61 protein-coding genes, 5 pseudogenes, 1 riboswitch and 1 other annotated feature (1 of these 68 running past the window's edge) are annotated in these 57,671 nt (G+C 32.1%); of the genes and pseudogenes, 10 read left to right on the top strand and 56 right to left on the bottom strand.

Annotated features, from left to right (window positions below; translation table 11 throughout):
- The 13 genes from RBB48_RS25410 to RBB48_RS25350 all read right to left on the bottom strand — a co-directional run.
- On the bottom strand, nt 1-221 hold the 5' portion of the coding sequence (locus RBB48_RS25410; protein ID WP_306008256.1) for a hypothetical protein. It extends 205 nt beyond the left edge of the window; only the first 221 of its 426 coding nucleotides appear in the window; it begins with the start codon at nt 219-221; its stop codon lies beyond the left edge, outside the window.
- Nucleotides 222-230: 9 nt separating this feature from the next.
- Nucleotides 231-1,124: a zinc-finger domain-containing protein gene (locus RBB48_RS25405; RefSeq protein ID WP_306008255.1), complete on the bottom strand. Its 894-nt coding sequence runs from the start codon at nt 1,122-1,124 to the stop codon at nt 231-233.
- A gap of 69 nt (nt 1,125-1,193) precedes the next feature.
- The gene (locus RBB48_RS25400; protein ID WP_097908709.1) at nt 1,194-1,925 is read right to left on the bottom strand and encodes a 2-methylcitrate dehydratase; all 732 of its coding nucleotides are present in this window, start codon (nt 1,923-1,925) and stop codon (nt 1,194-1,196) included.
- Between the two features lie 13 nt (nt 1,926-1,938).
- Nucleotides 1,939-2,355, bottom strand: coding sequence for a DUF1064 domain-containing protein (locus RBB48_RS25395; protein ID WP_306008254.1), 417 nt, complete (start codon nt 2,353-2,355; stop codon nt 1,939-1,941).
- Nucleotides 2,352-2,867, bottom strand: a complete 516-nt coding sequence (locus RBB48_RS25390) for a dUTP diphosphatase (protein ID WP_097908713.1) — start codon at nt 2,865-2,867, stop codon at nt 2,352-2,354. Before RBB48_RS25390 ends, RBB48_RS25395 begins: the two co-directional genes overlap by 4 nt.
- A 559-nt stretch (nt 2,868-3,426) precedes the next feature.
- The gene (locus RBB48_RS25385) at nt 3,427-3,873 is read right to left on the bottom strand and encodes an MFS transporter (RefSeq protein WP_257131281.1); all 447 of its coding nucleotides are present in this window, start codon (nt 3,871-3,873) and stop codon (nt 3,427-3,429) included.
- A gap of 15 nt (nt 3,874-3,888) precedes the next feature.
- Nucleotides 3,889-4,395, bottom strand: coding sequence for a YpiB family protein (locus RBB48_RS25380; RefSeq protein WP_088063570.1), 507 nt, complete (start codon nt 4,393-4,395; stop codon nt 3,889-3,891).
- 82 nt (nt 4,396-4,477) lie between these two features.
- Nucleotides 4,478-4,903: a phage holin family protein gene (locus tag RBB48_RS25375; RefSeq protein WP_306008253.1), complete on the bottom strand. Its 426-nt coding sequence runs from the start codon at nt 4,901-4,903 to the stop codon at nt 4,478-4,480.
- A 75-nt stretch (nt 4,904-4,978) separates the two neighbouring features.
- The gene (locus RBB48_RS25370; RefSeq protein ID WP_000390479.1) at nt 4,979-5,203 is read right to left on the bottom strand and encodes a hypothetical protein; all 225 of its coding nucleotides are present in this window, start codon (nt 5,201-5,203) and stop codon (nt 4,979-4,981) included.
- An 879-nt stretch (nt 5,204-6,082) separates the two neighbouring features.
- Entirely contained in the window at nt 6,083-6,277 is a 195-nt protein-coding gene (locus tag RBB48_RS25365; protein WP_080000129.1) for a hypothetical protein, read from the bottom strand.
- 220 nt (nt 6,278-6,497) lie between these two features.
- Nucleotides 6,498-6,650: a hypothetical protein gene (locus RBB48_RS25360; protein ID WP_157639288.1), complete on the bottom strand. Its 153-nt coding sequence runs from the start codon at nt 6,648-6,650 to the stop codon at nt 6,498-6,500.
- Between the two features lie 554 nt (nt 6,651-7,204).
- Complete coding sequence (locus RBB48_RS25355) at nt 7,205-7,801, bottom strand: hypothetical protein (RefSeq protein WP_000122592.1); 597 nt, start codon at nt 7,799-7,801, stop codon at nt 7,205-7,207.
- A gap of 369 nt (nt 7,802-8,170) precedes the next feature.
- Nucleotides 8,171-8,380, bottom strand: a complete 210-nt coding sequence (locus RBB48_RS25350) for a hypothetical protein (RefSeq protein ID WP_142291749.1) — start codon at nt 8,378-8,380, stop codon at nt 8,171-8,173.
- A 210-nt stretch (nt 8,381-8,590) separates the two neighbouring features.
- On the opposite strand from RBB48_RS25350, the gene RBB48_RS25345 reads away from it, so the two are divergent.
- Complete coding sequence (locus RBB48_RS25345) at nt 8,591-8,875, top strand: DUF4183 domain-containing protein (RefSeq protein ID WP_001123250.1); 285 nt, start codon at nt 8,591-8,593, stop codon at nt 8,873-8,875.
- 498 nt (nt 8,876-9,373) lie between these two features.
- Here RBB48_RS25345 and RBB48_RS25340 read toward each other — a convergent pair whose 3' ends face one another.
- The 10 genes from RBB48_RS25340 to RBB48_RS25295 form a co-directional block, all read right to left on the bottom strand.
- Nucleotides 9,374-9,583, bottom strand: a complete 210-nt coding sequence (locus RBB48_RS25340; protein ID WP_223270653.1) for a hypothetical protein — start codon at nt 9,581-9,583, stop codon at nt 9,374-9,376.
- Nucleotides 9,580-9,756 (bottom strand): DUF6877 family protein, encoded by a 177-nt coding sequence (locus RBB48_RS25335; protein ID WP_170958655.1) that lies wholly within the window; start codon nt 9,754-9,756, stop codon nt 9,580-9,582. Before RBB48_RS25335 ends, RBB48_RS25340 begins: the two co-directional genes overlap by 4 nt.
- 618 nt (nt 9,757-10,374) lie before the next feature.
- Complete coding sequence (locus RBB48_RS25330; RefSeq protein WP_255258668.1) at nt 10,375-10,500, bottom strand: hypothetical protein; 126 nt, start codon at nt 10,498-10,500, stop codon at nt 10,375-10,377.
- 243 nt (nt 10,501-10,743) lie between these two features.
- Nucleotides 10,744-11,223 carry a homoserine dehydrogenase gene (locus RBB48_RS25325; RefSeq protein ID WP_176549881.1) on the bottom strand — a complete coding sequence of 160 codons (480 nt, stop codon included), beginning with the start codon at nt 11,221-11,223 and terminating at the stop codon, nt 10,744-10,746.
- Between the two features lie 368 nt (nt 11,224-11,591).
- Complete coding sequence (locus RBB48_RS25320) at nt 11,592-11,933, bottom strand: heterocycloanthracin/sonorensin family bacteriocin (protein ID WP_098133536.1); 342 nt, start codon at nt 11,931-11,933, stop codon at nt 11,592-11,594.
- A 278-nt stretch (nt 11,934-12,211) separates the two neighbouring features.
- Nucleotides 12,212-12,901: a thiaminase II gene (tenA, locus tag RBB48_RS25315; RefSeq protein WP_088063567.1), complete on the bottom strand. Its 690-nt coding sequence runs from the start codon at nt 12,899-12,901 to the stop codon at nt 12,212-12,214.
- A 122-nt stretch (nt 12,902-13,023) separates the two neighbouring features.
- Nucleotides 13,024-13,129: riboswitch (TPP riboswitch) on the bottom strand.
- Nucleotides 13,130-13,201: 72 nt separating this feature from the next.
- On the bottom strand, nt 13,202-14,116 hold the full coding sequence (ddlB, locus tag RBB48_RS25310; RefSeq protein ID WP_088063566.1) for a D-alanine--D-alanine ligase: 915 nt from the start codon (nt 14,114-14,116) through the stop codon (nt 13,202-13,204).
- A 4-nt stretch (nt 14,117-14,120) separates the two neighbouring features.
- The gene (pdxR, locus tag RBB48_RS25305; protein WP_046959518.1) at nt 14,121-15,569 is read right to left on the bottom strand and encodes a MocR-like pyridoxine biosynthesis transcription factor PdxR; all 1,449 of its coding nucleotides are present in this window, start codon (nt 15,567-15,569) and stop codon (nt 14,121-14,123) included.
- Between the two features lie 160 nt (nt 15,570-15,729).
- Nucleotides 15,730-16,773: a homoserine dehydrogenase gene (locus RBB48_RS25300; protein ID WP_088063565.1), complete on the bottom strand. Its 1,044-nt coding sequence runs from the start codon at nt 16,771-16,773 to the stop codon at nt 15,730-15,732.
- An 87-nt stretch (nt 16,774-16,860) separates the two neighbouring features.
- Nucleotides 16,861-18,102 (bottom strand): esterase/lipase family protein, encoded by a 1,242-nt coding sequence (locus RBB48_RS25295; RefSeq protein WP_306008252.1) that lies wholly within the window; start codon nt 18,100-18,102, stop codon nt 16,861-16,863.
- Nucleotides 18,103-18,369: 267 nt separating this feature from the next.
- Here RBB48_RS25295 and RBB48_RS25290 point away from each other — a divergent pair, with 267 nt between their 5' ends.
- Entirely contained in the window at nt 18,370-18,711 is a 342-nt protein-coding gene (locus RBB48_RS25290; RefSeq protein ID WP_048560973.1) for a DUF3914 domain-containing protein, read from the top strand.
- 75 nt (nt 18,712-18,786) lie between these two features.
- Here the strand turns inward: RBB48_RS25290 and RBB48_RS25285 are convergent, their stop codons facing one another.
- From RBB48_RS25285 to abc-f, 6 genes are all read right to left on the bottom strand, one after another.
- Entirely contained in the window at nt 18,787-19,458 is a 672-nt protein-coding gene (locus RBB48_RS25285; RefSeq protein WP_306008251.1) for a lipoprotein BA_5634 family protein, read from the bottom strand.
- Nucleotides 19,459-19,526: 68 nt separating this feature from the next.
- On the bottom strand, nt 19,527-21,461 hold the full coding sequence (locus RBB48_RS25280) for an ABC transporter permease (RefSeq protein ID WP_088063562.1): 1,935 nt from the start codon (nt 21,459-21,461) through the stop codon (nt 19,527-19,529).
- Nucleotides 21,436-22,206 (bottom strand): ABC transporter ATP-binding protein, encoded by a 771-nt coding sequence (locus tag RBB48_RS25275; protein WP_088063561.1) that lies wholly within the window; start codon nt 22,204-22,206, stop codon nt 21,436-21,438. The genes RBB48_RS25280 and RBB48_RS25275 overlap by 26 nt, the downstream gene beginning before the upstream one ends.
- A 309-nt stretch (nt 22,207-22,515) precedes the next feature.
- Complete coding sequence (locus RBB48_RS25270; protein ID WP_088063560.1) at nt 22,516-23,016, bottom strand: DUF3267 domain-containing protein; 501 nt, start codon at nt 23,014-23,016, stop codon at nt 22,516-22,518.
- Between the two features lie 368 nt (nt 23,017-23,384).
- A complete protein-coding gene (locus RBB48_RS25265; protein WP_306008250.1) occupies nt 23,385-23,978 on the bottom strand; it encodes a GNAT family N-acetyltransferase in 594 nt (197 codons plus the stop codon).
- Nucleotides 23,979-23,999: 21 nt separating this feature from the next.
- Complete coding sequence (gene abc-f, locus RBB48_RS25260; protein WP_088063924.1) at nt 24,000-25,628, bottom strand: ribosomal protection-like ABC-F family protein; 1,629 nt, start codon at nt 25,626-25,628, stop codon at nt 24,000-24,002.
- A gap of 561 nt (nt 25,629-26,189) precedes the next feature.
- Here abc-f and RBB48_RS25255 point away from each other — a divergent pair.
- Complete coding sequence (locus tag RBB48_RS25255; protein WP_306008249.1) at nt 26,190-26,816, top strand: DUF6518 family protein; 627 nt, start codon at nt 26,190-26,192, stop codon at nt 26,814-26,816.
- A gap of 460 nt (nt 26,817-27,276) precedes the next feature.
- Here RBB48_RS25255 and RBB48_RS25250 read toward each other — a convergent pair whose 3' ends face one another.
- The 3 genes from RBB48_RS25250 to RBB48_RS25240 all read right to left on the bottom strand — a co-directional run bounded on the left by RBB48_RS25250 (nt 27,277) and on the right by RBB48_RS25240 (nt 30,005).
- Nucleotides 27,277-28,260: a sensor histidine kinase gene (locus RBB48_RS25250; protein WP_306008248.1), complete on the bottom strand. Its 984-nt coding sequence runs from the start codon at nt 28,258-28,260 to the stop codon at nt 27,277-27,279.
- Nucleotides 28,257-28,964, bottom strand: coding sequence for a response regulator transcription factor (locus RBB48_RS25245; RefSeq protein ID WP_088063556.1), 708 nt, complete (start codon nt 28,962-28,964; stop codon nt 28,257-28,259). Before RBB48_RS25245 ends, RBB48_RS25250 begins: the two co-directional genes overlap by 4 nt.
- Nucleotides 28,965-29,090: 126 nt before the next feature.
- Nucleotides 29,091-30,005 carry an acetamidase/formamidase family protein gene (locus RBB48_RS25240; RefSeq protein ID WP_088063555.1) on the bottom strand — a complete coding sequence of 305 codons (915 nt, stop codon included), beginning with the start codon at nt 30,003-30,005 and terminating at the stop codon, nt 29,091-29,093.
- A gap of 156 nt (nt 30,006-30,161) precedes the next feature.
- Between RBB48_RS25240 and RBB48_RS25235 the strand changes: the two genes are divergently transcribed.
- Nucleotides 30,162-30,590, top strand: a complete 429-nt coding sequence (locus RBB48_RS25235; RefSeq protein ID WP_088063554.1) for a cell wall hydrolase — start codon at nt 30,162-30,164, stop codon at nt 30,588-30,590.
- Between the two features lie 60 nt (nt 30,591-30,650).
- On the opposite strand, the gene lysS is transcribed toward RBB48_RS25235, so the two are convergent.
- Nucleotides 30,651-32,207: a lysine--tRNA ligase gene (gene lysS / locus RBB48_RS25230; protein WP_088610537.1), complete on the bottom strand. Its 1,557-nt coding sequence runs from the start codon at nt 32,205-32,207 to the stop codon at nt 30,651-30,653.
- Between the two features lie 83 nt (nt 32,208-32,290).
- Nucleotides 32,291-32,547 (bottom strand) — a binding site (T-box leader).
- Nucleotides 32,548-32,613: 66 nt separating this feature from the next.
- Nucleotides 32,614-32,784 (bottom strand): DUF2197 domain-containing protein, encoded by a 171-nt coding sequence (locus RBB48_RS25225; protein ID WP_000551050.1) that lies wholly within the window; start codon nt 32,782-32,784, stop codon nt 32,614-32,616.
- Nucleotides 32,785-33,015: 231 nt separating this feature from the next.
- On the opposite strand from RBB48_RS25225, the gene RBB48_RS25220 reads away from it, so the two are divergent.
- Nucleotides 33,016-33,717: a class I SAM-dependent methyltransferase gene (locus tag RBB48_RS25220; protein ID WP_306008247.1), complete on the top strand. Its 702-nt coding sequence runs from the start codon at nt 33,016-33,018 to the stop codon at nt 33,715-33,717.
- 155 nt (nt 33,718-33,872) lie between these two features.
- Here RBB48_RS25220 and RBB48_RS25215 read toward each other — a convergent pair whose 3' ends face one another.
- The gene (locus RBB48_RS25215; protein ID WP_306008246.1) at nt 33,873-35,351 is read right to left on the bottom strand and encodes a UDP-N-acetylmuramoyl-L-alanyl-D-glutamate--2,6-diaminopimelate ligase; all 1,479 of its coding nucleotides are present in this window, start codon (nt 35,349-35,351) and stop codon (nt 33,873-33,875) included.
- Between the two features lie 440 nt (nt 35,352-35,791).
- A complete protein-coding gene (locus tag RBB48_RS25210) occupies nt 35,792-36,304 on the bottom strand; it encodes a hypothetical protein (RefSeq protein ID WP_088063550.1) in 513 nt (170 codons plus the stop codon).
- Between the two features lie 506 nt (nt 36,305-36,810).
- Between RBB48_RS25210 and RBB48_RS25205 the strand changes: the two genes are divergently transcribed.
- Nucleotides 36,811-37,221 (top strand): hypothetical protein, encoded by a 411-nt coding sequence (locus tag RBB48_RS25205; RefSeq protein ID WP_064056258.1) that lies wholly within the window; start codon nt 36,811-36,813, stop codon nt 37,219-37,221.
- A 121-nt stretch (nt 37,222-37,342) separates the two neighbouring features.
- On the opposite strand, the gene RBB48_RS25200 is transcribed toward RBB48_RS25205, so the two are convergent.
- The 5 genes from RBB48_RS25200 to RBB48_RS31885 all read right to left on the bottom strand — a co-directional run bounded on the left by RBB48_RS25200 (nt 37,343) and on the right by RBB48_RS31885 (nt 40,681).
- Nucleotides 37,343-37,549 carry a hypothetical protein gene (locus tag RBB48_RS25200; protein WP_371878392.1) on the bottom strand — a complete coding sequence of 69 codons (207 nt, stop codon included), beginning with the start codon at nt 37,547-37,549 and terminating at the stop codon, nt 37,343-37,345.
- Between the two features lie 292 nt (nt 37,550-37,841).
- Entirely contained in the window at nt 37,842-38,471 is a 630-nt protein-coding gene (locus tag RBB48_RS25195; RefSeq protein WP_306008245.1) for a class I SAM-dependent methyltransferase, read from the bottom strand.
- Between the two features lie 238 nt (nt 38,472-38,709).
- Entirely contained in the window at nt 38,710-39,207 is a 498-nt protein-coding gene (locus RBB48_RS25190) for a DUF421 domain-containing protein (protein ID WP_060488475.1), read from the bottom strand.
- Between the two features lie 215 nt (nt 39,208-39,422).
- Nucleotides 39,423-39,590, bottom strand: coding sequence for a hypothetical protein (locus RBB48_RS25185; RefSeq protein ID WP_048547055.1), 168 nt, complete (start codon nt 39,588-39,590; stop codon nt 39,423-39,425).
- A 215-nt stretch (nt 39,591-39,805) separates the two neighbouring features.
- Nucleotides 39,806-40,681, bottom strand: coding sequence for a zinc-binding dehydrogenase (locus tag RBB48_RS31885; RefSeq protein ID WP_306008244.1), 876 nt, complete (start codon nt 40,679-40,681; stop codon nt 39,806-39,808).
- A gap of 111 nt (nt 40,682-40,792) precedes the next feature.
- On the opposite strand from RBB48_RS31885, the gene RBB48_RS25175 reads away from it, so the two are divergent.
- Nucleotides 40,793-41,035: a hypothetical protein gene (locus RBB48_RS25175; RefSeq protein WP_088063546.1), complete on the top strand. Its 243-nt coding sequence runs from the start codon at nt 40,793-40,795 to the stop codon at nt 41,033-41,035.
- A gap of 27 nt (nt 41,036-41,062) precedes the next feature.
- Here RBB48_RS25175 and RBB48_RS25170 read toward each other — a convergent pair whose 3' ends face one another.
- From RBB48_RS25170 to RBB48_RS25150, 5 genes and pseudogenes are all read right to left on the bottom strand, one after another.
- Nucleotides 41,063-41,266, bottom strand: a complete 204-nt coding sequence (locus RBB48_RS25170) for a hypothetical protein (protein ID WP_215559070.1) — start codon at nt 41,264-41,266, stop codon at nt 41,063-41,065.
- 421 nt (nt 41,267-41,687) lie between these two features.
- Nucleotides 41,688-42,320 (bottom strand): type 1 glutamine amidotransferase family protein, encoded by a 633-nt coding sequence (locus RBB48_RS25165; RefSeq protein ID WP_088063544.1) that lies wholly within the window; start codon nt 42,318-42,320, stop codon nt 41,688-41,690.
- 74 nt (nt 42,321-42,394) lie between these two features.
- Nucleotides 42,395-43,356, bottom strand: a pseudogene (locus RBB48_RS25160) (helix-turn-helix transcriptional regulator).
- Between the two features lie 63 nt (nt 43,357-43,419).
- Nucleotides 43,420-43,734, bottom strand: a pseudogene (locus RBB48_RS25155) (helix-turn-helix domain-containing protein); the annotation flags it as partial.
- Nucleotides 43,735-43,819: 85 nt separating this feature from the next.
- On the bottom strand, nt 43,820-45,214 hold the full coding sequence (locus RBB48_RS25150) for an aminotransferase-like domain-containing protein (protein ID WP_088063543.1): 1,395 nt from the start codon (nt 45,212-45,214) through the stop codon (nt 43,820-43,822).
- Nucleotides 45,215-45,390: 176 nt separating this feature from the next.
- Between RBB48_RS25150 and RBB48_RS25145 the strand changes: the two are divergent.
- Nucleotides 45,391-47,081: pseudogene (locus tag RBB48_RS25145) on the top strand (M3 family oligoendopeptidase).
- Between the two features lie 14 nt (nt 47,082-47,095).
- On the opposite strand, the gene RBB48_RS25140 reads toward RBB48_RS25145, so the two are convergent.
- On the bottom strand, nt 47,096-48,190 hold the full coding sequence (locus RBB48_RS25140) for a helix-turn-helix domain-containing protein (RefSeq protein WP_193673934.1): 1,095 nt from the start codon (nt 48,188-48,190) through the stop codon (nt 47,096-47,098).
- A 329-nt stretch (nt 48,191-48,519) separates the two neighbouring features.
- Here RBB48_RS25140 and RBB48_RS25135 point away from each other — a divergent pair, with 329 nt between their 5' ends.
- The gene (locus RBB48_RS25135) at nt 48,520-49,467 is read left to right on the top strand and encodes a phosphotransferase enzyme family protein (protein ID WP_306008243.1); all 948 of its coding nucleotides are present in this window, start codon (nt 48,520-48,522) and stop codon (nt 49,465-49,467) included.
- A 102-nt stretch (nt 49,468-49,569) separates the two neighbouring features.
- On the opposite strand, the gene RBB48_RS25130 is transcribed toward RBB48_RS25135, so the two are convergent.
- The 5 genes and pseudogenes from RBB48_RS25130 to RBB48_RS25110 form a co-directional block, all read right to left on the bottom strand.
- Nucleotides 49,570-50,364, bottom strand: coding sequence for a VOC family protein (locus RBB48_RS25130; protein ID WP_306008242.1), 795 nt, complete (start codon nt 50,362-50,364; stop codon nt 49,570-49,572).
- Nucleotides 50,365-50,570: 206 nt separating this feature from the next.
- Complete coding sequence (locus RBB48_RS25125; protein ID WP_137015470.1) at nt 50,571-51,323, bottom strand: class I SAM-dependent methyltransferase; 753 nt, start codon at nt 51,321-51,323, stop codon at nt 50,571-50,573.
- 116 nt (nt 51,324-51,439) lie between these two features.
- Nucleotides 51,440-51,602: pseudogene (locus tag RBB48_RS25120) on the bottom strand (winged helix-turn-helix transcriptional regulator); the annotation flags it as partial.
- 66 nt (nt 51,603-51,668) lie between these two features.
- Entirely contained in the window at nt 51,669-52,244 is a 576-nt protein-coding gene (locus RBB48_RS25115) for an NUDIX hydrolase (RefSeq protein WP_306008241.1), read from the bottom strand.
- A gap of 49 nt (nt 52,245-52,293) precedes the next feature.
- Nucleotides 52,294-52,848 carry a D-glycero-alpha-D-manno-heptose-1,7-bisphosphate 7-phosphatase gene (locus RBB48_RS25110; RefSeq protein WP_306008240.1) on the bottom strand — a complete coding sequence of 185 codons (555 nt, stop codon included), beginning with the start codon at nt 52,846-52,848 and terminating at the stop codon, nt 52,294-52,296.
- 134 nt (nt 52,849-52,982) lie between these two features.
- Between RBB48_RS25110 and RBB48_RS25105 the strand changes: the two genes are divergently transcribed.
- Nucleotides 52,983-54,209, top strand: a complete 1,227-nt coding sequence (locus RBB48_RS25105; protein WP_306008239.1) for an MFS transporter — start codon at nt 52,983-52,985, stop codon at nt 54,207-54,209.
- A 201-nt stretch (nt 54,210-54,410) separates the two neighbouring features.
- Here the strand turns inward: RBB48_RS25105 and RBB48_RS25100 are convergent, their stop codons facing one another.
- The 4 genes and pseudogenes from RBB48_RS25100 to RBB48_RS25085 all read right to left on the bottom strand — a co-directional run bounded on the left by RBB48_RS25100 (nt 54,411) and on the right by RBB48_RS25085 (nt 57,637).
- Entirely contained in the window at nt 54,411-55,220 is an 810-nt protein-coding gene (locus RBB48_RS25100; protein WP_306008238.1) for a MerR family transcriptional regulator, read from the bottom strand.
- A gap of 115 nt (nt 55,221-55,335) precedes the next feature.
- A pseudogene (locus RBB48_RS25095) lies at nt 55,336-56,787 on the bottom strand (serine hydrolase domain-containing protein).
- On the bottom strand, nt 56,787-57,299 hold the full coding sequence (locus RBB48_RS25090) for a hypothetical protein (protein WP_306008237.1): 513 nt from the start codon (nt 57,297-57,299) through the stop codon (nt 56,787-56,789). Before RBB48_RS25090 ends, RBB48_RS25095 begins: the two are co-directional and overlap by 1 nt.
- On the bottom strand, nt 57,296-57,637 hold the full coding sequence (locus tag RBB48_RS25085; RefSeq protein ID WP_149214292.1) for a PadR family transcriptional regulator: 342 nt from the start codon (nt 57,635-57,637) through the stop codon (nt 57,296-57,298). The genes RBB48_RS25090 and RBB48_RS25085 overlap by 4 nt, the downstream gene beginning before the upstream one ends.
- Nucleotides 57,638-57,671 lie beyond the last annotated feature (34 nt).

The raw sequence follows: 57,671 nt of genomic DNA, 5'->3' as shown, positions 1-57,671 counted from the left end.
CCACTCGGAGCTTCCCTTCTAGGTCCACCATTCTTTTTAGGCTGTGTATCAAAATATCTACCCAACTGGCGTAACTCATCACCAGTCGGGCATGCTTTACATTCATTGATACTGAAACATTCGTTTGATGTACGATTGTAATAACAACGTCTACATTTTTGTTCGATAATGTCACCAATTTGGTATGTGAGCTCTTTTCGCTCTTCTTTTGTCAGTTTCATATCGCTCACCTATAAGACTACTTTTAGCGCCATACCAAGCGCTTGTGTTTTACCTTGTAGCTCAATACGATGCTTTCTTTCCATCTCTGCTGTTTCATTTGCAGCGCCAACTTGGATATGCATTTTTTGAAGGTCATGATGTAATTCATGGTTCTTTTCTGTAATTGAATTAAATTCATTTAATAACGTGTTGTAATCCTCATCACGAGATTGTAGCTGATCTTGCATGAGTTTGAGTGCATCATCCGCTTCAAAGCGTGCTTTCTTTTCAGCAATGAAATCTTGCGCTAGTTTTTCTTTTATAACTTTTAATTCTTCGTACAGTTTCGATACTTCGTTTAGTTCTTTTTGAAGTACATCTTTTTCACAAAGAATGTCATTTAATCGCTCTTTCCAAGAAACATCTAGCGTTTCTACTTTCTCGATATGTGTAGCTACTACAGAATTAAATTTTGGTAGTTCGGATTTCGTTTTCTCGCCGTTTTGAGGTTGTTGTGATGGTTTTGTATTCTGAGGTTTCTTTGGTGCGCCTACACACTTATCAGGCGTTGCATTTGCTTCGCGTCTTTTTGAAACGTGATAATATAAATTCCCTTCTGTTACTCCAAACTCTGCTGCGATAACTCCCCAAGTCCATTTCTTACTATCCGCTTCACGTAATTTTTCAGCAGTTGCACAAATTTGATCCCAGTTTTTTTGTTCAGCCATATGTTCCGTTCTCTCCTCGAGTAGGCTCTCACCTAAGTTTTTTAGATTTTTACCGATTTCACAGTTCTCTGAACACCAACGCGCTATTGCATAATTGTTTCCAATTGATTTCGGAACAGTTTTACACGCTTTACAGTGACCATCTTGTATATTTAAAATCCTAAGTCGGACCTGCCGTTTCTCCTTTTTGTTCAATCCATCACCCCATATGAGATTGAAAGGGAGGTAGTACAACGAAATTGTCATACTACCAACCTGTATTTATTAGTCTTCTAATGTTTCATCAAAAGGCTTGTCCTCATCAGAGACTTCAAATCCATCAGAAGATTCCGATTCTTCCACTTGTACTTGCTCTTCTTCCGTGACAACCGTTTCTTCTGTCTCTGTTTCTTCCTTCGGTTTCTCTTCTGCTTTTGGCTGCTCTGCTACATCTGGCTGTTTCTCTTTCCATTCGTGCCATTTAATTGCCATTGGTGCGATACGAGCGCGGTAATCATCTATCATTTCAATCAGCTTCACGTTAGAAATTTTCAGCTCATTTGCTAACTTTAGATATGACTCTCCTTCAAGTTTTCGTTTTACAATGTAAGCAAAATCATGCGGTAAATCATCTAAACCTGGAGCGAGCCCGCTGATGATAAACGCATCTACAATTTCACGATCCGCTTGCTCTTTCTCTTCACGAGTTGGAATTTTCTCTTCTGGAATATCGAAATCAGCTTCTAACTGTTCAAATGATGCCTTTACTTCTTTCACAAACCCTTTGTCATCAACCTCATACTGCGTTACTGGTTCGTTCGTTTTTGCGTTAACAGTAACGTTGAAATTAACCTGCATGGATTCCAGCGAGATAAATACTTTTGTATCGATCATTTCGGAAAGTACATCCAACTTACCGCGCAATGATGAATCCGTTACTTCCAAAACAATTTCTTTCTTACCATCAGGTTTAAGATTTACTTTCTTTAAAGTTGGTTTGAATTCGATATATGACATATGATCCGCTCCCTTATTTCGCTTGTTTTAGTTTTTTCTCTTCACGCTTTAATTTGTTGTACTCATCTAGTGTGATGAATCCGCCATATTTGATAACATGCTTTAAAAGAATGAGTTGTAAGTGTGGATATTTATATTCGAACACCTTCTTTTTCACCGCGAATGTTTCCGTCACCATACCCTTTATGTCTACGACTTCCACATCACTATTTGGCAAATAGACCATGAAGTCTGCACTATATGTAATTGCCTTAAATTTCTTACCGTTCTTTGTAAATGCCGGTTGCAATGTAAATCTCGGCTGTAATTCAAAGCTCGTAATTTCACCTGCAGCTTTGCGAACTTTTAAACCCGTGTAATAATCCGCTTCTGCTTTACTATCGAATACATGGCTATCAAGTTTAACTTTCTTGTTATTGTACTTACTCAATAGTTTTCATCCTGACGTTGATGATTTACTTTGTTCTTTTCCAAGTATGATTGTTCTATGTCTTCATGAGTAAAGCCGAGGTGTTTTGTTCCTAATTCCATAAACAAGTTAAAAATTGTTTCCACATCATCCGCTAATTGCAATTTACTACTTGGATAATTGTGTGCTGTATCCCACATATCTCCTACGTAATAAAATAGCTTGTTAAATGTTCCAACGATTGTTTTTTCTGTTTCATCCTCGCACCGAAACTCTATTTTCACATCTAACTGATTGCTGATACTTAAAATAAAATGCAGTCCATCCACAAACTCTGTCAGAATGGTTTCTCTTTCACTTGGGCCTTTATTACTCCAATGTTTAAAACAACCTGTTTCGTTTGCTAATTCAGCAATTTCAACCTGTAGCGCTAAGATTAAATTACTAACTAAGTTTTGACCTTCCAAACCATGTTGTTTAATAATCCGATTATCAAGTATCTTTTGTAATCCACGTAATTTTGCGATGTTCATTATCGTTTTTCCCCTTTCGCTTCACTAATTAACTGAGTGATTTCATATACAGCATTTTGTGCACATTCCATGTTTCTTCACCCCTTGAATATTTTTCAAAAATCAATACATACTATTTTCAAGCCGCTTAATCCACGGCTGGTACTTCCTTCTTTTACAGTAAGAGGCAGATTGGTTCATCACTTTTCTAATTCTTACTGTATATTTTTAAAAATATCGAAAATAATACCAACAAGCTGTTTGAACTAGCAGCTTCACTCTTCTCGCAATGGGAATGCAATTTATCACAATTAGCTAACTCATTCGACTAACTGGCAGACAACCGAAAATGTTGTCTGCTTTTTGTATGGAATTTTTCATTTTACATATACTACTTTTGAGCCTGTTGCCAATGCAAGCCATTTGGTGTTTTGAATTCCGACTAAGCTTTTTGTTGCATAGATTATTACATCTTTGACAACACTGTTTTAAAGCGCGTTTTCTGGTTATTCGTAGTTCTAATCCAGAATAATTTTTCTCCTATAAAGGACGGCAGGTACGACTGCTCGTCCTTTTTTACTTATACCGCATACTCTCCTTTTTGGGAGTTTTGCACCACTTTCCCCTCATCATCGTAGTAAGCAATTTCCCAAAAAGGATGACAGTTGTGCTTCTCAATTTCTCCATCGAACAAAACGAACAAATGAGTTTTCCAGTTTCCGACGATCGTACCCCACATGCCAGCTATATTTACTCGCATACCCATGTAAGCGAAATGCAGGTTGCGATAATTCTGCATTTTCTTGAAAGCTTTCTCTGCGCTGTACATGCGCTTGATATCAAAAACGCCTTCATTCTCGCACTTTACAAACTTCATAAATTCAACCATTGGCATTGTTAGAAATCTTGTTCTGAACTTCTGCCAGTACAGGAATCTTGCTTTTCCTTCCGTTTCCGCTACTACAAATTTTTCATTTGGCCAATGTTCGAAAATAGTTGTGAGTTTGAATTTGTAAAGGACCACCATTCTTCCACCTCTCCCTTAATTCGCAATCAACTTACGGAACAATTCTTCGTTTCTTGTGTCTAGTGCATGATCGATAAGTTGTGCTTTGGCGAGTTTTTCTAAATCATTAACTACCTGTGCTAGTTCCAATCTTTCAGTAAAAGGTATATCTGTTTCATCAGATACTTCACCTTCTAATACCTCAATGAATAACGGATATCTGGATTTATCAGCGAAGTTTAATTCAATAAAAATTGTTTCTTTTTGATTAAAACGGATCTGATCAAAAGCTTTGTCTGGATCATCAGAAACTAAATTGTTTTTATAAAATTTAAATGGTACTGTTTTTGTGCATTGCGTAGACATAAACAATGAAATTGGTTTATCGAATTTAACTCGTTCTACAAAATGAACCCTTTTTAATGCCCCTTCATTTTTCAGTAAATATTCCAAAATCCAAAGGCACTCTCTCCATTTCATTTTGTAATGCTCTTTGAACCATTCAATAAACTCACGCTTTTTCTCAACCGACACGATGCTCATGCAGTAACCCCCTTTTCCATCCTTCAAATTTTTCTATCCAAGCATTCCAATTTTCTTTTTGCGTTGCTGCTTATTTGTCCCATTATTGATCCACTCCTTTTTTCTCCGTTTGTTTTTGTTTCCCATCTAAAATTTCAACCGTATTAGTTAAAGCTGATGGTAAAGGGATTCCGATACGACCTGCATTTTCTAAAAGTGAAAGTAATTCATTCCCAATGAAGAAGAAAATCGTCGCTTCACGAATTGCACTGTTTGTTCCCATAACTGCATCAGCTTGTGTGGCTGCTGCGACCAAAAGAAAAAGCACCACCTTTTTGGCGATGCCTTTAAAACCAACTTTACTTTTTAGGTCTCCATTAATTCCTGCTGCGAATACACCGGTAATATAGTCAATTGCTGCCATAATAACAAGAACTTTCAACGTTGTATCCCGTCCTCCCAAAAAGTATCCGCAGAAGCCACCGAATAAAACTATAAATGCTTTCAGTAATACATCCATACGATCCATCTTTTCACTCCTTATTTATAATAAAAAAAGAGAGACGCTTGTCCCTCTCTTAATAAGTACTTTTATTTTTATATTTTAAATCATCCCTTTTAATATTAAACCCAAAACTGACATAGTGATTGCGCTAATAATAATTCGCAAAATCCAAGTTGTATTCATGCTAATCTTTTCTAATTGCTTATTAATTGTTGCTATGTCTTTCTCATTAATTGTTGTGCGGGTTTCTAAATTACGAATATCTCGCATGATTTCTTTTTGTTCTGCTTTTAAACTATCAATTTTCACATAAACATCTTCCAATACGTTCACATCCTTTTATCATCTTAATAAAGCAATCTTTACATGATATGAGACAACCTTATTCATGGTGAATTTATCGCAGGAAATCCCATACAAAATCCGTATTTTGTGCAAAATAAAAACAGCTTACGGCTGCTCTGATTTCTCATTTATTAATTTTCGAACTAACTCTTCTAACGTTGCTATCTTGTTGTTTATTAATGTAATCTCTTATAAATAAATTATGAATCGCCTTTAAATAAGGCGATTTTTTATTTTTTAAAATCAATAACAATCACATAAAAACGTTACTATTAATCGGAAACAATAAATTTCTTAACTTGATGGTAATGGATCATTATGTTCCTTTGACGAATTACGCTTCTTTTTATGCCGTTTCTTCACTTACTCATATCTTCTATTTTATGTAACTAAGCCAAATACTTTATCACGGTCTGGACTACGCTGTCTCGCCATCTACATTTCACCTGTCACCTCACGTTCAAGTTTTTATATTTTCATGAGTTCACTACTTATGCTGATTGCTAAATAAATTTTATTTAAAAATATTTCTCGTTTATTTGTTACGAACTTCCTTTTGGTTTGTATATAGCAATGTAAGATAAAAAAGAGCTAAGGGAGTCGGGACATGAACCTTAAAATCAAAACACCAAACGGATTTAAATCAGATTTTTACATTTCACCAGAATTTATTAGCACTATCGGATTATCCATCTTATATCTCCACCTAGCAGGAATCATTTGATTCTTACTTTTCTTTTTCGTTCGTTTGTTTTGTTAAACGCTAAATCCAATTGAGACTGCGCCTTTCAAATTATTAAGTATTAAAAATCTTAATAAAAAAGAGTGCTATAAAGATATGCACTCTTTTAAAAGGCTTTACCAATCTCGACGATCATCACGATCACGGTCATGATTACGTCTGCGACGACACTCATCACAATCGCAGTCACGTCTACAATGACAGTCGTTAAAATCGTTTCTTCTGCGTCTACGACCGCATCCGCAAAATACTAAATCATCCCAAAATCTATTGCAATCTCGAGAATGTCCAAAATTATTGTTGCATCCCATAGATATGATTCCCTCCTCTAAAAATAGAATTCATCATATTCTATGAATAAAAGTTGAAAACAGCTTGTTTACTAGCCTATGTTTTTTGTTTTACACTAATAATATTCCAATTTGCAAGTCTGCCTCGCCCCTTATCTTTCCTTAACAACAAACAAGACACCAACCAGATCATGGCAGCGTCTACGATAATTGATATTGGTCTTATCATTCGGCATCATTCCTATTTCTTAAATAAAACAGAATCAACGATTGTTAAAACTACCCAAGCTATTCCGAGAAACACTGCAATTATTGGCGTCAACCAGAAGTAGTGATACCATTTTGTGTAACTACTCATCTTCCACCATTCATGGAGTGGATTAAGCCCTATCATTTATAACAACCCTCCCCCATTTTGTTCAATAAAAAGAGAGCACCTGCGCCAGTAGATGCTCTTAATGTGATAAAGAGTTTCTTATGAGTATTGAAATAAGGTAGATACAAGCGAGTGAGCCTGTCCTACACTCTTCAATATATGTAAAGGGGCAAACGAAAAAGAGCAATCCCCTATATATAATTAAAGCACCTGTATATCAAACGTTTATATCACCAATCAACCCAGCAAATATACCAGGCTCAATAAGAAACACAAAAGCCACGACACTCACACATCGTGGCTGACTATATAAATTCAATTGGTCTTTTCGTCCTTCTTGCGGATTCTTACCGCCCTTGCCCGTTCTCCGGTAACGTTTTGATAAAGGGGCTACGCTATCCCCACACTATTCTTCTTTCAAAGAACTGTATAGATATAGAGTAATATTGATTCTGTTTTGAGAAATCCCCGGAAACGTTCCCTTTTTATCGAAAAAAAGCCCTGCATTTATGCAGGTCAAATATAAATTAGTGACTTTACTTAGATAAGATTACTGATGGATTTCATATCACTTATTCTGTTGGAGACGGAAATCTTGCAGCTTCAAAATGCGTACTATTTTCTACAGTAGAGATAACTCCAGCTACGCTACTTTGTGCAAAAACCTCGACTACATCCCCAGCATTCAATTGAATTATTGATGAAACGGCAACAACATTAGCAAAGTTTATTGGACCAAAAAAATCATTATCTATTGCAATTGCTGGATTTCCATTAACTCGAATTTCTACCCGCGCTCTATAGTTTACGTTTAGATTATTGGGAATGAACGCAATTGTTCCAATAACAGAATAAACACCCCTTGTCTTTGGTATAAAAATGGATGTTGCAGGGTTATATTCATTTGCTAAATCAAATTGTTCATTTTGGAATAAGACTTTTACAAAAGTATTTGCTGGCACAATCTGATTAACTGTGCTCACAGCTCTAAAAGCAGACGCTCTTACAAGATTGTATTGGTTATCATCAGAACAACAATTCACTTTTACATTAACCCAAGGCTTTTCATCATGTTTTTTATCACATTTGTCATAACTCTTACTACTTTTATGACAATCATGATATTTCTTTTTGTTATCCTTACAATGATCATAGTAGGAATAAGACATACTAGTTTCCCCCTTTTAAATTTATTACTACATACTATGTAAGATAGATTTAAAAGGTTTGGACGAGCTATTATTATTTTTAATAGAATGAAAAAAACCTACCAATTGGCAGGGCAGGGAAATAATATAACATGTAAAGCAGAACAACCTCATCTTAACCAATCTATACAACATTACAAAATACTAGAATCCCATTTCCGATACCTCAAAACTAAGTTTATATAATCCCCACAGCTGTAGCTATCAACTGAATATCACTTTTTTCTTTATGATAAAACGGATCACGCTTTATCATAAATTCGTTGTACACAAACGAATCTTTAACCTTTCGATTCCCTATTATCCTACGTTCCTCTTCATCAAGAGATGTTACAACGTCCGTTCAATTTGTTTAACACGTATCTCATGATTCTTTTCGTCACCTTTCATTTTAGGAAAAAGAACGATGCCCCCCGCTCGAGCCTGTTCTTCTTGATTTTTCATCCGGACGCACAATGCTTTGTAGTTTTTCAGCTCCTTCACCACAAGTCTATGCATCTCCTTTTCATCGATGTCTTTAAAAAATGACAATTGATTCATACGATACGGTTCCCCTCCGTTCGATCTACTCACTTATAAACGAATTATTTTATTTAAATTTATACAGCATCTATTAAACACATAATAATTATAATTTTTTACTAGTATACAAGCCGTATCTTTTAAAAGAAGCACAACATAGAATAAAATACAGGACAAGACTTTCAAAAAACTTGTCTGAGTTTATTCTCAAAAAAGAGGTGAACATAAATGCCTATCGTTAAGCCCTTTATAGCTGGAAGACGATTTGTAAGTACAGCAGCAACAGGGACTGTCGCTGGAGCAGATTTAACTTTTGCTAACACAGACTTCACTGATGACACTGGTGCTGTAACAACATTCCCTGCTTCTTATGCTTTTTTAACACTTTATATTAATGGCGTTATTCAAACAGGGGATACTATTACTGGTGTGACTACTACAGCTGCTACTATTGTAGGAGGAGCTGTCCTAGATGGAGGAACTCCTATCGCAATCGAATTTACAATAACGTAAATTTAGTTATCTTTTTAGAGGTTTCATTAAAAGAAACCTCTAATTTTAAAAAATGAAGTTAATTTTAGTAGCAACTACATAATGCGGTGCATATACTATTATAGGATGATTGGTATTTATACTCACTCTTGAAAAGAGCACTTATATGGTGCTCTTTTTTAGTTTTAAACTAATACAAAATGAAATTTTTACCACATAGCTAATTGTTAAATATTTTACGCTTATACATTATAATGGAATAGTTATTGTATATTGGCATTAAGAGGAGCGTCTTGATTAAGCGCTTCTCTTTTTTTATAAAATAGCGTTTTTGTTCAAAATGATGACCTTATCTATTCGGACACATTTACAAAAAAACTCATGATATGGTTAATTAGTCGATTACCTCATTACTTGACGATTACCCTTAGAAACCCCGCAAACAATCGGGGTTTCTTTTATTAAAATAACTATTTTGTTGCATTTCCCAAGGGTTGAATTCCGAATCCTCTTTCTTTATTAAACTCCTTCATCTTTATAAAATTCTTGTAAACTCCCATATGAGATTATAGTCATTTTCTCACTCGCCATTGGTAAAGCTGCACTAACGCTAATAGAAATACTTATAGGTAATGCAATTTGCATTTGTTTCACCTTTTGGCTACATTTCACACAGAACTTGTCATTTGTTCCATCTTCCATGTCAATCCACTTATGTTTGCATTTCATTCTGTCCCTCTCGCCTTTAGATAATTTTCTGCGAATCGTAATTTCTGACCAATATACGAATCATTTTCTTCTCCACCACTTGCCAACCAATCTCTTACATGATTATGAATATCTTGAAGAACTACTAAAGGTAATTGTGAAGAAAGCTTATTTATTTGCTCTAAATATGTCATTTCTTTCTCTCTCCTGAATAAAACTCAAAATTCCGTCAATACTTTAGACACATGGTTATCTTTCTCCGATTTTCTTATAAAAGCAGTTAGCTTTTGCTAGCTGCTCTTTTATTTGTGACCAAGTGAAATCTTTACTAAAAATAATGAACTTTCAAAGCTACTGAATTGTAAATATAAATACACTACTATATATCTATAAAGGGGCGTTTTTATATAAATCCATATCAAAGAATATCTTTTATAATGATTATTTTAGTACCACTCCTTTTCTTAACTGTCACCCTAGTAACTGGTCGATAGGGGTTCTTCTTTTGGAGCCCACTGCCTAGTTTTATAAGTGGGATAATAGCTTTCAACTCTATAAAAAAACACGACAGTAGAAAAAAACTTTACAAAGTGTGCCTTTACAAGGCGCTCTTTTTTACATGTACTTACCAAATAGTATTTTTATTGAATTTTCATTGACTTTACGTTGACCTTTTGTTGACTTTTTCTTCACATTTAAAAGAAACGAACATACGATATTGTATGTAGTCTCTCCGCTCATAGGGATCTACCTTTCTTATCGAAGAGCATGCTTATATGTGTGCTCTTTTTACTTACAATGAAATAACAATTTTATTTAATATCCATTTCCTCTTGCATAAGAACTACAGTTTTAAACATTACTTGCTCAAAATCTTTTTCATCCATGTATGGCTTTACAATCTCTAGAATCGCAATAACCCATTCAAATTTGTTCACATTCTCACTTATATAAATACATATAAATATTAAGTTTCTCATTTAATTAACCTAGTGTTATAATGCAAGAGATTGATAATCATATTTATCTATTAAAGAAGGGTTCTCAAATTTCAGCACCTTGACGCATACCGTTAGGGGCTGAACTACTTTGTTGCGATAAGAATGATGTAATATTTATCATTTACAATAAAACTAAAAAAGAACACCTTAAGTCGGTGCCCTTCTTGCAAATATCAACCTTTATGTAATTGAACATACAGATAAAACTAATCCCCCAAATGTAATTGCACCTAGTAATCCTAATACAAATCCAGTTATGCAAATACAATCAGCAAGACAAATGGAAGACTGCGATAATGGAACAAATGACCTACTTGTACTCGATCCATATTGTTTTATTTTCTCATAATTCATATCTAACATTAATTGTAGACATGCTATACCTTCCTCAATAGAATGAAGAGATTCTTTTTCTAATCGATCCAATAATTTACTATTAAAAGTAATTGGAAGAGGATACCGTTTATCTAATTTCATATGTTGATAAATTAATTGTAAACGAGATAATATATTATTTTTCTTTTTTTCACATGTTACTGTGTGTTTCATTTTATTAAATTCATTTAATAACAGTGTCAATTCATCTCTGTTTCCGTATAAATCCCTTGCTATTTTTCTCTTTAGTTTGTACGAATGGATAATAGATTTAAGTTCAATCATTTTAATACACTTCCTAATAGAATTTTACTTACCTCAATATTTTAAAAATAAACAGTACTTTTAAATCTTATTTAAAATACACTCAAGTATCTTCATTTACTATCGATTAACATTACATTAATCTTACATAGTTGTAATAATTGCTTTCGCTACCCACTAACTAGAAGCAACAGATTCCTTATTTGATGGTAAAAATATAAAAAAGCAATGATTAGGTTTTAAGTCTAGTCATTGCTTTATATATCTTATCTTGATTTACAACTAAAAATCTAAATATCATTCTTTCACTTGAATGCTACATGTGTTTTTATTAAATTCTTTAATAAAAATTATATAATACTTCACTATTGGATTCCTTTTTTCTCTTATCAATATTCATATGTTACAATAGTACCAGTTGTATCAGTAGTACCATTAAAACCACTAAAACAATTAGAACAACTACCACAGCCGCCACAGCCGCCACAACCTCCACAACCTCCACAACCAAAACAACCGAAGCAACCAATACAACGGAATCCACCACAACGAAATCCACCACAGCGACCTGCACAACCTCCACAACGACCACAACCGCCACAGCGACGAGCAGCATCTTCAATATAGTAATATGGATATTGGTTTTGTTGGTCCCAATACACAATATTTCCAGATTGGTAATCATTAAGGCTTAACGCTTGTAGTTCTTGTTGAAACTTATTCATTTTCATTACCTCCGTTTATAAACTTCAACTTTTCCAATGCTTTCTTATATTTCTGTTCGTTAAATCTAAGTAGAAATAGCGCTATAAACTAAGTTCAATACGTACCCCTACAAAATATGACCTATCACTAGATAATGCACCTTGTTCATATACCTATTTTTAGGTTATTTTTTCCATAGGCTCATTTTTATAAATTGAAAAAAGACGCACTTAGATTGATGCGTCTTTTTGCGATACTTCTTTTGTGAAATCATATACATAAGTATTATCCATACCCCTACTCATTATCCAATGACATCTTCTACTTCTGTATTCACTGGCCACTTTTCTAAAGTATAAGCCATTTCCCAAAATGAATATTCATATTGACTACTAATAATAAAATGCTGTTTCATTCGCTTCCGGTCAGACTTTGTCACTTTTTCAGCGATAGTATCTAACCGTGTAATTTGCTCTTCAACTAATGTACGGAACCAATCAGATCCATAAGCAGAAATCCATTCGTTATAAATTGGCTCTTCTGGCTGACATTCTTTTAAACGCTCCCCAATTTCATAATACAACCAATAGCAAGGTAAAATTGCTGCAATGATATCGCCTAAATGTCCTTCATACGCAGCACGATACATATGTGAAGTATAAGCGTATGCAGTTGGAGCAGGGATAAAATTATCTTTCTCTTCTTGTGTTATCCCTAGTTTCTTCGCAAAGTTCTCATGTAAAGATAATTCCGCCTCGTATGTATTTTGAGCATGGTGTGCCATACGAGCTGTCGTTTCTAATTCCAGTGCTTTTGCAGCTCCTAAAGTTTGTACTCTAGCGAAGTGACTCAAATAATATGAATCTTGAAGTACGTAATAGCGAAAACTAGCTAAATCTAACGTTCCTTCACCAAGTTGTTTTACAAAAGGGTGATGAAAACTAGCTTCCCAAATTGAATCTACTTCTTGACGTAATGATTGTGAAAATGTCATTTAAATCCCTCCAATAAAGTATAAAATTTAAGTATTTACCCACAGTTATTAAATCTGTAAAATAAAAAAACTTTCTTTACAAACGTAAAGAAAGTGAAATTGACAGTATTTATTCATAAAATAGTAATGTCTTCCCACTTCCCTACGCTAGTATTAACCAGATCAGGTACTAAGAGTCTCAAATTCTCATTTGATCTCAGCCTATAATAGGCCCCCCTAGTGGATAAATATTTAATTTTCGTATTGTATTCATCATAACATACTTCATGTTACTGTCAAAAGTATTCATGATAGCGCTTCTTAAAATCCTTCTTCTTTTCTTGCTTTTAATGAAGTTTCAATAATCATATCTAATAGTTTACTATAATGAATACCAGCTGCATCTGCACTTTTCGGTAGTAAACTTGCTTGTGTCATCCCTGGTAATGTATTAACCTCCATTACATATGGAATTCCGTCCTTTACCATCATATCCACCCTTGCATAAACGCTGCATTTCAATGCTTTATAACAAGCCAGTGACGCTTTGTTTACACGTTCCTTCAATTCTCCTGGAAGTTCGATAACTTCTTCAATTGTACTAACATCATCATATTTTGCATTGTAATCAAAGAACTCAGCTGCATGTCGGATTGAAATAATAGGTAACTGTTTTCCATCAAAAATTGAACATGTAATCTCATCACCTTTTATATACTTCTCTATTACTACTTCAGAATCCCATTCAAACACAGTTTCCAGCATTGAAATTAATTCATCTTTATCATATACAATCTTTACCCCAACACTTGATCCACCAGAGTTTGGTTTTACCACTAACGGAAATCCTAACTTCTCTAATTCATCAAGATTTAGATCCGCCATTTTTGTAAGTTCAATCCAATCGGGTGTTTCTATACCTTCATAGCGTAAAATCTTTTTCGAAATATTTTTGTCCATACATATACCGCTAGATAACATATTGCTCCCGCTATATGGAATACCTAAACTTTCAAGCGTGCCTTGAACCGTCCCATCTTCTCCATATTTTCCGTGTAATGCAAGCAGCGCAAAATCAATGTCTTTCGCTTTTTCGATTAAATCCATTTTTTCATTTAACGTAATTGGTACGATTTCATATTTATTTTTATCTAAATTTGCAATCATTTCATTTCCAGTCATAATTGATACTTGTTTTTCAGAGGATACTCCCCCCATAATAACGCCAATTCTCATTTCCTCAACTCCAAATTTCAGTTTTTATTGTATCACCGATTATTTTGATTCCACGAACTATTTCTTCTTCTTTCAGACGTGAAAATCCTAATCGAAAAGTAGTCGCTCCTCCTCCATCAGAATAAAAAACATCTCCTGGAGAAAATGTAACCCCTTGCTCATAACACTTTTGTAAAAGTGTGCGGGCATGAATTTTTTCTTCTAACTCTATAAATAAATGAAGTCCACCATCACCGGTCATTCTTTGAAACGGAATGTACTCGTTACACGCCCCAACAGCTAATTCATATTTCTTCTTATAAACTGATCTTGCCTTTTTTAAATATTTTTCAAAATATCCTTCATGTAAATATTGAAATAGAACAGCTTGATCTAACGTAGATGTGTGAATCGTTCTTGCTCTTTTTACACTTTCTAAATGATGAATCAGTTCTTTATCGGCGATGATCCAGCCTACACGTAAACCAGGGAAAAGTACCTTTGAAAAGCTACTAATATAAATTACATTATTACCAGCGCCAGCAAAAGTTAATAATGGTGCTAAGTGTGAACCTGAATAACGTAGCTCTTCATTAAATCCATCTTCTATAATAGGAACCTTATATTTGGAGAATAATCTCATCAGTTCCGTTCTTTTCTCCGAACTCGTAACAATACCGGTTGGATTATGATAGGAAGGAATTAAATATGCGAAATCAAACTCTTTTTCACGCAAACTTTTTTCTACTTCGTTCGTATCGATGCCATCTTCATTCATATTAATTCCGTGAACTTCAAGTCCATGTAAACGGAAAAGCTTCAATGCAGCATGGTGAGTTGGATTCTCACAAATAACCCGCCCTGATTTCTTCGATAACGAGGATAGCACGATGTCTAATCCTTCTGTAAATCCATTTGTAATTAAAATATCTTTGTTCGAAATATCTACACCTTTCATTTCCATATAATGAAGTAGATAATTCATTAAAGGTCTATAACCTTTTGCGTATCCGTAGTTTAATACGACATCCCCTTCAATGGACATACGAGTAAGAAAAGCTCTTTTGAAATTTTCCACATCAAATAGCTTTTCGTCCGGAGCAATGCTATTAAAAACAATCATTCCTTTTTCCCAGCGAACACCATGTTTCATTAAATCTAATTCATCCGCTAATAAGGTAACTGTATTAAGTTTATGTTTCCAATCTATTTCAACAGACGAAGTGTTCGATATATCAACCTTCGCTACAAAATTCCCTTTCCCTTTAACTGCATAAATGAGTCCTTCTTGCTCTAAATCCGCATAAGCAGCGAGTACAGTATTTCTGCTCACACTTAGTAATTCACTTAGTTCCCTAGTTGAAGGGATTTTTTGATCCCCGAGCAAATGACCTTTCATAATCATCTTTTTCAAATAATCTTTCAATTGAATATAAACGGGACGATCTTTCACAACTTTAAAATCTTTAAACAATTCCTTACCCCCTGCAATCATTTTTGCATATTTATTTCATTCTCAAAAGGTCCACTACATATGTATTTTTTATAAAGGGCGGTACGGTCTTATAAAGTGGAACTTTAATCAATGGGGCTGATTATCACCCACTGATTATTATCCCTTAGTAACAGGCATTTTACTGCCTATTACTAAGGGATAAATCTTTGCGGTATAAGTTAATTACATCTTTTAAAGCTGCTGCTGCGGCTCCACGTGGATTGGAAGCACCACCAATTGTAGTAACTTGCCCCATCGTATCTGTAAAGAACGTAATTCCTTTTTCTGTTCCATTTACTTTTGCTAGTGGATGATCTTTATCTATTTCGTACGGTTCCACATGAAGAGCCACTTTACCATCCTTATCCTTATATGCTGAAGCTATTAATTTAATATATTTATTTTGTTCTTTAGCATTTCGAATTTGTTGTTTTGTAACATGTTCAATACCCTTTATATGTATATCAGTAAGCGTATTTTCTGTTCCCATTAAACTGTTTGTCAAAAGTAACAATTTACACGCACTATCAGAACCACTTACATCTAATATTGGGTTCGTTTCAGCAATTCCTTTACTTTGCGCTTCTTTCAGTGCTTCTTCAAACGTAATATCTTCCTCATTCATTTTCGAAAGGATATAATTTGTAGTCCCGTTTAATATTCCTTCTATTTTTTCAATATGGCAACCAGCTAAACTAAATTGACCAATATCAAGTGTCGGTAATGCCGCCGCAGTTGCACCACTATATCGAATTCGTACATTTGCGATTTTTGCTGCTTCATTTATTTCTCTCCAGTTTGTAACGAGTGCGCCTTTTGAAATTGCTACAATATCCATATGGTTCTCAATCGCTTGTTTTATATATTGTTTTCCTGGATTTCCATCTTTAAGGTTTGTAACTGTTGATTCTACTAATACAGTTCCACTTATGCTAGTTGTTGCTCGTTCCTCTGGATGATGTTCAATGTATTCTTCAATTGCAGCGCTACCGCCACCATACATTAATAAGTGATGAATAGATAATCCATCCTCATTATGTATTGCAACATTTCTACCTAATACAGCGCTTACCACTAAATCTATTCCATATGATTCATTTATATATAAATATTTTTCATTTAATAATTTTATAAACTCTCTTCCTACTGTCCCATATCCAGATAATACAACTTGAACTTTCATAATATCCCCCCATATTTTTCTACCATATCCCTCTTTCAATATAATATAAAGCGCCCTCGAATTCCATCGAGAGCGCTTTATTATTACCTATTTCGGTAATCTTGATAATTTTTCTGCAATTGTTCTATAAAACTCTTGAATGCTAGAAAAACCTAACGTATCTGAAACACTAAGTCCTACCATATCGAGATGGTCCCAATTTGCTTTTGTTTCAATATGATTCCATTTCCCAATCTGTAAATGCTCATTACTATTTACAATAGCATTAGATGAGGGCGCGACCATAGAATTTGTATTTACTACACCGTCATTTTGCCACCAAGAAGTATCAATTAATGGTCGATTTTCTTCATATCTTGCATAGGAACCTAAGAAAAACGCATTACCCATTAACACCTTATTCATCGTTATATGAGGTAGATGTAAACCTGTTATAGGTGCCGCTTGTGATGCATGACCACTATATGATAAGTAATACACATCTGATTGCGTTTTTACCCAATTATTAAGCTCCTTTGCACCATCTGTACTTAAATCCCATTGACTTATATCTTTTGTATCTTCCCAAAGTGAACTATTTACAATACGATCAGTATATTGGAAAAAAGACTCTCCAGTATTCTTTTTTATACCCCATTGATCCAATTTAAAATCATATAACGATAAATTATTATTCCCTCCAAAACTTGCAGCTGTAATGAGTAAATCTTTAACGAACGGTAGTAGAAGACTACCATCCGCAAGTGTCGTGCCATTGTGAGGAGTTGCTAATGTTGTCACACTATGAACATATGATTTCTTGCCCTCAAATAGTGGTGATATATTCGTGTTCGGATGATTTTTCACATGATTTTTTTCTTCAAAACTACCTTCTTTTAATAGCTGTACTAATGTTCTAATTGTTTGTCCGCCCATGCTATGCCCAACTAAATGAACTTTATTTGTTTCACTCCAATTCGGTGCAAAACCACTATAAGTTCTACCAAAACGATTATGTCCATGTTTCTCAGCATGTGCGGCACCGTAGTCTACTGTACCTCCATTAATTTGCGCATATAATTCACATGCACGATCCCAGTTACTAGAAACTGGTCCAACAGCAGCAGTATGTACTGTATAGCCACTTCTTTTTAAATCTTCTTGTATATCATGAACACCACCCCAATATTTAACCCCTAACATTTCCTCTCTACCCCACCCAGCAAATCCATTCACTAATATGATAGGATAATCATTTTGTTGTTTCTCTTCAGCGTAAGTTATTTTTGCTGCGAATAAAAACACAGTCCCTATTGCGAATAAAAATATTTTTAAAAATAATTTCCCCATGCTTCCTCCCCCTAATAAAGCGTTTACATTTCCCTATTAAAAATGAGTTCTTAACTTAAACATAATGTAAAGTATTTTATATACATTGTATATAGAGAAAACATACACAAATGTTGATAAATATTAATTCAAGTGAGGAATTACTTTTTACAATATAACTTGTAAATCTAATTATTTAAATTTATAATTAAATATAGGTTCCTTATATTAAATAGCTTTAATAATTATAAGAAAACTAATTTTATTACTTAAGGAGGAGGAAAAGGCATGCAAATCGGATTAAATATTCATACGTTATCTCAACCTACTAAAATAACTCCATCTAATCTTGAGCATAATACTATCTCTTCTACTAAACTTGAAGATAAAAAATCAAATGATCCCATCAAATTTGATATTCGTTCATCTGAAAAAGAAATGAAACAACCTGAGCATAAATTTAACGAATTAGATTTATGGAAGATGTTAAAAGATAAAGGTGTTCCTTTATGGATCATACTTGAAATGCTACAAAGGTCTCGTAAGGAAAAAGAATCTCAAAATAATTCAGTTCAAAATTCAAATGCGATTGAAGAACCGAGCGAGACGCGATTAAATGAAGTAATGTAAACTATGTTATCTAAATGGTCTAAAATTAAAAAGAGTTCAGGGCTGATAAAATTCCTATCAACCTTGAACTCTTTTTTATGATTTTTCTCCAATCGTGACAAATTGAACTGATACTTCTTCCTCAAAATCTTTAATTAACTTTCTTACTTTTACATATTCATTAGTCAATGTATTATCTGTCGACATTTTAGGTTTTTCGTCACCTAAAGATTCTTTCAGATGAAGAAGTTGCATTTTTGTTTCATTTGCCTGTATTTCTTTATATACACTATTGCTCGCCACAATTACATACCATAGTGTTCCATAATTTCGATTATTACCAAGCCAAGCATCACTTTCATATGCAACTGGTATCGCTTTACCTTCTATTTCAATACTTTTTATATTCTTTTCTTCTTCATTTATAAATAATAGTGAACTTTCTTTTGGAAAACTCGGTAACGTATCTAAAGGTTTAGAATGGGATGAATGATCTCTTTTACGAAAAATTTTTGCTTTAATCATCGCTTTTGCAGTAGATTCATTTAATATCAAAACCCTTTTTTGGTCAAATCTACCTGTTTTCACCGAAAAAACTTCATGTTCTTTCGTATTTTCCTTATAACGATTCATAATTGTTGAAGTATGATTCTCATCTCCAATGATTAATACGCCGTTAGCTGGAAATCTGTTTTCATTTTTAGAGCATGCACTTAAACTTATTAAAATTAATATACTTAATATGAAAATAGAGAGTGGTTTTTTCATCACAGTTCCTTTCATAACTCAAATTGTTTTTTTACATGCTTTTCTGCAATCTTACTTGCTGATATTCTCTACTGTTCCATAGTTTTATAAAGCTTTTGTAAGTAACGCCAACGAGTTATAAAGAAATATAAAACTTGTATACATATAAATGAAATTAAAATTATGATAGAGCTATTCATAATAGAAAAATCGACTAATTGTTGTAATGCCATATAAGCGACCACAGTATGAATCACTGCAACTATAATCGGTAAGAAGAACATTAATACTAATTGTCTTGTTACAACTTTTTTCAACTCTCGTTTACTTAATCCCATTTTCGAAATCATCTTATATTGCTGCTGATCGCGGTCCAAATCAGTATATAACCGGAAATAAATAAAACTAGCAGCGAAAGTAAAGAAGACGATTCCAACTAAAACACTTGCCATAAGTAATAACCCATTCGTTTGTTTTGCACTTAACAACTCTATAGTTAGTGCTCTAAATTCAAAATGTATGTCTCTAGGATCTTGATCGAATATGTCACTTAATTGGTTTGAAATCTCTTTCGTTTTTATCCAATCATCTACAACAAATCCATAAGTTCGATATTGAATAATATTTTCAAAATCTAGATTACTATTAAGCGGAATTTCATCATACACATGATCTTGAATCGCAATATTAATCCCTTCCGTATCGTGTGGCAAAACTAAATTATCTACAGTTTTTTTCACATGAAATGTCTTTGTCCAATCGCCTTGAATGACTTCAATATTCTTTTTATAATCACCATTTTTAAACTCTTGTTTTTGTGATACGACTCCAGGGATTAATAACATTTCATCTTCTTTTTCAATCGTTTCTTGTTGGTACCCGAGTGCTCTCGCAAGTTCGTTATATTCACTTAACTTCATTACATTTACATTACTTTCTGTATAAATATCTGAAGTGGAAGCCATTCGATATGGAATATTAGAATCAGCAAGATGTTTTTTTATAATCGAGAGATGTTTATCCGTTATTTTATTTTTATCAGGAGCTGTATACAGAAATGTATACGGGTTTGTCATCCTTACCAAATCTTTGTTTCCAAGAGCTGCTGTCGTGCCAATTGCTGTAAAAGCAACTGCTGAAATAATAGATACTATAAAAAACATTGTTGCATTATCTTTCATACGGTATATTAATTCTGAAAATGTTAATATATTGGTTCTCTTTAAAAAGAAAGATTCACTCCTTTTCACAAGATGCAATATATAAACGCTACACTGTGTATATAAAAAGTACGTTCCTATAATTACTAGGAGAACACCCATTCCGAGCGTAATAAAACTATAACTTGGGATAAAGCGAAATACTAAAATATAGCCATATCCTATACTAAATAAAGAAAAAATTGATAATAAAATTGACGATTTCGGTTCAGGCTTTGGCTTTTCCCCTGCTTGAATAAGTTCCACAAGTTCTGTTACTTTTATCATTTTAAAAGTAACTAGCGAAACAATTAAAAATAAGAATAGAAACGTGATGCCAGTTAATAATACCGCCTTTACTGGTATATAAAAAGGTAAGCCGTTACTAATCATTAATACACTGGCACTTATTAATAAAACTAGTTTAGAAAATATAAGTCCAATAAGAACCCCTATACAAATTGAACCAAGTCCAATTAACATATTTTCAATTAACAATAACTTCTTAAGCTGTCTCATTGACATACCTTGCATCATTAAAATGCCAAATTCTTTCTTACGCGTTTTTAAAAACGAACTCACTGAATATAGAATGAAGAAGAATGAAAAGACAAAAATCAAACCTTGAGAAACTTCAAATCCTAATGTACCAAATGTACTTATTGTTTTACTTGTCGATTTCAACTCCCCCTGTAAATCAGGATGGAATAATAAAAGAGCATACGTAAAGAAAATCATTATAGAAAATGCACTACTTAAAAAATGGGCAGCATATGTACGCTTATTACGAAAAATATTATTAAATGCGAATTGACGAAAAGTCATGCCTTTTCCCTCCTAACAAAGAAAGGACATCCATAATCTTTTGATAAAATGCTTGCCTGCTTTCACCACGATAAATTTCGTTATATAGTTGACCATCTTTAATAAAAATTACTCGGCTGCAAAAACTCGCTGCATACGGATCATGAGTCACTAACATCATCGTAGCTTTTTCTTCCTTATTTAGAGTATCTAACATCTCCATTACATCATTTGAAGATTTAGAATCTAAATTCCCTGTTGGTTCATCTGCGAGTAATAATTGCGGCTTATGAACAATTGCACGAGCAATTGCTGTTCTTTGAGCTTGGCCTCCTGATATTTCAAACGTTCTTTTATTCAATATATCTGTAATATTTAATTTCTCTGCGATTTCTTGTACGCATTTGTTCATTTCTTGCACAGAAACGCCATCTAATGTCATCGGCAATACGATATTTTCCTTCACTGTAAGCGTGCTAAGTAAATTAAATGATTGGAAAACAAATCCTAATTGTTTCCTACGGAATAAAGCTAAATCTTCTGATGATAACTGGAAAGGATTTGTACCGTTTATTACTATTTCTCCTGAGGACGGAGAATCGATAGTAGATACCATATTTAATAATGTAGTTTTCCCGCTACCAGATGGACCCATAATCCCTACAAATTCGCCTTCTTGAATCGATAAATCAATATCTACTAATGCTTTAAAAGGTATTTTCCCTTTATATACTTTACTAATATTTTTCGCATGTAAAATTTCCATTTCTATTCTCCCTTCATTTGCACTTCTCACAATAGAGTGTAAATGAATTCTCTTATAGCTCATATTGATTCATCTTTCATTTATCTTACACGCTTGTAAGATTTCTAAAAAAACTGATAATAATACTATATACAAATTAAAATTAACGCATAACTATCTTATAATAATTGTATAGTGATAGGAAATACAATTGTATATCAAACCTTTATTATAAAAATGAGAAAAGACCGATTGCTTTATCGGTCTTTTCCTTCCCAAAATTATATTTTTAACTAACGCTTTTAATTGAAATGTTTTTGCGTCACCATTTTAATTCTTTTTCACTTTATAATACCCTCTACAAAAAATTGATTGCTTCGGTTTGATCGCAATTAACAAAGAATTGTATATGTCTGAAGCAGAAATTATTGCGTTTATCCAACATACAAATAATAAGATTGACTTAAAATTGCCTGATACAAAAGATGATATAATGCCAGGAATGACCGATAGTACAATAATAGGTAAACTCATAAAGATCCAAAAACGCGTTTTGGATAGAATTGCATTTGTATTTAGCCAAAAAAATATTCCGCTGCAAGTTAAGCTAATATCCCCCATTTTATTTATAACAATAACGTGTAGATATTCATGAATGATGAAGACTAAAATACCTAAAATGATAAGATAAAATATATTAATATGAGTGAAACTTGCTCCAAAATAATACGGTATTAGAAAAATAATGATTTGAAGTACATATACAAACTTCATATAATATTTTCGGTGCCAATCATTTTGTATAAAAGGAGTCCATTCTGACAAATCCATACTTATTTGTGGTAAGTAACGAAACCAAAGTATAATAAGCTTTCTCCTCCCTTGTTTAAACTATTTCATACTTTTAAAAAATGTAATCCACTAACACTTAACCGTTAATTTTAGATACAAACTCCTTTATGCTTTTATTAAAGCTTAAGGTAATTCATTTACAGAATTATTAGAGTGAAAATTTAGTGTTTTCACAAATAAACACTTTCGACAAAATATTCCAAATCCCTTTTCAAATATGTTGTTTATAAAATGGTTCTTGCATGTACAACTTAATACATCTGTTTTCGGTGAAAAGCACACAATGCAAAAAAGCTTAGAACTTTAGCTCTAAGCTTTTTAATGATTTCATTACATTTTCGCTCCTTTTAAAGAGCGCTATTTTTTATCCATTCGGATTTACTCAATACATAATGATTATAAATTTGATTTTCTATCATCTGTTGACCCAAATAAGTAAATCTACATTTTTCAATGACCTTATTTGATGGTGCGTTGTTTATTAATGCAATTGCGTTAAGGACATCCACATTTGTATTTTTAAACAAATAATCAATCAGTCCTTTAGTTGCTTTCGTTGCATATCCATTATTATGATATTCACTTGAAACAGCATACATAATTTCTCTGTTCGGTGCAGGGAGTTCATCTTTCATGCCTGTGCAGCACCATCCAATAAATTCATTTGTGGTTTTCTTAAATATTCCTAGTCTTAATATGTGATCATCTATGTTAGTCGTAGTTCTCACTGCATTAAGAAATGCTTTATTTTCTGGTATTTCATAATTTGTAACCCAATTAACTCGTTGTTCTTTCGTTGATTTCCAGTCCGGTAAAAACTTTTCTATGTCCGGTTGATTTGCTATTTTATAAATACTTTCTGCATCTTTGACCGTAAACTCTTGTAGGTATATATCACCACAATCTATTTTAAATAGCTTAGTCAAACCCTCTTCTCCCATGTCTAATCCCCCTTACTTACGTTAAAGCGCCTTAATCTGCTTCGTAAGTTCCATAAACCGTTCATCTAGTTCTTTATATTCTTTGTCTTTAGGAGTTAAAAAGCTTAATTTCCCTAATACTTCTTGTCTTTCTGTTTCTAACGTTAAACGTAGCTCTTCAATTTCATCTCTTGTTTTCGTAGGTTCTTCGAGCTGCTTTTGTATCGTATTGTTTACAAACACAAGTTTTGCCGTAGTTGTTTTCTCCAAAAAATATCGATCGTGAGAAACGATAACAAGTGTTCCATTATACTCAGCTAATGTGTTTTCAAGCTGTTCACGTGATGGCAGATCAAGGTGATTCGTCGGTTCATCTAAAATAAGTACATCTTTTTCATCTAAAATATAAGCCATAAGCTTACATTTTACTCGTTCCCCCATACTCATATACTCAATCGGCTCTTTCCATTGAGAAGCTTGAAAACCTAAATGTTTCATTAAATTTTGAACTTTCCCTCTTTCTTCAAATGACTCTTTATAAAATAAATCTTCTGGTGTTTTATCAAGTGGTAAATCAAATACTTCTTGTGTTAAATAACCAATGTTTGCTGATGGTGAAATCCATACTTCTCCTTCAGCAGTTTCTGTTCCCATAATCATCTTTAGTAACGTTGTTTTCCCACTACCATTCGGTCCAATAATCGCAACCTTCTCACCGTGCTGAATTGTAAAATTAACGTTTTCAAATAATGTTCGTTTATTAAATTCTTTCCGCAATTGTTTTACTTCTAAGAAACGTTTTCCTACTTTTTTACTCGCTTGAATAGAAAATTCAACTGAATAATCTTCTTTCACACGTTCTACTTTCGTTTTCTCTAGCTCTTTTTCAAGACGTTTTCGTTTCGATTTAACTTGCGCGTCCATTCGCTTCGCCTTTACACGATAAAATTCTTTAACACCTTCTTGTTTTGTAGACTGCGCATGTGCCTTTTGTGACCATGAACTTAATTCTTTTATATGTGTTTCTACTTGTTCTATTTTCTTTTGTTGTTTTTCATATTCACGCTGTTGCGTCATTCTTTTATGTTCACGTGCTTTCATATAACTCGTATAATTCCCGCTATGATCAATTAATTTCTTATCCTCAATTGACCATATTCTAGTCGCAACAACATCTAAAAAATATCGATCATGTGATACGACGATAACTGTACCTTTCATATTTTTTATTTGTTTAATAAGAAATTCCGTACTCATCTCATCTAGATGATTTGTCGGTTCGTCTAATATTAAGACATTAGGATTTTGGGCAAACCCTTTTGCTAATCGAACTTTTAGCTTTTCACCACCACTTAAAGTAAGGAAATCATTCGTTGGCACGCCCCATTTCGCAAGTAGTTCTGCTTCTTTTGCAATCATATCCTTGCTAACGAAAGATTCTTTTTCTTGTTCAACATATGCAGTTGTCATATTCATTTGAAGCCATTCAACTGTACCTTTTGACGGTTCAATCTTCCCATTTATTAATTGAAGTAATGTTGATTTACCAGCCCCGTTTTTACCAATTAATCCGATAACATCCCCTTGTTTTACTGTCACATTCATTTTCTCTAACAAAGTATTTTCCTTTATTTCAACATAAACATCATTTAATTTTAATAGTTCTTTCATAATACCGATCCCTTTCATTAAGGGAGAATAAAAAAATCCTCCCAAATAAATTTGGCAGGATTAGTCGTTAAAATATTTATACCCAAATAAGCTATTACACAACATAAATAGCAATACCGTTGTATGGAAATTGGGCAGACTAATCCTATTTTTTAGAAATTGAAATTTATTGAATTTCAACATTTAAAAATAAGATTAGTTAATCATCGTCCACCCATCATTCCTTTCCGTCGTTAGTAACCATATTGTACCATGATAGTACTGTATGAGTAAATGCAATTATATGTGCTATTATAAAGTTTGCTTTCTTCAAGGGCTATTTATCATTTCTTAAATTCATTTTGAACAAACAGCATTTATTGTACTACTTGCTTTATATTTCCCCAAAAAGTAAAACCCTAAGTACCCCCTCTTATATAATTTTTATATAAATTTATGATTAATTATATGTTATTCGTTATCCAATAATATCTTATTGTTTTTCGATAAATTTTTATTGATTACTCTCCTATAATAAGATATTATATGTTTACAGAAAATATTAATATAAGGATTGAATTTATGGACAAAACATTAAAAATTACAAAATCAAATATTATTTTAAGGATCGTTCTCATCCCGATTATAGTAGGAGTAATTGTTGGTATACTAACTAAATTGGGGCAAGGTATACTTCCAGGAAATTGGAATTCATTAGTTAACCTAGGAAGCGTTTGGTTAGTTCCATCCTTTTTCGTGGCTAGCTTGAGTTATTCTAAACGTACAGCTATACTTTCTGGCATCCTTGCGCTACTCGGCATGATATTAGGCTACTATGGTTATGCAATAGTTATTAAAAATGTAGCTCACTCTATTTATTTTATATCTGTATGGATTGTATGTGCATTTATAGGAGGAACTATCTTTGGAATTGCAGGTTTTCTATGGAAAGATACTACAAATCCACTTCATAAATTCGGAAGCGCGCTTATTAGTGGAGTTTTTGTAACGGATGGACTTCATATTCTTTTACATTTTGAAGAATATAGTCACATGTTACCTGTTGGATATACCGAAGTGATAGTCGGCATTATCTTGATTCTTGTATTAGAACGCTCTAATGCTAATCGAATTTCTTCTTTCTTAATGATGGTTCCTATCATTATTTTAGGATTAATTGGATATAAATTATTAAGTTTGTTTGCTTAATATCATGGAAAAACAAAAGACTCATTCTATTATAATCCATAATACATATCACGAATTCAAACATTATACTTATTAATGTTGATACACTTATTCATAGGATGGATTCATGAAGCTATCTCTTTCAAAGGGGTGGCTTTTTTCTTACAAAAACTATTTATCAGCTTTTTATTAAATCCTTCTAATTTAACAATCGTATTTATTAGCGTGTCATTATACATACTAAGATGACCTTTTACCATTTCATATAATCGCTATAAAGTGAAACCTTAATCAATAGGGGTTTTCTTCATCCCCCACTGATTATTAGTTGAACCAATCGGACTTTTATGGGCAGCCCGACCCCCACCTAACTTCTTTGCTTTCGCTGAATTTTGAGGTAGGGGGTTTTACTGCCCATTAAAGCGGGATAAAATAAGGCTAAAAAACTTATCTCCACAGTTCTTTAGCCTAGATCACTTATTTACACATTAAAAAATATAATTCGTACAACGGTACCTTTACCAACTTCTGAATGGATTTCTACACTATGTCCTAATTGTTTCGTAATTTCATATACAAGATATAGCCCCATTCCAGTTGATTCTTTAAAATCTCTGCCATTTTCCCCTGTAAAGAAAGGTTTAAATACTCTAGGTAAATCTTGCTTCGGCATCCCCACACCACTATCGACAATTTCAAGTATAACGTTATTACCTTCCTTACAAGCATTTACTTTAATCTTCTCTCGACTACCAGATGAATATTTGATCGCGTTCGATAGTATTTGTCCAATTAAAAATTGTAACCATTTTGCATCACTTTCTACAATAATGTCCTTATCAATTTTAAGCTCTGGATATACAAAATTTCGGATAAAGAAGCGTTTATGTTCATGCACGGAATCATTCACTATTTTATGTAGCTGTACTTTTTCCACATGAAAATCTTGTGTAAATGCCTCTAAACGTGCGACATACAGAGCCATCTCTAATCCCTTTTTCAGCCTATCTGTTTCCTCATTAATACTTTCAAACCGTGGATCGACTTCATCTTGTGTAATTAATTCTATTACAGATAAAGGTGTTTTCATTTGATGTATCCACTGGTTCATAAAGGTTAAATGATCATTATTTTTTCTCTCTTGTATTTGCAGCTGATTTTGATAATGTCGATATTGCACCTCAAGTAAGTCCTGAAGCGCAGTAGATAAAACTGCAAAATCTGATTTTTGAACAGAATCATCCAAAGAATGCAACGGATTTGCTAATCGTTCATAGAACGTACGATGAGTAAAGTAACGAAATACTAAATAGCCTACCATAAAAAAGACACCTAAAAACATTGCATATAATGCCGTTGCAATATGGTTATGCCCGTCAAACCAATATACAAGAAATATGACTAGTAGCTGAATTATTGTAAAACAAATGAGCGGTATATGATCACGAATAAATAATTTTATCATTTCTCTATACCATTATCCCAAGTAATATGTAATCTATAACCGACACTACGAATCGTTTCAATTGCATCTTCAATCTGTAATGTTTTTAACTTTTTACGCACACGAGTTGTATTTACACTCAATGTATTATCATCAACATAAGATTCACTATCCCATAATTTATTTAATAACACTTCTCTACCCACAACACGCGGATAATTTTTCATTAACATTTCTAATAAAATAGCTTCATTTCTCGTTATATCAATTTCTTGATTCTTAAGCTTCAATACAAGCCTTTCGGGATATAAACAAAGACCTTGTTGCTCAACCATCCGTTCTTCTACTTTTGGTGCATAATCTCCGTAAGCACGTCTTAAATGACTACGAATTTTAGCCATTACAACTTCGTAATGGAATGGCTTTGAAATGAAATCATCGCCACCGTTTTCTAGCGCCATAACTTGATCCATTGTGCCTTCACGAGCCGAAATAAATAATATCGGACATGTAGAAACTCCTCGAATTTGACGACACCAATAGTACCCATCAAAACTTGGTAAATTAATATCTAATAAAACTAACTCTGGTTGTTCTTCTAAAAAAATGTTTAATACATTTTGAAAATCCGATACAATAATTCCTTCATACCCGTATTTCGCGACATGTGTTGATAATAGTTCTGCAATTTTCATATCGTCTTCTACAATCATAATTTTAACCATGTGTTTACTCCTTTTTCGATCCACAATCTTATATTCAATTATATAAAATAAATACTACCTTTTTTTATATAATCCGTAAATCAAAAAAGGATACTTTTATACAAAAGCATCCTTCTGCTATTATTCTTATTTAATATGAAATTCACTCAAAGTAAACCCCAGTTTCTCCACATAATTCATACCTAATTCCATCCGAGCAGTCTTCAGCGGATCCACAACTTGGCATACTTTTAAATCACCGGCAGCTGATAATAAAAGTGTTGCATCAGCTTTAGACATTTCTAATTCTTCATGTAAAAATGTCACCATATTACGTACAGCGCGATTCGCTGCATCATCTAACAATTTCTCTGAAGCAATCGTCATAAGTTTTTCTTTTTGGATCGCCATTGGTAGTGGCCATTTCTTTCCTTTTATAATCTGAACAGTTACCGTCACCTCACCAGCAACCTCTACTCCACTAACACCAATTTCACCATCACCCATCGCTGCGTGTAAATCGCCTAATGCTAATAGAGCACCAGGAACATTTACAGGTAATAATAATGTTGTCCCTTCTTTTATTTCTTTACAATCCATATTCCCGCCGTGATCATGCGGTGTGCCACATGAAATGCTCTCTTCTTTCGGCGCAGTACCAATTACACCAATCATTGGATTAATCGGGATTTGCAGTTCATTTGAAAATAAAACATGTTCATTATGTATCGGGACAATTTTCACGGTATTTTCATTTAGCTCTTCACCCATTACACCAAGATTCGTACCTGTAGTTAAAACACCTTGCTCTGCAATTTTTATCTTTTCAATCTTAACAACTAATATATCACCAGGTTCTGCACCAATGATATATACAGGTCCAGTCGCTGGATTAATTCGGTTCCAATCTAATTCTTGAAACGCAACATCTTCAGAATCAATTTGATTTTCAAAGCAATCATATGTTTCAAATACAAGACGACTCCCAATTTCTACTTCCATACATGGTTTGTTTTCTGGTGACATTGCGTAAATAATATGGTCTTTATGAATTCGATACATTTTATCTCTCCCCTTTTATATTAGTCTACAATTACTAATTAGCTTTTTTCACAAAAGCTCCTTTGAAAAATTAATAAATTTACATATAGAAAAGCACCTAGCTTATTTTCATACATACACTCTTTACTATAACAGGTAAAGAAAGGTGGTAGCACTATGCCCCTTATTCCATATAACGAAAGCGATGTTGATTTACTAGCTCGTTTAATTCGTGCTGAAGCTGAAGGAGAAGGTCGACAAGGTGAACAACTTGTTGGTTGCGTAGTAGTAAATCGTGTATTTTGTGATTGCTTAGATTTTAAACAACTTCGAACTGTACGTGATGCAGTATATCAAAGCCCTGGCGGATTTGAAGCAGTGCAATACGGATATTTTTATCAACGCGCGCGTGATTCAGAAAAAGACATCGCAAGAAAAGTTTTACAAGGTGAATGGCGCTGGCCAGCACGTTGGGCTCTTTGGTATTTCCGTCCAGTTGGTGTTTGTCCACCTGAATGGTATAACCAGCCATTTGTCGGGCAATTTAAAAGCCATTGTTTTTATGAACCACGTGGTGATGAATGTCCGAAAATGTATTCACGGTAGCAAAATATGAAACGCAAGTACTTAGCTTAGATCTCTGAGTACTTGCGTTTCCTTTATTTTTTAGAAATCTAATAATGTGATGAATTTTTCAATGCCTACTACATGTATTAATAACGGTATACGTGGGCCGCTAGACTGATTTATAATGAGCCTATATATAATAATAAATAATTGTTTTTGATTTTCTTTCATTATTTTTTTATTTTCATGATGACAAATCGAATACAATTGTTCCATTAAGTTAGAGTAATCTTTGTTAGAACGAAGAAGTATGGTGCAAGCTTCTACTAGCCACTCTTTCTGCTTTTCATCTAATGTGTTGTAAAACTCTATATTTCTCTCTTGATTTACAGCAATTAATTTTTCAGTTTGAAAGTTTCTAACCCAATACTCTGCCCGTTTGCTTATCGCTATCATATCCTCTAATGCATAATTCCTATCTATTTTTTCTAATATACCTTGTAAAATAGATGAATCAAAATTTAATAGCGGTAACGTTCCTGCTACTTGATTAAATTTCGGATATTCTTTAATTCTGCTATCAACTCTAGAAAGTTTAATTGCATCAAATAAATCTTCATTTTTGAGCGTTTTATTCTCATAACTTTCTTTCAATCGTTCATATTCTGTATAATTGCGAATCACATCTTCATCAAGACCGATATGAAAAGCTGCGTTTGGTCTATATTTAGCAAACATAAAAAGAATCACTTCTGGTAAATATACTTTTAACAAATCATTAGGTGTAATACTATTCCCTGAAGAACTTGACATTTTTTCATGATTCCCTTTAATTCTAATGAAATCATAAGCAACATAATGAGGAGCTTCACGATTAAATATTTTCATTGCAATTTCCTTTGATACATTATAACTACCCGTTTCCGAAGAATGATCTCTTCCGCCCGGTTCAAAAATAACATCCTCTATCATCCATCTCATCGGCCAATCGATTTTCCAATTCAGTTTCATTTTATTTGTATTTAATACCGATAATTCAGTTTGATTTCCGCATTCACATTTATATCGTACTGTTTTTAATACTTCATCAAAATGTGTAATCGTTGTTGCATCTTTCCCGCATTTCTCACAATATAATGTGACTGGATAAAAGCTCTCTCGCTCTTCTTCACTACACTCTCCTATTTTAAAACTCATTAAAATATCATATATTTCTTTTCTTTTATATAAAGCCTCTAATATGTTTTTGTTATATCTTCCACTTCTATATTCAGCATGTTGATATATGAATTCCACTTCAACCCCAAATACTTGAAGCGATTTCTCAAACTCTTTTTCAAAATGCTCTGCATAGGAGTTATGACAGCCATATGGATCTGGAATATCACAGTATGGCATACCAATATATTTTGCAAAAGATGGATCAATATTTTTAGGAACTTTTCTAAACCTATCATAATCATCCCATGAAAATATAAAACGAGTCTTTTTCCCTAAATCTTGAAGTGCTCTTACAACGAAATAAGTCGTTATTATTTCGCGAAAGTTCCCGATATGAATAGAACCAGATGGACTTATTCCAGATGCGCAAACAAAAGTTTCTTTATTTGGATGTTTTCTTATTAATTCATGTGCTACTTCATACGCCCAATACATATATTACTCACCTCAATTGATTTTTTATTTTCACACTTTCAGTTTTATGCAATAAAAAAACTCCCACCCCCAAGATTATTCATCTTGAGGACGAGAGTTATTAGCTTCGCGGTACCACCTCAGTTTGTTAATATGTCGCCATATTAACCTCTTCAGGTACGGCAAAATATGCGTATACCCTATCTCTATAACGGGAGAATCCGTCGCACCATCCCTAAACAAATTAGTTCCTTGCGCAGCTCCAAGCCTTTTTTCGTCAAGCTGTATACCGCTCTTTCTCAGCTACCAGAGCTCTCTGTACGTATTCTTTCTTAACTACTCTTCTCTTCCATGCCATTTTAAATATTAGTTTTTTCATATGATAATTTATAACACCTTTATTGTCAAACTTTTTCGAATAAAAACTCTATCTAAATAAATGCTTTATCGCTTCTAATTGAATTTTGTGGCTACACTCATCGCAACAATATGTTCCTTTCGGTTTCTCTTTAAATCGTTTATATTTTTCACTACCTTCGTAAACACGAAATACATTTTTGCAAGAAAAGCAAACAATTTCATAAAACATCATATGCATTTTCCTCTCCATGTTTATACATTTTTTTAATCACTTAAGAAAATCAGCTTTCTATAGTACAAATCTTAATATCCTCTGACTAAAAGGTTTACCTTCATTCTTATCGAATTATATAAATATCTTATAAGTTGAGGTGAACATCTTGATCAGTAATATAGAATTGGTTTTAGATGCTAAAGCAAGTTTAGCTGAAGGACCATGTTGGAATGAAAATATTGGAGCTGAAACTATATGAACCGTATCGATTACATAAGAAACGAAGAAAGGAAATATCATGACCTTTGCTATGAACAATACAAACTATTTGAAACTGGTTCTTGGCTTTATAAACCGGTTAAAACAGTTCTGGACTTGATGGATTACTTTGAAGGACAAACTAACTTACAAGTACTTGACCTCGGCTCTGGCGTTGGTAGAAATAGTATTCCAATTGCACAAAAAATAAAAAATGCTAGCGGCACTGTTACATGTGTGGACTTACTTGATTCCGCTTTAACAAAATTACAAACTTACAGCAAAGAACATGATGTATTTGAAGTCATAAAAACAGAACAAGCAGCTATTGAAAACTACTATATTGCCCCTAACACTTATAATTATATCGTTGCAGTATCAAGTTTAGAGCATGTTCAATCAGAAGAAGATTTAAAAAAAGTGCTCCATTCTATGAAAAAAGGTACAAAGATTGGTGGTATCAATTGTTTCATTATTAACTCGAACATACAAGAAATTGACTTACATACGAATGAAGAATTAGTTGCTTTAATTGAAATTAATCTTCCCACTGAAGATATGCTACATCTATTAAAAAGCATTTATAAAGAATGGCAAGAAATAAAAATTGAAATAAAAGAATTAGCTTATAATATAGTCCGAAACGAAAGAGAAATTCAATTAAAAACAAATGCTATAACATTTGTTTTTCAGAAATAAAACTATAAAAGGTAAGGTTTTTCCCTCATATATTCATAGAAACACCCTTACCTTTCAATTATAAATTCTTCATAAAATTGCTTCGTTATTAGTTTTAGCTTCATCTAAAACATTATTTTTATTAGAAATACTATTCAGCTATTAATTGAATTCATTCATTTATCAATAATTGCTTGTCGAGCTTTTTCTTTATCATCAAAATGAATAGTCGAATCCTTTAAAATTTGATACGTTTCATGCCCTTTCCCTGCAATCAAAACAATATAATTAGAAGATGCCATGTTTATTGCATGTTTTATAGCCAGTTCACGATCTACTTCTACTTTATAATTCAAATTATTATTCTGTGAAAATCCTTTTTCAATATCTTTCATTATTGCCTGCGGGTCTTCCGAACGTGGATTGTCAGAAGTAATAAAAACAAAATCGCTATAACTTCCAGCAATTCCACCCATTATAGATCGTTTTTTTGCGTCTCTATCTCCACCGCAACCGAAAACAGTAATGATTTTACCTTTTGAAAACTCGCTAATTGTAGAGAGGACATTTTCTAACGCATCCGGTGTATGAGCGTAGTCCACTATTACAAGGAAATCTTGGTTTTCGTCTATAATTTCCATTCTACCTTCAATGCTCTTTAAGTTACATAAGCTGTCACTAATGTTTGTAAGCGGAATACCTTCAACCAATGCAGCTGTTATTGCTGCTAATGCATTATAGACATTAAAGCGGCCTACTAGATTTAGATTGATTTCTATTTCTCCATTAAAGGAAGAAACTAAAAACTGAATTCCTTTTGAACTTAAAGTTATGCTCTTCGCTTGAACATCTGCACCGTTATTTATCCCATATGTAATCACTTCAGCAGAAGTAACTTTTTTAAAGTATTCTACCGATGGATCATCTGCATTCAAAATAGCAATTTTTTGATCTATAGTAGAAAAATCATTTCCTAATCTTGAAAAAAGAAGACCTTTTACGTGCTTATATTCCTGAAATGTTCCGTGGTAATCCAAATGATCTTGCGTTAAATTTGTAAAAACAGCGGTTTTAAAGTTACACCCTTTAACTCTTTCCATATGTAAACCCTGTGAGGTAACTTCCATAACACAATAATCTGTATTATGATTTTTCATCGTTTGCAAATTCCGCTGAAGTATCGGTGGTTCTTGCGTATTAATATCAGTAGGATACCATTTCGAACCAACTTTCACTCCGTTATTCCCCATAAGCCCTGTTTGAAATCCATAATCACTCAAAATCTTTTCAAGTAAATAGGAAGTAGTTGTTTTACCATTTGTTCCTGTAATTCCAATTAGCTTCATTTTATTAGATGGGTAACCATAGAAATGTGACGCAATAACTGCCATAGCGTATCGTGCATCTTTAACAATTATTTTAGGTATTTCAATATTTACATCTCTTTCTACAATTAACGCCACAGCGCCATTTTTCACTGCATTTTCAACAAATTGATGTCGATCTTCAAGAAAACCATCAATACCTGATACACATATAAATAAATTTCCACTAGTTATTTTTCTAGAATCCATTTCTAATCCCGTAATTTCTACATTCATATCTCCAATGGTTTCTTTAATCAATAACAAATCCGCCAGCTCTTTTAGTTTCAAATCCCTCGCCCCCTTACAAATTTCCCCTACTTATTTTACCGCTTTATGTAAAATAATGGTTTAAAATTCCATATTAGTCGGACGAAATTTAATCATCTTCAATAAACAAAAAAATAAAAGAGCACTTGTTTCCGCAAGTGCTCTTTTTGGGGATTTTGAGATATCCTATTAAAGAAAGTTAAGGTTACTTAAAGTTAATAGGTATTTCTATTATATGCTTGTCCTTTTTATTTGTGCATAATCAATATATAAGAATTTATATTAACACTAAATAATTTTATTAATTACTGTTTTAGAATAAAGGTTATTCAACTCATTGCAAATAGCCTAAAAAAGATAAGCCAAAACTATTATTAAAATATAAAATTAATATCATACATTACTTGTTCAGCTACATTATCAGCTAATTGATTAACAAATTGATAAAACAAATACTAAATTTATTTTAAACCTAAAATCGGTAATATTGTGTAATTAATCCTATATCCTTCAAACCCTGATGGCTTCACATCGTATTCCCACTTATCAAAGCATTCTGTTAACATGTATCCTACTTTTCCTTTATTCTCGTCTGTATTATGATTAATATAGCCGCATTGTTGGTGCGAGGTAATGAGATCCCCAGAAATTTTCTCCACATTCTTAAAACGGCTAAGATCAGGCGTCACATCTATCCAACTTTGATTGGTTACTTTATCATAACGAGCTTTTAAACGATAAATAATCCAACCATTTGGTTGTTTGAGTACACTATTCTCTAAAGAGGCCTTACCTGAATAGTAAGTAACTACATCAATCTCAACTTCTTCTTTGTTTTTCATATCTTCCATGAATTGTACAACTTCACTATAATCTGTTTCTTTTAGTTCTTCCTCAAAAACACCAAGTGATACTAAAATTAGTATGAACGCTGTAATTGAAAATAAGGTAATGATTATCTGTTTTCTTGTCATGTAGTTCCCCCTAATTATATTAAACACTACACATGATATGGCTTTGAATATATTCACTCTAGTGGTCTAACGTTTTTCCTCTATTTTAAATTTCACCAAAATTAACCACATTATTGTTTCTAGAAATACTAAATGAAAATTATATTTTCAACATGGTTAAACTTCATTTTAAACAGACAACAGATAAGGTATACCGCGCCCATTACGATATGACTACCTACTAATCTTTTTCTTTTGTACAAACAATTAATAGCCGTAATTTTCACAAAACATTTTGACGTATTACTTATTCCAATATAAAATTATATGCAAACAATCAAAATTAACCTAAAATATAAAAAGGGTATACCATACTAACAGTTAAATGCTTAGATTTGTCCTTTTCCATAATTAACAAGGATAGAGTAACATGAAAATAGAGAGCGAGTACCGTTACTAATCACATGCAGGTTCTTTGAAAATTACATTTTCATACTATAAACATAAATAAAAGGGGTACATACGAAATGAACGGTTTAATGGAAAATAATTTAAGAACTTTGTTCCTTCTCTTTGTAAGTATAATTGTACTAGTATTTCAAACTATTATTTTTGTAAGAATAGTAAGAAACTGGTTCAAAACCAAAAATATAGATAAATTAAAAGAAGATAAACAGTATATTAAAAAGCTAACTATAGTATACATAGCAATTATGGTAATAGGTGCTATTACAAACTTACCTTTATTCGGATTTATATTGTTAGGTTTTATGTCTAATACTATTATATTAATGTCTTTAAAGATAGAATTGTCTAATACAAAATCAAGTCAGTTGAAAACTGTGAAGAACTCAAAGCTCATGTTATGGTTTGTAATGAACACTATACACTTAGTACTTTTCTTTGTTGAGGGGATAAAACTCATTAAAAGTATTTAAGGCGATACTTCGAGATAACGATACGACTTCTTATGCATCACTTAATTGCATTAAATTGACAAATTTATAGAAGCGATCGTATCTTTTAAAAGAAACAGTCGCTTCTATAAACATATATGTATTAATATTTATATTTTTTTATTGTACAAGGAATAGTTACGATATACAAATCTATAGCATAGATTGTAACCCAAATCCCTTTCCCTTCAGCTTTTAACTTTTTATTTAGTTGAGATAAATGCTCTAAAACTTTTCTTTCCCCCCACCTTCTAGGAAACCATTGAAAAACCTTAGGGACATTATGTTTCTTATTATACCAAGCATTCAATCTCCAGAAAGTGAAAAAAACAAGACAATAATTATACTACAAAAAATATCAAAATATGAAATCCCTAAAATCATATTTCCTCCTTTTCTTCTTTTTCTGACATTAAAACTCCACAAAAAATATCAAACACATTTTGTTTCTAATTTTATCACTGTATTTCCCCATATTTTAAGCGCTATCTAATCTTGTTTCTCTAGATTTATCTCTATTAAGACTTCTAGTTCATTTATAATTCCTATTATGTTTGCCTTTATTATTTATGCAGAATATACAATCAATATATACTAATTTTTTACAGGTCTTTTCTACATTTTATCATTAAGAAATTAATTGAAGGTTCATTTTCTACATTCTTATTTGGTTCATCAATTTCCGAAACTTGTACTAATCCATACTTATTAAAATCTTGTTTTATAGATTCAGAATCATAGAAGTACATTTTTATACCTTCCATTATCTCATAATAATCTTTATCCAACTGTTTTCCTTTTCCATACATTGGAGCTTTTTTAGAAACAGTTGTAAAAACCATATATCCACCAGGTTTTAACTGATTATAACAATCCTTAATAAATTTCTCTCTTTCCTGCTCATTCAACAAATGAAGAAGTGCATGACTAAATATCCCATCATAAAGGTTATTATCAAAAGGCATTTCGTTTACCGAACCGTGATACATACTAACATCTTCTAGTCCGTTTTCTCTTGCTAAATCGATCGCTGTTTTCGAAATTTCAATACCTATTACATTTATACCATTTTCGATAAATACCTTTGCGTTTCTCCCATATCCAATACCCGGAACTAATATGTCTTTAACATTGTTTTCCACAAAAAAATCTTTTGTCAAAATTGCAGATTCTGTAGGTTCAAACCCCCACATCGTTTGCTTCTCAATAAAGCTTGATTCCCAAAATTCCATTATATTTCTATCTCCTTATTCTTATCTCATGTTTAATATCACATGAAAAACCTATTAATTTTAAAGCTGCTTTTTTCACCACAGTCACTATAGCTCCATTGAATATAGCATAATAATAAGCCTATATCTATTTTAAAGATTGGTGTAAAACTCACTCTTTTTTATCAACCCATATGTTTTTGTAGAAAAATAAAAAAGCCAATACTTTTGTTGTGGTATTAGCTTTTCTCAGGAGAAATTATCTTTTTGTATTGTGCTGATCTAATATTTTTTCTAACATTTCTAAAGTTATCGGTTGAGCTTTCTCTATTAATTGATAACCAATACGTCCATTCGGCTCAGCTGTAACTTGCTGCAAACTCTTTAAATCATGAATTCCTTTTTCTCTTAATTGCATATAAAGTTGTTGTTCAGACATTTTTGCCTTCATCAAGTTCGCTTTAATAATCTCTCCGTTTTCAACAATTACAAAGCTACTGCCATTTAGGAATTGTTCCGCCTTCCTTGATTTCAGTTCAAAGAAATGAATAATAAGAAGTACGCTTGCAAATATTACAGCTGCAAATATAGATGGAACTACCTTCCTACTTAATACAGGCTCTACAATAATACGTGCTATTGATACTACTATAATGATTTCAGCTCTCGTCATTTGGCTAACAGATTTACTACCCGTCATTTTTAATGCAAGAATCCCAGTAAAAATTAAAATAATACTTTCAAAAATAATATGCATAATAGCCCAATCCTTTAATGGTAAATGTTATTAGCATTCCCATTTTATATAGCATTCTAAATGAACTTTAATTAAACTTTTTTGTGAAAATTAAAACTTACATATATAGAAAATGGATCTATTTAGCCCAACCTTTTTTCAATAAGGATTTGATGATCCATCTTCTAATGTCAAAAAAATACAAAAGCACCCAAATGGATGCGTATAGATTAAACTTATTCATTATTACTTTCTCCACTTTTATCATCAACTGATTTCGAGTCTAACATGCTGCCTATATCAGGCGGTAAAGCTAACTCTATACCAGCTACTGGTTGATTATCTTCATTAAACCATTGTTTCTTAAATTTAATCAATTCTTCATTTTTCTTATTTTCATCCATATTATCCCGCCTTTTATGTACGATATTAAACACTTTACTTAATATGTACATTGAGAAAGATAATATACTATTTGTACATAAGGAAAGAGCAAAACCCCTTCCCTGTTTACACAACCCTTTGTACCTATTAAAAATCCCCGTACATTCTACTCCTCGTTTTGTTATCATATTAGTGACGAAATATAAGTGAGCTACGTGATAAGTACATGGTCATTTTATTTATATGAGACAAATACTTTTAAAGGAGTAATTATTCCTTCACTTAATTCCTCAAAACATTTTTTAAGTGCAGTATAATGAATTTCATGTTGAAAAATCTCTTCTATCCATGGCGTCTGTTCTATTTGACTAAAAAGCCAATCTGCATGTTTTTGGTAATCATATCCATCACTTGAACCAATGATTTGCAATTCTTTTCGATAAAAGTCAGCGGTTAATGTTAGGTCTTCTATATTACCATCAGAAAGAATACATATCGCCCCATTACTATTAATAGCCTTTTGCAATGTGTGAAACCCTCTATTTGTAGCAGAACATTCTAAACCGTAATTATACGTATTTATAACTTTCTCTTCCGAATCAAAGAGATTTTTCGCACCAAACTTCTTTGCAAATTCTCTTCTATTTTTATTAGGTTCAACAACATCCACTTGCTCTACACCTACATAGTATTTTAAAAAAGAACAAGTGAGTAAACCAATCACTCCCATTCCAGTTATAAGTACCTTTGCATCCTTTTGCGGATTTAGTTTCAATACCCCTTTAGCAGCATCACACGAAAGAATAGATAATAAAGCAACTTTAGGTTTTATATAACTAGGCACCCGAATTACTTTATCACCTACTTTTAATTTTGTTACTTTATTTCTAACTTGAATAACTTCCCCATAACTTTCATATCCAGTTTTTCTTGGATAAATAGGATTTATATCTGTAACATCTAATTCTTTATACTGTGGTAACTCTGCTCCAATACTTATTGCACCTGAAATTGTTTTAATAATAATTTCCTCATCCTGTATAGACTTAATTTCGCGCGTTTCCCACTTAAGCTGTTTTGGTCCCTCTAAAACTAATTTATTTTGTTCCATTTATAACCCTCTCATTTTATAAAAATATATTCTCACTAAATTTCAAACAATGTATAATAGATTCATCTAAAATTTAGGCTATAACATTGGCTAGCTTCTAACAGTAATAACATGATAATTGAATTTGATGGATACAGAATGAATGAGTATGTTATTGGCCGTAACTGTTCTCTAAACGAATTAAGAACAATTTATTTACATGTAAAAAATGAAGAGTTATCTAACGAAGAGCTTCTAAGCTTATTTTGTGTACGGTACCACTATGAAAGAATCCCAAAGTTACTACGAGAATACATCATGAGCGATGTTGTCATTGATTTAGATACGGACTATATTTATATTCCTAATAGATAACAGTAAACTAGTTGAAATGAATAGAAATTACGATTCAGCTAAGTGTTTAATAAAATAAGTGAATACCCAAATTAATGTCGCAAATTGAGTGACAAAATACATTGTCCATTCAAAACCAGTCAATTTCCTCTCTCGTTTCACTTTCTTTAAGTATCTGTAAAATATAAATGTACTTAAAAACATAAGTAACAATGATAATTGCTGTAAATCATCCACTATACGTACCCCCATAGACTCCATCAACCTCCTATTCAAAGTAAATACTATACCTTAAGGATATCACCTATTGGTAGTTTATTTCCATTTAAAACAATTATGTCCTAAACAAAATGAGCACTCAACAATTGAGTGCTCTAAAAAGTATTAACGTAACAATTTTCTTCTAGTTTTTATAACTCAGTTCTATCACTTCTGATATATGATTACTATCATATTTCCTTGTATAGGAGTAACGTCAGGAAAATACGGATTTACAACGTTTAGGAATTTTCAATACTAAAAAGCCGAACTTCACCGTTAATTAATAGAGAAATTGAGCTTTTTCATTACTCCATAAGCATTTTTAAGTTATATTTAAAAACCATGCCTTGACATTGTCTAGAGCATGGTAATTATTTAACCTAATATAAAACTGCTAATTTGATTTTTTAGCTCATCTATTTATTGAATTCATTAACTGGAAGAAGTATTCAGGTTTATGAGTCTTATTTAGGTTATACCATGCATGTAATGTATCTGGTGCAAATACATCTAATTTTTTCAGTACTTCCATCGCAAATTCCAGAGGAGCTATTCCTGATGCAGTAACTAAATTCGCATCAGATACCGCAGATCCCAACTCATAGAACTTTTCTCCTTTATAGTTAGGACATACCATTTTAGTGTATTCTAAATTATTACTTGTATGCTTTCTAGTATCTAAGTATCCCATATTGGCAAGGGCCTCAGTTGCACCACAAATTGCAGCAACAATAGTGCCAAACTTTAAAGCTTGGCCAATTCTTTCCAAGATAGGCTGATGAATTTCTTCACTCCAAGTAGTCCCTCCTGGTAAAATTAAAAGATCTTTACTCTCAAAAGTACATTCATCAAGGGAAATATCTGGTTTTATGCTCAGTCTCCCCATAGTAGTAATCAATTCTTTATTAGCTCCTACTGTAATTACTTTTAAAGGTACTAAATCTTTTTTAAAATATCTTCCTGAGTTTAGTTCGGTAATTAAATATCCATATTCCCAGTCCGACATTGTATTAAATACATATAGAAAAACTTTTTTTGTTTGCATCCCATATCACTCCAATCACAATTGATATGGATATTATAATATAACTTCCCTGACAGTTAACGTCAGGGAAGTTATCATACTTCATGAAATTTTATTAATTCCGACAGTACTTCAATAAGTCTTTTCTTAAGACTTATTGGCTCAATAACTTTAATAGATTTATTGTACGGTAAAAGTAAATAAGGTACATATGTATGTATCATATCTTTTTCAAGAAGAAAAACTGCTTGATTTGAAGTCCGCTCTTGTAAATAATGTCCTAAAAACCAATGTTGGCAAATATCAGCCAATACACTTTTATCCCCACTAATAACCAAAGAAATAATTCCTTCTTTATCTTCTATAGTTGGAAGAAGATTTTTTATAAAAAAGTCACGTGCTGAAAAATTTTCTGGCCGGTTAAACTTATTTTCGGTTAGCATTAAACTTTCAATTCGATCTACTCTAAAACTACGGATATCATTCCTAAGATGACAAAATCCAATCACATACCACTTATTATTCCAATAGATAATTCTGTACGGATCGACCAATCTATAATTTAATTGCTTTTTGCCACTTTTATAGTAGAGGATTTTTATTGAGTACCCGTCAGTTACGGCCTGCTCCAATTCCTTCAAAAAATGTTCCATAGAGAGTGAACTAAATCGACTGATTACTTCTAGACTACTTACATGTTGGTTTATCTTTGCTTCCTGCTCTTGATTTGAGTATTTACTTAGTTTTGAAATGGCCCTATTTAATGCTTTACCTCCATAATATCCGGCTTCTTCTGCAAAAACAGCAGCGTGAAATAGTGAAGTTTGCTCTTCCAAATCAAAAAAAAGAGGAGCCTCAATAAAATTGTTCAATAAAGTGTATCCACCGTTATGTCCTGGTTCTGAAATTATAGGTACACCACTTGTTGAAATTGTATCAATATAACGATACACAGTCCTTATATTCATCTCTAACTTTTCTGAAATTTGTTTCGCAGTAATTTTTTACCTGAGCGAAGCATCCATAGAATCGCTAACATATTATCAATTTTAGGCATGTAATTCCACCTCTCTATGGAATTTATCCCCTATTATATATTTCTGATTTTTAGTATAACTCATCAACTGTTCCTTTCCGATAGCTTTTTATATAATGAGGCCATAAACACATTTGTAATTTCACAAATTTGATTTACAGTCATATCTACCTCTTTATAAAGCTTTACTGCATAATTCATTCCTGCATGATTTTTATGGTACTTCTTTAACCGACCTTTAAACTTTCCTTCTTTCTTAGCCAGTTCAATCCCTTCACGCTGCCGCATACGGATAAGATCACGTTCTAATTGGTTTACACCCGCCATAACCGTAATTAAGAATTGGCTGTAGGGATTATCTTCTGATAAATCTAGCCATGTATCTTTGAAGGATTTTAATTATCATCTTTATTATAATATTTAGTAACAACAATAGCTTCAATTATTATAGCGATACACACAAACAAGAGAATTATTTTGCGCCTCACAACAAACCTCCTTTTTCATTTTTTTCTTTTTTAAATTGAAAGGTTATACGTTCCACTTGTTTGATTTCCTCAATTACTTTACGAATTCCTACTTCAATCCTATCTTCCTTTACATTCGATACGTTTAACTTTAATAGTCTTTCTTTCGGAAAACCTCTCATATAATTTTTATCAATAGTATCAATACTTATTTGCATTTCATTTAATCTTTGGAAAAACATTTCGGAAATACTCGTTTTTTGTAATTCTAAACAAGTATGGATTCCAATTGTATTATGCTTTTTATATATGAATAAAAGCGGGTTTTCACTATGAGTTCTTTCTAATGTTTCTGCTAGTTTTTTAGATCTATCGTGATAGGAAGATTTAATTTTATTTTTATGACGTTCAAACATGCCACTCTTTATATAAATTTCTAAAGCAGCTTGAGATATCATTGGGCTATCAATATCTAAAATCTTTTTATATTTATGGAAATCATTTGCAATGGATGGCGGAATGACCGCAACTCCAACCCGTAAACCTGGAAAAATAATCTTCGAATAACTTTTTAAATATATTACATGATTACAATTATCCAAGTTATATAACGGATCTGCTTTTGAATCCATTTCTAAATCTGCTAAATAATCATCTTCCACTATAAATACATTATATTTCTTAGCCAGTAGCACGATTTTTTCTTTCTCATCTTTAGAGTAAGAAGTTCCAAGCGGATGATGATATCTTGGTATTGTATAAAAGAATTTTATTTTACCTGTTCGAAAAATGCGTTCCAATTCATTTAAGTCAATACCTTCATTCGTACGTTTAATACCGATTACAGGAATTTTGTTTATTTCTAGATATTCAATATATAGATGATATGTTGGTTGTTCAATTAATATCGTTTCACTTTCATTTGGAAATGGTATAGAAGTTAATATTGCTAGCGCCTGCTGTACACCTGACGTTATAAAAATATTCTCTTCTTTAGTGAAGACTTGATAGTTTGCCAGTTGTTTTTGAATAACCGGAATTAAAGATGGTAAACCTTTCGGCGTCCCATATACAAACAAGTCATTTTTATATGTATCAATGGCTTTATTAATACAACGTTGAAAATCTAAATATGGAAAAACATCTGGATCTGGTGCTGAGGAAGCAAAATCAATTATCTCGTCATTTTCTACCAAACTCCCTGATTTTCGAACAACGTAGTATCCACTTTGAGGGATGGAATAAATAATATGACGCTTTTCTAATTCATGTAGTGCCCGTATTACTGTCGCCTTATTGCATTCATATTTGGTAACGAGTGTCCGAATAGACGGTAGTTTCTTTCCTTCTTTTATATCTCCATGTTGAATCATTTTTTCTATATCATTAAAAATATGTAAATACTTATACATTATTTCACTCCCTTATGCAAGGACTTAAAAAGTTTCCTCATTCTTAAGCAAACAGAAATACATTCCATCTATTACTTTAAATTTTAACATTATTTCACATTTCCTTCTTTTAACAAGGAAATTACAATTAATAAATAGAATATCTCCATGAATAAATAAAAAGTGAGGGATATGTCATGCAGCGCTTAAATACAATTGATATTAGTAACGTTCTAGAATTAGAAAAGACTCTTTCTACTTTATTAAATGAAGAGATTTCTTCAAAACTAGAGCTTGAAAACTGGTTAAAAAAACAATCTACAGTCATTTGGGAAATTGAAGAACAATTAAGATCGCACTATATCGCCTTTCAATGTAATACAGATAATAAAAAAATAAAAGATACTTTTGAATATGATCAACAATATGTACGACCTCTTTTGAAACGTTATCAAAATTCATTTGATAATAAATATTTAGAGTCTCCTTTTCGAATGGAACTTGATTCAAAAACGTATAGCTTACTAGATAAAAAAATAAAGAATGCGCAGACTTTATTTTTTGAAAAGAACATTGATTTAGAAGTAAGAGAAGACAAACTAGTAACCGAATACTTCGAAATTACCGGTGGTTTAACTGCGCTATGGGACGGTGAAGAAAAAACAATTACTGAACTACAGTCTTACTTACAAGATCCGGATCGTCATATACGAAAAAAAGCAAAAACGCTCATTTCTGAAACATTTTTATCTGTTGAAGATACATTACAAAATATATTAAATGAATTAATCGCAATCCGTCATCAAAAGGCGCAAAACATTCAATTACATAATTATCGTGATTATATGTTTAAAAAACATGAACGTTTTGATTATACAGCAGAAGATTGCTATGAGCTTGCTGAATCTATTCGTAAATACGTAGTACCACTTATCGATAAAATATTTAATGAGAAAAAATCTGAACTTCAAGTGGATAGTCTTCGTCCATGGGATCTAAAAGCAACCGCACCAAATCAAAAAGCATTAAAACCAATCGAAGACGCGAGTGATTTAATCGAAAAAAGTTCTCATGTTTTACACAAACTAGACCCTGAATTTGCAACATTACTGGACCGTATGCATAAAAATAATTGCTTAGATTTAGAAAGTCGTAAAGGAAAAGGACCAGGAGGATTTTGCGAACACTTACCTGCTTCGCAACTATCTTTTATTTTCATGAATCTCAATCATACACATTATGACGTTACTACTTTCCTCCATGAAATGGGCCATAGTATTCATAATGAATGTATGAAGCAACTAGAGCTACAAAAATATTTAGAAATCCCTTCCGAATCAGCTGAGCTTGCTAGCATGACAATGGAATTATTTTCGATGGAGTATTGGGATACATTTTATGAGAATACAGAAGAATTTATAAAAGCAAAATTAGATTTCTTTAAAGATATTGTTAAGTACTTACCACAAATGCTTATCGTTGATCAATTTCAACATTGGATGTATGAAAATCCTAATCATACTGCTAAAGAAAGAAATGAAAAGTATTTAGAATTACATAAAACATACCAATCGAACGTCGTAAATATTGAAGGGTATGAAAATTGGATTGCAACTAGCTGGTTACCTGTACTACACATATTTGAATTACCATTCTATTACATCGAATACGCTATCGCACAACTTGGTGCACTACAAATGTATAAACAATATAAAGAAAACCCTAAACAAGCAATAGAAAATTATAAAAAAGCTTTATCATTAGGTAGCTCTAAATCTTTACCGAAATATATGAAGCGGCTGGCATTCGTTTTGATTTTTCTGGCGAAACAATTAAAGAACTAATGTTATTTGTAGAGGGCGAATTAGAGTCACTTAAACAATTATAAGAAGGAAGCTGTTCCTATATTTTAGGTTCAGCTTTCTTCTTTATTTTATTTATTAATTCTATGTACTGAGAATCACCATATCCGATTGTTGGAAAAATTTGAAACAACTTTATTAATAATTCATGATTTGATAAACCTTGATTTTTAGAGATGAATTTCATTACGATATTATCTTCTTTTAGCATTTCTAAATATAAGTCTATAGCCTGATACATTACAGGTGGTACTTTATAGGATGTTTTTTTATGGTTTACTAATACTTCATTGTATATAGAAGAATAATTCCCCAATTCAAGTTCAATTTGATTTACTTTAAATTCATCTTCTCTGAAGTTATTTAAGTATACTTTCCCTTCATAGCAAGACTGTTCAAGGTATGAAAGTAAAGTAAGTAGATTCATTTGGCAAAACATATCTTCACCGAACCATAAAACAATACATTTATACTTTTTTGTAAAAAGATTTTCTAACGGATCTATAACCTTTTTTGTATAACTTTCTACTGAACTGTTGTGTCCTTCTGCTCTTATATTAATAAACTCTTCATTAAAAACTCGTGTAGTAGCCGTGTTTACACACATTGCTTCGTTAAATGGAGCGTAATCAGACTCACCCATTAGCTTTTCAGCTTTAAATTCTTCATACATCATTTGACCATTCAATATGTTTAATACATCTTTATCAAACAACTCATTATTATTGCTACGTAACTGCTCAACCTCAAATTTTCTAGAAATATTCATTTTAAACTCCCCTTCTTTATTTATATTGAGTTTAACAAATGATTGAATAGGCATGTTGTTAAGTTGATATTCTCTTGGATTCATTCCAAAAACATTTTTGAAAGCTCTACTATAAGCCTCTTGCGAAGAATAATCATAATCTAATGCAATATCTATTATCTTTCTATCATTCTTCAAATCCTCCGTAGATAAATACAGTCTTCTTAAAAGAATATAGCGCCTAATACTAATGCCTGTTACTTGGTGAAATCTAAAAGAACAGTAATACGGAGAATAACCCATATAACGCGATAATTCATTTAATGAAAATCCTTCTTTTAAATTGCTCTCAATCCAATCAATCATCTGCTGTATATGTTCATTCATTCCCTTCACTCCTTATTTATAATTATAAAAGAAGTTCGTTTCTTTCTTTTGATATTTCTTGTGTTTTATAACATGAGCCATTCTCTAAGATTTTCAAAATTTATATGTAAGTATTAATTTTATTTTTTTAGCTATCTTATTTTTTGATACATTCTATTAACTTTTCAATTTAGCGTTAATTAGTATGATGGATGCACCTTACCACTTTTTAAAAGTCAATTTACATCATATTTTATTTTAAAGGATTTCAACTATTAAACACGAATTTTGTAAATTAAGATTTTTTTAGTTCTCTAGTTAAAAAATATAAGTTTGGAAAGGACGCTACAATGAACGAGCTAGAAAAAGAAATACTCCAATTAATAAATGAACGATATCCATTAAATTTTATTAACATTAAACCTATAACGAATGAAATGTATCAATGTCTTACAGAACTAGGTTCATACTTCATTAGAATTACAAACTACAAAAAATATGAAGAACAATTAGAAGAAGTTGCATATACGAACTTTTTATATGAAAATGGTTTAGCAGTTCCTCCAATAATACCTTCTCTTAATGAGAATTTAGTAGAAAAGTTAACATTAGACAAGGAGATTTTTGCTGTATTATATAAAGCTGCGCCTGGCATACATTTACCAAGGTACGAATGGAATTCTAATATATTTAGAAAGCTTGGTAAACAAATTGGAAAATTACATCGTATTTCTAAAAGCTTTGAAAAGACTAAACCGGTTAAACATATAAACGATTGGTATGAAAATGAAGAGTATAATTTTCTTAAGTATATCCCTAAAGAAGAAACTACTATAAGAGAAATTGCATCTGACGTTTTAACTTCTATAAAAAAGCTACAAAAATCCACTTCAAATTACGGCTTAATTCACGGTGATTTATGGTTAGAAAACATTTTAGTTGAAAACAATTCAAACTTAACAATGATTGATTTTCAAGACTGTGAAAAACATTTTTACATATTTGATTTAGCCGTTCCTATTTATAGTGCGATAGAATATTCATTTGCTGGAAATGGGAATATAGCAGACTATGAACATTCTATTACAAAAGCACTATTTGCCGGGTATCAAGAGGAAAATGAACTACCAAAAGAGATGATAGACAGGTTTCCATTGTTTATAAAATTAAAGGAGCTTTTTGAATATAGCTTAATGCATATGTATTGGGATAAAGAAGAATTAACTGAGGACCAAGTACGAATAATGAACCTTTATAGGATGAAGATCGAAAATAAATATACCTATATCAATGTTTAAAAATGCTGTTGTTTAACTACAAGTATACTCCTCTATAAACTCAGTGTAATTATACTAAAACCTTTCTCCACGAAAAGATAAAAAACTTACCACTCTCTATCTTTAAATAGAAAGTGGTAAGTTTAATTTACTAGGAATATCGGAAGGAAAATGTGGTGTATACACAATTGAAAATGCATATCCTTGCTCAATAAATGATACTTCATTATGTTTACATTGAAATGGTACACTATTTCTCTTAAAGTTAATTTGGATTTGCTGTAAAAATACAGGGTCCGGTGTTCCGAAAGAAACATGCACTTTCGGTGGTAAAGCTTTCATCGCAATTGGGATCCAAGATCGCTGCCACCAAGTCGCAACAATATATGCAGTGCCACCTATAACAAAATTGAAAATATCCCCATCTTCCATCGTTTTCATATTAAGATTTGATTTTAGCCACTCTGTAAATACTGGTACACTTTTAACGGGAAGTCCGATTTCTCTTACATATAAAACGTTTAATGGTGAATGTGGTACTAATACATCTTCTTTAACATAACTATGCGCGATAATTTCGAGAAGATTTCCATCTCCATCTCTGAAATATAAGTTGAATCGACCGCTCTCTTCATCAATTGTATGACCATCTTTCCATTTCGCAATAAGTAATCCAGACTGTTTTAGCCATTTTGCTGTTTCATGGAATTTTGAATATGGAATCTCAAAAGCGAAATGTGCAGGTGCGATTAGTTCGTATACTTCTTGAAAACTAATTGTAGTGTATGGTGTTACTTCAAATTGAATAAAAGATGCCGTTTCTTTTTTTATTGGAAAAGATAATATGTCCTTATATACTTGTTTTACCCCTTTTATGGAAACCGTTTGTAGTTTAATATCTGATATATGTGTAATCACGTTGCATACCCCCTTGTTTCTTATTATCTATTCGTATTGTATTACATTTATAAATAGATAGAATCAAACGGAAGGATGGATTTTTCAAATAAAAACTACAACTTTAGTATGAATATGTTAACTTCTTTCATTGTTGATATAGTATTGTTTCCATACAAAAAAGCTGCCTTTCCTTAAACGAAAAGCAGCTTTTACAATTAAACACATTATGATTTTACAGCAGTAATCATAAACCTTTTTGAATTCGTACGAATCCCTTTTTCAGAACTATTTGCGTCAATGAACTTTTGTAAAATAGTAAAATCCTCTTCCTCTTCTCCAAATCTAGGAATAATAGGTGTATGTTTTAACAAGAAAATAAGATCTTCAGGCGAACTGTAATAATCAATAATATTATATTCACGTACTTGCACGAGTTCAAATCCTGCACTACTAAGTTCACCCATATACTTTTCTTTTAAAGTTCCATCTCTTTCACCAAAGCATTGTCCTCTTCCAAATGCCTCTTTCAAGTTCAATTTATCATGTTCACTAACTTGTTGTGTTAAAAACAAAGCACCTTTTTTCATTACTTTTGCTAATTCGGATGCTATAAACGGTGCGTGACAACTAGAAGCAATATCAAAATACGCATGTGGAAACATTAAAACTTCAGAATCCATTTGAAGAAACTCAACATTTTGTACATTTGATTTTCTCAAATTGGAATGTGCTTTTTCAATCATTCCGTCAGAATTATCTATTCCAACTAACAATTTAGCCGAAGATGCTATGTTAAGTACATTTTCTCCTCCACCTGTACCAACATCTAGTAAAATATGTGATGGCTTGCATCTTTCTTTTACCTCTCTATAAAAGTCCCATGAATCTCCTACAGTTTCACATTTTATTTTACTAAAATCCCATCCATTTAATCTTCCTACTTTATCATAAAAGTTTTTGTACTCTAATTCGTTCATTTTTTGTTTTCCCCTTTAGTGATATGTAATCATAAACTTATTAGTTAATTATATATTACAAAATATAAAATTTCAGAAAAACATTCCAAACACCATATTTAGTTTACATAACGTTTTTATAATCTATTACTATTTGTACATTCTAAATGCCTCCTTTCCCACTACCACACAAACTACTCAAAACAGCGCTTACTGATTTTCCATGTTTAGATAAGCTATATTCCACTTTAGGTGCTATTTCTTGAGGAATTTCCCGGTTATTAATTGATCTCGTTCCAATCCCACTTAAGTTCCTTGAGATATATCTAGGATTAAAAAGCCCCTTATAAATGTGGATTTATAATCCTAATTTAGAAACTGCTGAAGTAATACAGGGTCCTTTTTTAAAAGTTCTGCTAAAAACAAAAGTTGCGGAAAAGGTTGTAAGATTAATTCTTTATCCATTTTTTCTTTCAATATGGCTATTCCACCTTGCTTAATATAATCGTTTAGTGTGATTGCCTTACTACAAATAAGTCTAATATCACTTACTGAAAGTAATAAGAGCCCGTTCGTTTCAGAAGATGGAGTTGGTTCATTTTCTGAATATGCCATATACATAATAGATAAAGTTTCATCTGGACTATCAATAATTAATATTGGATCGATTTCATTTTCTACTTTTATTTTCTTTGATTGTGCATTCCAATTCTGTTTGTAGTATGTACTTGGTGAACTCAAAATAGTAATATCAATAGTAGCTTCTTCTCTCACTTCTCTTTTAGCAGTTTCTACTGCTGTTTCTTCATCTTCTTTATGTCCTCCAAGCCTTACTACACCTAATGTATCTCCTTTACTCGTTGGTCCAACCTGAAAAACAATTAAATTTTTATACATTACATACGCACCAGATGTTCTTACATTCTTATTTATATGTATCAATATTCTACCTCCTAAGAATCTTTGAATAAGATAGTTTACTATAATTTTATTATGTATTTAAATGATCTTCAATCCAATTCACAGCATCAACTAGATTTTGCGCTATATAATCATATACCACTTCTTCCCACAAATTTCTATACTTTGTTAATGAACTTTCTCCCCATCCTGTTCTCACTAAAATCTTTTTCATATTAGCCCTTTCAGCTGCAAACATATCTGTACTCCCTGTATCTCCAATAAGAAAACATTCTTTTAAGCATAAATCATGTTTTTCTGCTGCTTTTAAAAGTAAACCTATATTCGGTTTTTGGCAGTCGCAACTACTATTTATTTTATGTGGACAATAGTACATTCCATCTATATATACACCTTCATCTTTTAAAATTTGTTGCATCTTTTGAAATCCTTTAAACAGTTCTTTTTCGGTAAAATATCCCCTTCCAATTCTAGTTTGATTTGTATATAAAAACACTTTTAATCCTAAGTTATTTAACCTTTGAATTGCTTTAGGTGCAAAATCAAATATTGTAAATTCATTCGGGTGAACTCCTCCACCTGTCCCTCCAATTGTTCCATCTCTATCTAAAAATACTGCCTTCATTTTTATTTCCTCCTTAAAGTTTAAAAATACCTCTAAAAAGTAGGATTCATCTAAAAATTACAGAATTCTATATATAACAAGTATTGGACGGATGATTTTCAAATTCCTCTATAATAAAGGTGGTTCAAAAAGTTGTGAAATTTATACTAGAACGCAGGCTTACCATTAAGACAACTTTCTCTAAAGAATACAAGATTTTCATTTTTGGTTTACTCATTTCACCAATTGGGGATTCACTATATACTTTTGCATTGCCTTGGATTGCCTATCAATTAACCGGTTCAGCTGTAATTATGAGTTCTTTATTTGCTATTAATGTATTGCCAATTGTTTTATTCGGCCCTTTAGTTGGTGTAATAATTGATCGATACGATCGAAAAAAGTTACTTTGGATAGCTGATATTACCAATATTATTTTAGTAAGTCTCGTACCAATTCTACACGCATTACATCTATTAGAGATCTGGCATTTATACGTAATTACTTTTATCTTAGCAGTTATGTCTATGCTTTTTGATGTAACAACTGTTACAGTCATTCCACACATTGCAGGTGCATCATTAACAAAAGCTAATTCTTTCTATCAAATGATCAATCAATTGGCTAGTTTGTTTGGTCCAATTATAGCTGGGATTTTCATTTCTTTTATTGGCGGCTTTCAGGTGCTTTGGATTAATGTTCTTTCATTTATTGCAACATTAGTTGCTGTGATATTATTACCGTCTATGAAAACCGTAAACAAGAAATGCGAAGATAAAAATGCACTTCAAAATGTACTAGCTGATTTAGTTAATGGATTTAAATGGCTCAAAAATGATCGCTTAAATTTAGCTTTATCTTTTCAAGCTATGATAGGAAACTTTGGTGCAAGTGCGGTATTAGGTATATTCATGTATTATTTATTATCCACATTACAACTTACCCCGGAACAAAGTGGTTTTAATTATACATTAATTGGAATAGGTGGTCTTTTAGGAAGCTTGATTGCAGTTCCTTTAGAAAAGAGGTTGCAGCGCGGCCTTCTAATTCCTTTACTCCTATTCGCTGGAGCAATCGGCTTAACTTTTGCGCTTTGGAGCACATATTGGCTTGCTCCCGGCATTGCTTTCGGTATTGCAATGACTTGCAATATTGCATGGAATACAATTGTAGCCACAGTTCGCCAAGAAACCGTTCCATCAAATATGCAAGGAAGGGTTTTAGGATTTTCGCGTGTACTTACACGATTAGCTATGCCACTCGGGGCATTAGTAGGAGGTATTATTTCAGCCTATAATCCAGTACTTGTATTTGTTTTAGCTGCTTTCACGAAGCTGCTTGAAGTTGTTATTGCACTTTATAGTCCGATACGAAAACTATGATGGAAGGAAAGATAATTATGTATGATTGGTTAATTGAAATTGAGAAACTTAAATATCTATTACAATGCGCTAATTTTGTAGATTTGCAAAGAAAATTGTGCTAGTCATTGATGAATCGAATCAAGAAATAATTTCTCTTGATATTTATGGATAAATTGATAAAGAAAAAAGGCATTATGTATATGCCTTTTTTCTTTATCATCATTTTACTGGATAACAAACTTCTGTAACCCACTTATTAGGATCCGATTCCATCGCTGGGCTCACATGATAAATGTTAAACATCGGGCCTGCTAATTCGTAACCTTCTGTCTCAATCCATTTTGCTGCAGCCTCATTTACAGCTGTCATTTGTTCATAACTTCCATTAACTGTTATAGACGCCACATGAGTTGATTCAATATTTTTAAATGTAACATCATTTGTATTTTCATGTTTTCCTAAAATACTTAGCTGTATTTCTACATCCAAATCATTTTCTTTGTATTCACGATCATGGAAAACCGCAATACTATAACTCGGATGAGCAATACTAATATTTTTCATATGAATTTCTTGCATTAATATACTCCATACATCCCCTTCGCAATTATACGATGGAATAATCTTTCTAACACTAGCTACATTTCTTTCTGGAATTTCTTTTATTGAAACATGATAGTTCATCTCAACAACATCCTCTCTCATCGTTTTCATTGAGGCTTCGAGAAGACGTAATTGTTTTTGGAGGTTATTCATGTTTTCCTTAATTTGAGCACTACGATTTAAAAATTGTTCCTTAATACCATCTATATTATCGGATTCTACTATTTCTTTAATAGTAGCAATATTAAATCCCATATCTTTTAACGTTTGAATTCGATTTACTTTTTTCAATTTGGCTGCTGAATAGTATCGATATCCACTTTGCTCATCGACTTTTACTGGCTGTAATAATTCCACTTTATCGTAGTGTCTCAACATACGTATACTAATGGAAGATAGTTTTGAAAAATCCCCTATTTTAAACATGTTTTCCTCCTATGAATTACATCTACTTCGAAGCTCAACTTCATCTTAAACAATGACATCGTGTGAGAGTCAACTGTTTATAACGCTTAAATTATATTTCTTTAATTATTTACCTTTATACCTTTTTCCTCCTTAAGGCTATAAAGATTGAAATTAGCCCGTTCACAGCTAATAAAGTTACAATAATACTTGTAAATAAAGCTACGTCTGGCGCAAACATTTTAATCGTGCGCCATGGTGATCTTGTACTATAAGTAAGAATTGGGATGAACGTAATAAATAATAGTAGGTATAGAATCCCTATGGATAACCAAATTACCTTTTTTGCAGTTTTCATATGTTTATACTTTTTAATTAACATAAATGATATTATGAAAAGTATAAGTGTAACTATCAACAAAATAATTTGTGTAAATGGTATGTTTTTAGGGGAATTAACCGGTTCTTCTCCATTCAAAATACTAATAATCCCATTTTTCAATACCGATAGTGCTGATTCTTCTAAAACATGATTTTTATTTGTTAAAATCACACCACTCCAGCCACTTTTATTTAAAATAAATATTTCTGCACGAGCATCGGGCGTTGATCCTGAATGCCAAATCATCGTGTTGCTTTCATTTATATTTGCTGTTCTTAATCCAAAACCATAACTTTTTTCTGAATTTATTTTATAAAGTGGTGAAAGGTAAAGATCCATGTTTTATTGCTTTAAGAATTGAGCATCCTCTGACCGATTCAAAAACATAGTATACTGAATCATATCTTCTAAATTTGCAGTAATATAGCCATACGGTGCCCCGGCATTATCATAGGCGACTATACTTTTTTTCGGTATGCCAAACCAAGACTGATAACCTGTTAAATAACCTTTTTCATATGCAGTCTCTTTACTTGCTGCCGCACCATTCATATTTAATGGCTGAAAAATGTGCTTTTCCATATATGATGAAAATGTTTCATTTGTAACGGCCTCAATAAGTGCACCAAGTATTATATAATTCGCATTACTATATTGATATTTTTCACCTGGTGGAGCAGTTAATTTTACATTTGAAAGTTTCATTACACTTTCTTTTAATGCTGTAGAACTTTTGGATTGCTTATCCGATAATGATAAGCCCTCATATGTGCTTATTCCACTTGTATGAGTTAGTAGATGTTGGATTGTTATAGTTGAGGATATTTGAGAATCTTTTAGTTTAAACCAGGGGAGGTATCGTTGAACTGCATCCTCTAATTTTATTTTTTTATCTTCTATTAATTTCACTATAGCTAAAGCTGTTAAAGATTTACTTATTGAGCCGATTGCAAATGGGGTTTTACTAGTTACCTTTTTTTCAGATTCTCCAGTAATCCCCATCGTTTTTGTGAAGAATACATCCTTATTATGTACAATTGCAACAGAAGCTCCCGGAATGTTCTGTTCCTTTATAAATTTTTCAATATACTTATCTAATGCAATTTTAATATTTTGCTGAGCGTAAACTTTTGGATCTGTAATACATAACATTAATACATTACAAAGAATATAAATTAGAGACAGTTTATAGATCGTATTCTTCATTATGCTTTAGACAGCTTTCTTTTTTTATAACTTACTAAACTAATAAATACTGCTACAGAGAGCATAAAACTAATCATTATTAATAATGAATTCCACCATTGATTTTCTGAAATACGATATAAAAGATTATACTGGAATGTATTTTTACTATTAGTTGGATTAAATGATCCAGTTAAAAATATTGTCAATGTAGTTTGCGAGACAAGGTAAGTAATAACTGCGATGAATATGTCACGTAACATAGATGTGTTTAATTTACCCTTTTTATTTTTAAGTTGTTTCATTTTAACTTGTAAATCAATTTCATTTATTTCTAAATAATCTTGAACAAATAATTGGGGTGTACCTAAATCATCTATACTATCTTCACCATGTTCACGACATTCTTGAATATGTTCTAATATTTGTCGCTTTACATTTTCCATTTCTTCTAAACTAATATCGTATCGCTTTAATTCCTTAAGTACGTCTGTTAAAAATTGCTTTTCTTTACCTATCAATCTATTCCTCATTTCAGAAGGTCTCCTTTCAAACCACTTTTTAATAATGTTTGAATATCCGATTGCAATTCTAACCACTCGTTAATTTTCTTCTCAAGACGTATTTTTCCGTTTTCATTAATTTCATAATAAATCCTAACTTTACCATTGTCTGTTACTACTTGATAAGTATTAACCCACTCTTGATTTTTCAACTTAGTTAATATGGGGTAAATACTTCCTACTCCTTTCAATTTTAAATTGTTTACTTCAAGTTCTTTCATAATCTCATAACCATAACTTTTCTTTTTCGACAAAATAGATAATACACACATTTCTAAATGACCTTTAATTAAACTTGTTCTATCCATAGGATAAATTTAACAGAAATATATACTTCATTCA

Source organism: Bacillus sp. MMSF_3353, assembly GCF_030733445.1.
Taxonomy (GTDB): domain Bacteria; phylum Bacillota; class Bacilli; order Bacillales; family Bacillaceae_G; genus Bacillus_A; species Bacillus_A wiedmannii.
Note: the sequence above shows the minus strand (reverse complement) of the source record. Positions and strands in the feature narration are given on the sequence as shown.

Excerpts from the sequence above, each read along its gene's own strand:
- RBB48_RS25400 (WP_097908709.1), bottom strand. The coding sequence starts at position 1,925 with ATGTCATATATCGAATTCAAACCAACTTTAAAGAAAGTAAATCTTAAA.
- RBB48_RS25390 (WP_097908713.1), bottom strand. The coding sequence starts at position 2,867 with ATGAACATCGCAAAATTACGTGGATTACAAAAGATACTTGATAATCGG.
- RBB48_RS25385 (WP_257131281.1), bottom strand. The coding sequence starts at position 3,873 with ATGGTGGTCCTTTACAAATTCAAACTCACAACTATTTTCGAACATTGG.
- RBB48_RS25380 (WP_088063570.1), bottom strand. The coding sequence starts at position 4,395 with ATGAGCATCGTGTCGGTTGAGAAAAAGCGTGAGTTTATTGAATGGTTC.
- RBB48_RS25375 (WP_306008253.1), bottom strand. The coding sequence starts at position 4,903 with ATGGATCGTATGGATGTATTACTGAAAGCATTTATAGTTTTATTCGGT.
- RBB48_RS25365 (WP_080000129.1), bottom strand. The coding sequence starts at position 6,277 with ATGGGATGCAACAATAATTTTGGACATTCTCGAGATTGCAATAGATTT.
- RBB48_RS25360 (WP_157639288.1), bottom strand. The coding sequence starts at position 6,650 with ATGATAGGGCTTAATCCACTCCATGAATGGTGGAAGATGAGTAGTTAC.
- RBB48_RS25355 (WP_000122592.1), bottom strand. The coding sequence starts at position 7,801 with ATGTCTTATTCCTACTATGATCATTGTAAGGATAACAAAAAGAAATAT.
- RBB48_RS25350 (WP_142291749.1), bottom strand. The coding sequence starts at position 8,380 with ATGAATCAATTGTCATTTTTTAAAGACATCGATGAAAAGGAGATGCAT.
- RBB48_RS25345 (WP_001123250.1), top strand. The coding sequence starts at position 8,591 with ATGCCTATCGTTAAGCCCTTTATAGCTGGAAGACGATTTGTAAGTACA.
- RBB48_RS25340 (WP_223270653.1), bottom strand. The coding sequence starts at position 9,583 with ATGAAATGCAAACATAAGTGGATTGACATGGAAGATGGAACAAATGAC.
- RBB48_RS25335 (WP_170958655.1), bottom strand. The coding sequence starts at position 9,756 with ATGACATATTTAGAGCAAATAAATAAGCTTTCTTCACAATTACCTTTA.
- RBB48_RS25325 (WP_176549881.1), bottom strand. The coding sequence starts at position 11,223 with ATGATTGAACTTAAATCTATTATCCATTCGTACAAACTAAAGAGAAAA.
- RBB48_RS25320 (WP_098133536.1), bottom strand. The coding sequence starts at position 11,933 with ATGAAAATGAATAAGTTTCAACAAGAACTACAAGCGTTAAGCCTTAAT.
- tenA (WP_088063567.1), bottom strand. The coding sequence starts at position 12,901 with ATGACATTTTCACAATCATTACGTCAAGAAGTAGATTCAATTTGGGAA.
- ddlB (WP_088063566.1), bottom strand. The coding sequence starts at position 14,116 with ATGAGAATTGGCGTTATTATGGGGGGAGTATCCTCTGAAAAACAAGTA.
- RBB48_RS25300 (WP_088063565.1), bottom strand. The coding sequence starts at position 16,773 with ATGAAAGTTCAAGTTGTATTATCTGGATATGGGACAGTAGGAAGAGAG.
- RBB48_RS25295 (WP_306008252.1), bottom strand. The coding sequence starts at position 18,102 with ATGGGGAAATTATTTTTAAAAATATTTTTATTCGCAATAGGGACTGTG.
- RBB48_RS25290 (WP_048560973.1), top strand. The coding sequence starts at position 18,370 with ATGCAAATCGGATTAAATATTCATACGTTATCTCAACCTACTAAAATA.
- RBB48_RS25285 (WP_306008251.1), bottom strand. The coding sequence starts at position 19,458 with ATGAAAAAACCACTCTCTATTTTCATATTAAGTATATTAATTTTAATA.
- RBB48_RS25280 (WP_088063562.1), bottom strand. The coding sequence starts at position 21,461 with ATGACTTTTCGTCAATTCGCATTTAATAATATTTTTCGTAATAAGCGT.
- RBB48_RS25275 (WP_088063561.1), bottom strand. The coding sequence starts at position 22,206 with ATGGAAATTTTACATGCGAAAAATATTAGTAAAGTATATAAAGGGAAA.
- RBB48_RS25270 (WP_088063560.1), bottom strand. The coding sequence starts at position 23,016 with ATGGATTTGTCAGAATGGACTCCTTTTATACAAAATGATTGGCACCGA.
- RBB48_RS25265 (WP_306008250.1), bottom strand. The coding sequence starts at position 23,978 with ATGGGAGAAGAGGGTTTGACTAAGCTATTTAAAATAGATTGTGGTGAT.
- abc-f (WP_088063924.1), bottom strand. The coding sequence starts at position 25,628 with ATGAAAGAACTATTAAAATTAAATGATGTTTATGTTGAAATAAAGGAA.
- RBB48_RS25255 (WP_306008249.1), top strand. The coding sequence starts at position 26,190 with ATGGACAAAACATTAAAAATTACAAAATCAAATATTATTTTAAGGATC.
- RBB48_RS25250 (WP_306008248.1), bottom strand. The coding sequence starts at position 28,260 with ATGATAAAATTATTTATTCGTGATCATATACCGCTCATTTGTTTTACA.
- RBB48_RS25245 (WP_088063556.1), bottom strand. The coding sequence starts at position 28,964 with ATGGTTAAAATTATGATTGTAGAAGACGATATGAAAATTGCAGAACTA.
- RBB48_RS25240 (WP_088063555.1), bottom strand. The coding sequence starts at position 30,005 with ATGTATCGAATTCATAAAGACCATATTATTTACGCAATGTCACCAGAA.
- RBB48_RS25235 (WP_088063554.1), top strand. The coding sequence starts at position 30,162 with ATGCCCCTTATTCCATATAACGAAAGCGATGTTGATTTACTAGCTCGT.
- lysS (WP_088610537.1), bottom strand. The coding sequence starts at position 32,207 with ATGTATTGGGCGTATGAAGTAGCACATGAATTAATAAGAAAACATCCA.
- RBB48_RS25225 (WP_000551050.1), bottom strand. The coding sequence starts at position 32,784 with ATGCATATGATGTTTTATGAAATTGTTTGCTTTTCTTGCAAAAATGTA.
- RBB48_RS25220 (WP_306008247.1), top strand. The coding sequence starts at position 33,016 with ATGAACCGTATCGATTACATAAGAAACGAAGAAAGGAAATATCATGAC.
- RBB48_RS25210 (WP_088063550.1), bottom strand. The coding sequence starts at position 36,304 with ATGACAAGAAAACAGATAATCATTACCTTATTTTCAATTACAGCGTTC.
- RBB48_RS25205 (WP_064056258.1), top strand. The coding sequence starts at position 36,811 with ATGAACGGTTTAATGGAAAATAATTTAAGAACTTTGTTCCTTCTCTTT.
- RBB48_RS25195 (WP_306008245.1), bottom strand. The coding sequence starts at position 38,471 with ATGGAATTTTGGGAATCAAGCTTTATTGAGAAGCAAACGATGTGGGGG.
- RBB48_RS25190 (WP_060488475.1), bottom strand. The coding sequence starts at position 39,207 with ATGCATATTATTTTTGAAAGTATTATTTTAATTTTTACTGGGATTCTT.
- RBB48_RS25185 (WP_048547055.1), bottom strand. The coding sequence starts at position 39,590 with ATGGATGAAAATAAGAAAAATGAAGAATTGATTAAATTTAAGAAACAA.
- RBB48_RS31885 (WP_306008244.1), bottom strand. The coding sequence starts at position 40,681 with ATGGAACAAAATAAATTAGTTTTAGAGGGACCAAAACAGCTTAAGTGG.
- RBB48_RS25175 (WP_088063546.1), top strand. The coding sequence starts at position 40,793 with ATGATAATTGAATTTGATGGATACAGAATGAATGAGTATGTTATTGGC.
- RBB48_RS25170 (WP_215559070.1), bottom strand. The coding sequence starts at position 41,266 with ATGGGGGTACGTATAGTGGATGATTTACAGCAATTATCATTGTTACTT.
- RBB48_RS25165 (WP_088063544.1), bottom strand. The coding sequence starts at position 42,320 with ATGCAAACAAAAAAAGTTTTTCTATATGTATTTAATACAATGTCGGAC.
- RBB48_RS25150 (WP_088063543.1), bottom strand. The coding sequence starts at position 45,214 with ATGTATAAGTATTTACATATTTTTAATGATATAGAAAAAATGATTCAA.
- RBB48_RS25140 (WP_193673934.1), bottom strand. The coding sequence starts at position 48,190 with ATGAATGAACATATACAGCAGATGATTGATTGGATTGAGAGCAATTTA.
- RBB48_RS25135 (WP_306008243.1), top strand. The coding sequence starts at position 48,520 with ATGAACGAGCTAGAAAAAGAAATACTCCAATTAATAAATGAACGATAT.
- RBB48_RS25125 (WP_137015470.1), bottom strand. The coding sequence starts at position 51,323 with ATGAACGAATTAGAGTACAAAAACTTTTATGATAAAGTAGGAAGATTA.
- RBB48_RS25110 (WP_306008240.1), bottom strand. The coding sequence starts at position 52,848 with ATGAAGGCAGTATTTTTAGATAGAGATGGAACAATTGGAGGGACAGGT.
- RBB48_RS25100 (WP_306008238.1), bottom strand. The coding sequence starts at position 55,220 with ATGTTTAAAATAGGGGATTTTTCAAAACTATCTTCCATTAGTATACGT.
- RBB48_RS25090 (WP_306008237.1), bottom strand. The coding sequence starts at position 57,299 with ATGAGGAATAGATTGATAGGTAAAGAAAAGCAATTTTTAACAGACGTA.
- RBB48_RS25085 (WP_149214292.1), bottom strand. The coding sequence starts at position 57,637 with ATGGATAGAACAAGTTTAATTAAAGGTCATTTAGAAATGTGTGTATTA.